Source organism: Massilimicrobiota sp. mt181, assembly GCF_055420065.1.
On record NZ_JBVAYN010000002.1, the window covers coordinates 1 to 57,671 of the forward strand.

Annotated in this window: 66 protein-coding genes, 1 tRNA gene, 1 pseudogene and 1 other annotated feature (1 of these 69 running past the window's edge); of the genes and pseudogenes, 15 read left to right on the plus strand and 53 right to left on the minus strand. The window is 32.6% G+C overall.

Features of this window, described 5'->3' with window-relative positions:
- From ACZYT4_RS01145 to ACZYT4_RS01190, 10 genes are all read right to left on the minus strand, one after another.
- Positions 1-803, minus strand: an 803-nt coding sequence (locus ACZYT4_RS01145) for a transposase (protein ID WP_463781784.1), incomplete at its 3' end; no start/stop codon positions are given.
- Between the two features lie 333 nt (positions 804-1,136).
- On the minus strand, positions 1,137-1,691 hold the full coding sequence (locus ACZYT4_RS01150) for a flavin reductase family protein (RefSeq protein ID WP_463781785.1): 555 nt from the start codon (positions 1,689-1,691) through the stop codon (positions 1,137-1,139).
- A gap of 88 nt (positions 1,692-1,779) precedes the next feature.
- Positions 1,780-2,544, minus strand: a complete 765-nt coding sequence (locus tag ACZYT4_RS01155) for a permease (RefSeq protein ID WP_463781787.1) — start codon at positions 2,542-2,544, stop codon at positions 1,780-1,782.
- 136 nt (positions 2,545-2,680) lie between these two features.
- Positions 2,681-3,373 (minus strand): DUF362 domain-containing protein, encoded by a 693-nt coding sequence (locus tag ACZYT4_RS01160; RefSeq protein ID WP_463782039.1) that lies wholly within the window; start codon positions 3,371-3,373, stop codon positions 2,681-2,683.
- A 12-nt stretch (positions 3,374-3,385) separates the two neighbouring features.
- The gene (locus tag ACZYT4_RS01165; RefSeq protein ID WP_463781789.1) at positions 3,386-3,709 is read right to left on the minus strand and encodes a hypothetical protein; all 324 of its coding nucleotides are present in this window, start codon (positions 3,707-3,709) and stop codon (positions 3,386-3,388) included.
- Positions 3,710-3,838: 129 nt separating this feature from the next.
- Entirely contained in the window at positions 3,839-5,035 is a 1,197-nt protein-coding gene (locus tag ACZYT4_RS01170) for an MFS transporter (protein ID WP_463781791.1), read from the minus strand.
- Positions 5,036-5,046: 11 nt separating this feature from the next.
- Positions 5,047-6,447, minus strand: a complete 1,401-nt coding sequence (locus tag ACZYT4_RS01175) for a glycoside hydrolase family 1 protein (RefSeq protein ID WP_463781792.1) — start codon at positions 6,445-6,447, stop codon at positions 5,047-5,049.
- A gap of 197 nt (positions 6,448-6,644) precedes the next feature.
- Positions 6,645-7,532, minus strand: a complete 888-nt coding sequence (locus ACZYT4_RS01180; protein ID WP_463781795.1) for a MurR/RpiR family transcriptional regulator — start codon at positions 7,530-7,532, stop codon at positions 6,645-6,647.
- 2 nt (positions 7,533-7,534) lie between these two features.
- The gene (locus ACZYT4_RS01185) at positions 7,535-8,281 is read right to left on the minus strand and encodes a carboxymuconolactone decarboxylase family protein (RefSeq protein ID WP_463781797.1); all 747 of its coding nucleotides are present in this window, start codon (positions 8,279-8,281) and stop codon (positions 7,535-7,537) included.
- Positions 8,282-8,482: 201 nt separating this feature from the next.
- On the minus strand, positions 8,483-9,316 hold the full coding sequence (locus ACZYT4_RS01190; RefSeq protein ID WP_463781798.1) for an oxidoreductase: 834 nt from the start codon (positions 9,314-9,316) through the stop codon (positions 8,483-8,485).
- 126 nt (positions 9,317-9,442) lie between these two features.
- Here ACZYT4_RS01190 and ACZYT4_RS01195 point away from each other — a divergent pair, with 126 nt between their 5' ends.
- On the plus strand, positions 9,443-9,844 hold the full coding sequence (locus ACZYT4_RS01195; RefSeq protein WP_463781799.1) for a MerR family transcriptional regulator: 402 nt from the start codon (positions 9,443-9,445) through the stop codon (positions 9,842-9,844).
- Positions 9,845-9,905: 61 nt separating this feature from the next.
- Here the strand turns inward: ACZYT4_RS01195 and ACZYT4_RS01200 are convergent, their stop codons facing one another.
- From ACZYT4_RS01200 to ACZYT4_RS01210, 3 genes are all read right to left on the minus strand, one after another.
- Positions 9,906-10,244, minus strand: a complete 339-nt coding sequence (locus ACZYT4_RS01200; protein WP_463781800.1) for a hypothetical protein — start codon at positions 10,242-10,244, stop codon at positions 9,906-9,908.
- A gap of 168 nt (positions 10,245-10,412) precedes the next feature.
- Positions 10,413-10,679 (minus strand): hypothetical protein, encoded by a 267-nt coding sequence (locus ACZYT4_RS01205; RefSeq protein WP_463781801.1) that lies wholly within the window; start codon positions 10,677-10,679, stop codon positions 10,413-10,415.
- A gap of 259 nt (positions 10,680-10,938) precedes the next feature.
- The gene (locus tag ACZYT4_RS01210; protein WP_463781802.1) at positions 10,939-11,574 is read right to left on the minus strand and encodes an oxygen-binding di-iron domain-containing protein; all 636 of its coding nucleotides are present in this window, start codon (positions 11,572-11,574) and stop codon (positions 10,939-10,941) included.
- A gap of 176 nt (positions 11,575-11,750) precedes the next feature.
- Here ACZYT4_RS01210 and ACZYT4_RS01215 point away from each other — a divergent pair, with 176 nt between their 5' ends.
- Positions 11,751-12,323, plus strand: a complete 573-nt coding sequence (locus ACZYT4_RS01215; protein WP_463781804.1) for a TetR/AcrR family transcriptional regulator — start codon at positions 11,751-11,753, stop codon at positions 12,321-12,323.
- Positions 12,324-12,598: 275 nt separating this feature from the next.
- On the opposite strand, the gene ACZYT4_RS01220 is transcribed toward ACZYT4_RS01215, so the two are convergent.
- From ACZYT4_RS01220 to ACZYT4_RS01255, 8 genes are all read right to left on the minus strand, one after another.
- Positions 12,599-12,675 (minus strand) — tRNA-Arg (locus ACZYT4_RS01220).
- Positions 12,676-12,753: 78 nt separating this feature from the next.
- The gene (locus ACZYT4_RS01225; protein WP_463781805.1) at positions 12,754-12,933 is read right to left on the minus strand and encodes a hypothetical protein; all 180 of its coding nucleotides are present in this window, start codon (positions 12,931-12,933) and stop codon (positions 12,754-12,756) included.
- 75 nt (positions 12,934-13,008) lie between these two features.
- Complete coding sequence (epsC, locus tag ACZYT4_RS01230) at positions 13,009-13,545, minus strand: serine O-acetyltransferase EpsC (RefSeq protein ID WP_463781806.1); 537 nt, start codon at positions 13,543-13,545, stop codon at positions 13,009-13,011.
- A gap of 165 nt (positions 13,546-13,710) precedes the next feature.
- Positions 13,711-14,727: a glycosyltransferase family 2 protein gene (locus tag ACZYT4_RS01235; RefSeq protein ID WP_463781807.1), complete on the minus strand. Its 1,017-nt coding sequence runs from the start codon at positions 14,725-14,727 to the stop codon at positions 13,711-13,713.
- Positions 14,728-14,736: 9 nt separating this feature from the next.
- Positions 14,737-15,873, minus strand: coding sequence for a UDP-galactopyranose mutase (glf, locus tag ACZYT4_RS01240; protein WP_463781809.1), 1,137 nt, complete (start codon positions 15,871-15,873; stop codon positions 14,737-14,739).
- A gap of 14 nt (positions 15,874-15,887) precedes the next feature.
- Positions 15,888-16,469, minus strand: coding sequence for a GNAT family N-acetyltransferase (locus tag ACZYT4_RS01245; protein ID WP_463781810.1), 582 nt, complete (start codon positions 16,467-16,469; stop codon positions 15,888-15,890).
- Positions 16,460-17,374, minus strand: coding sequence for an exonuclease domain-containing protein (locus ACZYT4_RS01250; RefSeq protein ID WP_463781813.1), 915 nt, complete (start codon positions 17,372-17,374; stop codon positions 16,460-16,462). Before ACZYT4_RS01250 ends, ACZYT4_RS01245 begins: the two co-directional genes overlap by 10 nt.
- A complete protein-coding gene (locus ACZYT4_RS01255; RefSeq protein ID WP_463781814.1) occupies positions 17,371-17,961 on the minus strand; it encodes a ribonuclease H1 domain-containing protein in 591 nt (196 codons plus the stop codon). The genes ACZYT4_RS01250 and ACZYT4_RS01255 overlap by 4 nt, the downstream gene beginning before the upstream one ends.
- 134 nt (positions 17,962-18,095) lie before the next feature.
- On the opposite strand from ACZYT4_RS01255, the gene pepT reads away from it, so the two are divergent.
- A complete protein-coding gene (gene pepT / locus ACZYT4_RS01260; protein WP_463781815.1) occupies positions 18,096-19,331 on the plus strand; it encodes a peptidase T in 1,236 nt (411 codons plus the stop codon).
- Between the two features lie 51 nt (positions 19,332-19,382).
- Complete coding sequence (locus tag ACZYT4_RS01265) at positions 19,383-20,288, plus strand: diacylglycerol/lipid kinase family protein (protein ID WP_463781816.1); 906 nt, start codon at positions 19,383-19,385, stop codon at positions 20,286-20,288.
- A 101-nt stretch (positions 20,289-20,389) separates the two neighbouring features.
- Here ACZYT4_RS01265 and ACZYT4_RS01270 read toward each other — a convergent pair whose 3' ends face one another.
- The 12 genes from ACZYT4_RS01270 to ACZYT4_RS01325 all read right to left on the minus strand — a co-directional run bounded on the left by ACZYT4_RS01270 (position 20,390) and on the right by ACZYT4_RS01325 (position 30,171).
- Positions 20,390-20,794 (minus strand): hypothetical protein, encoded by a 405-nt coding sequence (locus tag ACZYT4_RS01270; RefSeq protein WP_463781817.1) that lies wholly within the window; start codon positions 20,792-20,794, stop codon positions 20,390-20,392.
- Positions 20,795-20,933: 139 nt separating this feature from the next.
- Positions 20,934-21,125, minus strand: a complete 192-nt coding sequence (locus ACZYT4_RS01275) for a PspC domain-containing protein (RefSeq protein ID WP_463781818.1) — start codon at positions 21,123-21,125, stop codon at positions 20,934-20,936.
- A gap of 109 nt (positions 21,126-21,234) precedes the next feature.
- Complete coding sequence (locus ACZYT4_RS01280) at positions 21,235-22,116, minus strand: ROK family protein (protein WP_463781819.1); 882 nt, start codon at positions 22,114-22,116, stop codon at positions 21,235-21,237.
- Positions 22,117-22,173: 57 nt separating this feature from the next.
- Positions 22,174-23,403, minus strand: coding sequence for a metallophosphoesterase (locus ACZYT4_RS01285; RefSeq protein ID WP_463781821.1), 1,230 nt, complete (start codon positions 23,401-23,403; stop codon positions 22,174-22,176).
- 52 nt (positions 23,404-23,455) lie between these two features.
- Entirely contained in the window at positions 23,456-23,755 is a 300-nt protein-coding gene (locus ACZYT4_RS01290) for a PTS sugar transporter subunit IIB (protein WP_463781823.1), read from the minus strand.
- Between the two features lie 64 nt (positions 23,756-23,819).
- Positions 23,820-24,431, minus strand: a complete 612-nt coding sequence (locus tag ACZYT4_RS01295) for a DUF4125 family protein (RefSeq protein ID WP_463781824.1) — start codon at positions 24,429-24,431, stop codon at positions 23,820-23,822.
- A 1-nt stretch (position 24,432) separates the two neighbouring features.
- Complete coding sequence (locus ACZYT4_RS01300) at positions 24,433-26,181, minus strand: DUF4037 domain-containing protein (protein WP_463781826.1); 1,749 nt, start codon at positions 26,179-26,181, stop codon at positions 24,433-24,435.
- Between the two features lie 38 nt (positions 26,182-26,219).
- On the minus strand, positions 26,220-26,966 hold the full coding sequence (pflA, locus tag ACZYT4_RS01305; protein WP_463781827.1) for a pyruvate formate-lyase-activating protein: 747 nt from the start codon (positions 26,964-26,966) through the stop codon (positions 26,220-26,222).
- A gap of 111 nt (positions 26,967-27,077) precedes the next feature.
- Positions 27,078-27,320, minus strand: coding sequence for an autonomous glycyl radical cofactor GrcA3 (gene grcA3, locus ACZYT4_RS01310; protein WP_205089374.1), 243 nt, complete (start codon positions 27,318-27,320; stop codon positions 27,078-27,080).
- Positions 27,321-27,335: 15 nt separating this feature from the next.
- A complete protein-coding gene (locus tag ACZYT4_RS01315; protein WP_463781829.1) occupies positions 27,336-27,542 on the minus strand; it encodes a hypothetical protein in 207 nt (68 codons plus the stop codon).
- A gap of 14 nt (positions 27,543-27,556) precedes the next feature.
- The gene (gene pflB, locus ACZYT4_RS01320; protein WP_463781830.1) at positions 27,557-29,632 is read right to left on the minus strand and encodes a formate C-acetyltransferase; all 2,076 of its coding nucleotides are present in this window, start codon (positions 29,630-29,632) and stop codon (positions 27,557-27,559) included.
- A 191-nt stretch (positions 29,633-29,823) separates the two neighbouring features.
- The gene (locus tag ACZYT4_RS01325; protein WP_463781831.1) at positions 29,824-30,171 is read right to left on the minus strand and encodes a PTS sugar transporter subunit IIB; all 348 of its coding nucleotides are present in this window, start codon (positions 30,169-30,171) and stop codon (positions 29,824-29,826) included.
- Positions 30,172-30,251: 80 nt separating this feature from the next.
- Between ACZYT4_RS01325 and ACZYT4_RS01330 the strand changes: the two genes are divergently transcribed.
- Positions 30,252-31,460 carry an FtsW/RodA/SpoVE family cell cycle protein gene (locus ACZYT4_RS01330; protein WP_463781832.1) on the plus strand — a complete coding sequence of 403 codons (1,209 nt, stop codon included), beginning with the start codon at positions 30,252-30,254 and terminating at the stop codon, positions 31,458-31,460.
- A gap of 19 nt (positions 31,461-31,479) precedes the next feature.
- Here ACZYT4_RS01330 and ACZYT4_RS01335 read toward each other — a convergent pair whose 3' ends face one another.
- Positions 31,480-32,313 (minus strand): RluA family pseudouridine synthase, encoded by an 834-nt coding sequence (locus ACZYT4_RS01335; RefSeq protein ID WP_463781833.1) that lies wholly within the window; start codon positions 32,311-32,313, stop codon positions 31,480-31,482.
- Positions 32,310-33,086 carry an NAD kinase gene (locus ACZYT4_RS01340; RefSeq protein WP_463781835.1) on the minus strand — a complete coding sequence of 259 codons (777 nt, stop codon included), beginning with the start codon at positions 33,084-33,086 and terminating at the stop codon, positions 32,310-32,312. The genes ACZYT4_RS01335 and ACZYT4_RS01340 overlap by 4 nt, the downstream gene beginning before the upstream one ends.
- Positions 33,087-33,177: 91 nt before the next feature.
- Between ACZYT4_RS01340 and ACZYT4_RS01345 the strand changes: the two genes are divergently transcribed.
- Positions 33,178-33,762, plus strand: a complete 585-nt coding sequence (locus ACZYT4_RS01345; protein ID WP_463781837.1) for a CYTH domain-containing protein — start codon at positions 33,178-33,180, stop codon at positions 33,760-33,762.
- Here ACZYT4_RS01345 and ACZYT4_RS01350 read toward each other — a convergent pair whose 3' ends face one another.
- The 6 genes and pseudogenes from ACZYT4_RS01350 to spx form a co-directional block, all read right to left on the minus strand.
- On the minus strand, positions 33,763-34,509 hold the full coding sequence (locus tag ACZYT4_RS01350; RefSeq protein ID WP_463781839.1) for a copper homeostasis protein CutC: 747 nt from the start codon (positions 34,507-34,509) through the stop codon (positions 33,763-33,765).
- Positions 34,510-34,524: 15 nt separating this feature from the next.
- Positions 34,525-35,478 carry a glycosylasparaginase gene (locus ACZYT4_RS01355; RefSeq protein WP_463781840.1) on the minus strand — a complete coding sequence of 318 codons (954 nt, stop codon included), beginning with the start codon at positions 35,476-35,478 and terminating at the stop codon, positions 34,525-34,527.
- A gap of 75 nt (positions 35,479-35,553) precedes the next feature.
- Positions 35,554-36,837, minus strand: a complete 1,284-nt coding sequence (locus ACZYT4_RS01360; protein WP_463781841.1) for an EAL domain-containing protein — start codon at positions 36,835-36,837, stop codon at positions 35,554-35,556.
- A pseudogene (locus tag ACZYT4_RS01365) lies at positions 36,825-37,397 on the minus strand (PDC sensor domain-containing protein); the annotation flags it as partial. The pseudogene ACZYT4_RS01365 and the gene ACZYT4_RS01360, both read right to left, overlap by 13 nt.
- 21 nt (positions 37,398-37,418) lie before the next feature.
- Positions 37,419-37,826, minus strand: coding sequence for a hypothetical protein (locus tag ACZYT4_RS01370; RefSeq protein WP_463781842.1), 408 nt, complete (start codon positions 37,824-37,826; stop codon positions 37,419-37,421).
- A 134-nt stretch (positions 37,827-37,960) separates the two neighbouring features.
- Complete coding sequence (gene spx, locus ACZYT4_RS01375) at positions 37,961-38,416, minus strand: transcriptional regulator Spx (RefSeq protein ID WP_463781843.1); 456 nt, start codon at positions 38,414-38,416, stop codon at positions 37,961-37,963.
- A gap of 101 nt (positions 38,417-38,517) precedes the next feature.
- Positions 38,518-38,719, plus strand: a binding site (T-box leader).
- 33 nt (positions 38,720-38,752) lie between these two features.
- Here spx and trpS point away from each other — a divergent pair.
- Complete coding sequence (trpS, locus tag ACZYT4_RS01380; protein WP_463781844.1) at positions 38,753-39,742, plus strand: tryptophan--tRNA ligase; 990 nt, start codon at positions 38,753-38,755, stop codon at positions 39,740-39,742.
- 37 nt (positions 39,743-39,779) lie between these two features.
- Here trpS and ACZYT4_RS01385 read toward each other — a convergent pair whose 3' ends face one another.
- From ACZYT4_RS01385 to ACZYT4_RS01410, 6 genes are all read right to left on the minus strand, one after another.
- On the minus strand, positions 39,780-40,346 hold the full coding sequence (locus ACZYT4_RS01385; protein WP_463781846.1) for a hypothetical protein: 567 nt from the start codon (positions 40,344-40,346) through the stop codon (positions 39,780-39,782).
- A 1,308-nt stretch (positions 40,347-41,654) separates the two neighbouring features.
- Complete coding sequence (fba, locus tag ACZYT4_RS01390; protein ID WP_463781847.1) at positions 41,655-42,521, minus strand: class II fructose-1,6-bisphosphate aldolase; 867 nt, start codon at positions 42,519-42,521, stop codon at positions 41,655-41,657.
- 82 nt (positions 42,522-42,603) lie between these two features.
- Positions 42,604-43,767 carry a MalY/PatB family protein gene (locus tag ACZYT4_RS01395; protein WP_463781848.1) on the minus strand — a complete coding sequence of 388 codons (1,164 nt, stop codon included), beginning with the start codon at positions 43,765-43,767 and terminating at the stop codon, positions 42,604-42,606.
- Complete coding sequence (locus ACZYT4_RS01400) at positions 43,760-44,500, minus strand: TrmH family RNA methyltransferase (RefSeq protein ID WP_463781849.1); 741 nt, start codon at positions 44,498-44,500, stop codon at positions 43,760-43,762. Before ACZYT4_RS01400 ends, ACZYT4_RS01395 begins: the two co-directional genes overlap by 8 nt.
- Complete coding sequence (locus tag ACZYT4_RS01405; RefSeq protein WP_463781850.1) at positions 44,487-45,596, minus strand: tetratricopeptide repeat protein; 1,110 nt, start codon at positions 45,594-45,596, stop codon at positions 44,487-44,489. The genes ACZYT4_RS01400 and ACZYT4_RS01405 overlap by 14 nt, the downstream gene beginning before the upstream one ends.
- Positions 45,597-45,872, minus strand: a complete 276-nt coding sequence (locus ACZYT4_RS01410; RefSeq protein ID WP_463781851.1) for a hypothetical protein — start codon at positions 45,870-45,872, stop codon at positions 45,597-45,599.
- A gap of 200 nt (positions 45,873-46,072) precedes the next feature.
- On the opposite strand from ACZYT4_RS01410, the gene ACZYT4_RS01415 reads away from it, so the two are divergent.
- The 4 genes from ACZYT4_RS01415 to ACZYT4_RS01430 all read left to right on the plus strand — a co-directional run bounded on the left by ACZYT4_RS01415 (position 46,073) and on the right by ACZYT4_RS01430 (position 49,616).
- Positions 46,073-46,531: a heme-binding protein gene (locus ACZYT4_RS01415; protein ID WP_463781852.1), complete on the plus strand. Its 459-nt coding sequence runs from the start codon at positions 46,073-46,075 to the stop codon at positions 46,529-46,531.
- Entirely contained in the window at positions 46,528-47,511 is a 984-nt protein-coding gene (locus ACZYT4_RS01420; protein ID WP_463781853.1) for a Gfo/Idh/MocA family protein, read from the plus strand. The genes ACZYT4_RS01415 and ACZYT4_RS01420 overlap by 4 nt, the downstream gene beginning before the upstream one ends.
- Positions 47,498-48,529 (plus strand): Gfo/Idh/MocA family oxidoreductase, encoded by a 1,032-nt coding sequence (locus tag ACZYT4_RS01425; RefSeq protein ID WP_463781854.1) that lies wholly within the window; start codon positions 47,498-47,500, stop codon positions 48,527-48,529. The genes ACZYT4_RS01420 and ACZYT4_RS01425 overlap by 14 nt, the downstream gene beginning before the upstream one ends.
- A 157-nt stretch (positions 48,530-48,686) precedes the next feature.
- Positions 48,687-49,616 (plus strand): Rpn family recombination-promoting nuclease/putative transposase, encoded by a 930-nt coding sequence (locus tag ACZYT4_RS01430; protein WP_463781855.1) that lies wholly within the window; start codon positions 48,687-48,689, stop codon positions 49,614-49,616.
- On the opposite strand, the gene ACZYT4_RS01435 is transcribed toward ACZYT4_RS01430, so the two are convergent.
- Positions 49,584-50,408 (minus strand): MurR/RpiR family transcriptional regulator, encoded by an 825-nt coding sequence (locus ACZYT4_RS01435; protein WP_463781857.1) that lies wholly within the window; start codon positions 50,406-50,408, stop codon positions 49,584-49,586. The two genes, ACZYT4_RS01430 and ACZYT4_RS01435, sit on opposite strands and share 33 nt — an antisense overlap.
- Before the next feature lie 118 nt (positions 50,409-50,526).
- Between ACZYT4_RS01435 and ACZYT4_RS01440 the strand changes: the two genes are divergently transcribed.
- Positions 50,527-51,336 (plus strand): putative RNA methyltransferase, encoded by an 810-nt coding sequence (locus tag ACZYT4_RS01440; RefSeq protein ID WP_463781858.1) that lies wholly within the window; start codon positions 50,527-50,529, stop codon positions 51,334-51,336.
- Positions 51,333-52,238 (plus strand): RluA family pseudouridine synthase, encoded by a 906-nt coding sequence (locus ACZYT4_RS01445; protein ID WP_463781860.1) that lies wholly within the window; start codon positions 51,333-51,335, stop codon positions 52,236-52,238. The genes ACZYT4_RS01440 and ACZYT4_RS01445 overlap by 4 nt, the downstream gene beginning before the upstream one ends.
- Here the strand turns inward: ACZYT4_RS01445 and ACZYT4_RS01450 are convergent.
- Together ACZYT4_RS01450 and ACZYT4_RS01455 are read right to left on the minus strand one after the other, a co-directional pair.
- Positions 52,229-52,474: a hypothetical protein gene (locus ACZYT4_RS01450; protein WP_463781861.1), complete on the minus strand. Its 246-nt coding sequence runs from the start codon at positions 52,472-52,474 to the stop codon at positions 52,229-52,231. The two genes, ACZYT4_RS01445 and ACZYT4_RS01450, sit on opposite strands and share 10 nt — an antisense overlap.
- Before the next feature lie 30 nt (positions 52,475-52,504).
- Positions 52,505-52,819 (minus strand): hypothetical protein, encoded by a 315-nt coding sequence (locus tag ACZYT4_RS01455; RefSeq protein ID WP_463781863.1) that lies wholly within the window; start codon positions 52,817-52,819, stop codon positions 52,505-52,507.
- An 89-nt stretch (positions 52,820-52,908) separates the two neighbouring features.
- Between ACZYT4_RS01455 and ACZYT4_RS01460 the strand changes: the two genes are divergently transcribed.
- Positions 52,909-54,264, plus strand: coding sequence for an MATE family efflux transporter (locus ACZYT4_RS01460; protein WP_463781864.1), 1,356 nt, complete (start codon positions 52,909-52,911; stop codon positions 54,262-54,264).
- Here the strand turns inward: ACZYT4_RS01460 and ACZYT4_RS01465 are convergent.
- Both ACZYT4_RS01465 and ACZYT4_RS01470 read right to left on the minus strand, forming a co-directional pair.
- Complete coding sequence (locus ACZYT4_RS01465; protein ID WP_463781865.1) at positions 54,261-54,743, minus strand: hypothetical protein; 483 nt, start codon at positions 54,741-54,743, stop codon at positions 54,261-54,263. The two genes, ACZYT4_RS01460 and ACZYT4_RS01465, sit on opposite strands and share 4 nt — an antisense overlap.
- A 277-nt stretch (positions 54,744-55,020) precedes the next feature.
- Positions 55,021-55,749, minus strand: a complete 729-nt coding sequence (locus ACZYT4_RS01470) for an acyl-[acyl-carrier-protein] thioesterase (RefSeq protein ID WP_463781866.1) — start codon at positions 55,747-55,749, stop codon at positions 55,021-55,023.
- Positions 55,750-55,873: 124 nt separating this feature from the next.
- Here ACZYT4_RS01470 and ACZYT4_RS01475 point away from each other — a divergent pair, with 124 nt between their 5' ends.
- The gene (locus tag ACZYT4_RS01475; protein ID WP_463781867.1) at positions 55,874-56,362 is read left to right on the plus strand and encodes a hypothetical protein; all 489 of its coding nucleotides are present in this window, start codon (positions 55,874-55,876) and stop codon (positions 56,360-56,362) included.
- Between the two features lie 25 nt (positions 56,363-56,387).
- On the opposite strand, the gene ACZYT4_RS01480 is transcribed toward ACZYT4_RS01475, so the two are convergent.
- Positions 56,388-57,671 carry the 3' portion of an ABC transporter ATP-binding protein gene (locus ACZYT4_RS01480; RefSeq protein ID WP_463781868.1) on the minus strand. It continues 450 nt past the right edge of the window, so only the last 1,284 of its 1,734 coding nucleotides appear in the window; its start codon lies off the right edge, out of view; its stop codon occupies positions 56,388-56,390.

Genomic DNA, 57,671 nt, shown 5'->3' on the forward strand with positions numbered 1-57,671 from the left:
ACAACACTATCGTGCTGATTGCCTGGTGCTACTGTATTATGCAATACAAATCCATGTCTATCACAGAACGTCAGGTTTGTATATGCAAAGCATTTCTGTTTTTCTCCCTTATGAAAGCATCCGCTTTCTGGATCTGTTTTGCTTACCTTTATTGATTTTGCCCCTTTTCCTTCAATCAGTTCTCCTGTTTCTTCATCATATGCAAGCTCTATATCCTTTGTTTCCTTTAATGCTTTCTTTCCATGTTCTTCTCTATCTTTGTTGATTTCTTTCAGAAGTTCATCATCATAATGTTTCTTGACGATCTCTACGACCTTGTTTTCGTGTTTTCTATTATTGGCGTTGGCTTTTCGATGTGTTCCATCTCCAAATACTGTATCAAGATCCACAAAATCATATGCTATGGCTTCTTTGATGATCCTGTTGAAAATTTCATCGAAAATTTCCGAATCTCCATATCTTCTGATATAGTTCTGTGACCAGGTTGAATAGTTTGGAACCTCATCATCAATGGACAATCCTAAAAACCACCTGTAGGCAAGGTTGACCTTTATTTCTTCACATGTTCTTCTCATGGAATGGATACCAAATGTAAAGTTAATAAAAAGCATTTTAAAAAGTACCACCGGATCGATACCTGGTCTTCCAAAAGAACTGTAGAGCGGTCTCACCAGTGGATAAATAAATGTCCAGTCAATGGCTTCCTCAAGCTCTCTTACCTTGTGATCCGATGGTACTAATTCATCTATAGTACTCAAAATAAAGCTGTCATTTTTTCGATTATTTAAACATGTCATTGCCATAATATTTTACCTCCAAATACGCACTTACATTATATCATATTTTCATGACATGATGATAAAATAAAAGGTCGTGGAGCCTCAAAATTTGCGTATTTGGAAAGAAGTCATCCACGACAATAGATATAATACCATATACTCTTTTATTTGAAAACAAAAAGCTGTTGACTTTTTTACTTTGTCAACAGCCTGAAGAGACTGAATCAATATGATTCGTCTCTTTTTTACACTCATTTGAAATCAGAGATACTTTAAATAAAAATTCTACAACAAGATCCATCAAAGCATATAAAAAAGCAGTGAAATTTGACCTGCTTTTTTATATGCTTTCATCAACTAATCATTCTTTTTATCATGAAGTTTTAAACATTTTCCAACGACTTGACCTAATGATAAATATTCATAATTTGGAAAATCAAATAAAATTGGATTGACTTTCTGGTAATCAATTTTGCCCTGATCATTCAACTTATCTTCATCGACATAGGTGTTTTCTATTTTAACAATAAAATTATCAAAATTCTCATATTCATACACATCTACAACTGATCCTTCAATAACTAATGGAGAATCATTAATGATAGGAACTCCCTGATCACTCATACTATAGTCAAATACCTGAGATTTATCTACCTTATGACCACTTACACTTCCAACATAATCAGCCTTTTCTAAAAAAGACTGATTGACAAGATTGATAGATAAACGTTTATTTTCTAAAATTCCTTGATTAATATAATGTGGTTTTGCTAGACTGACCAATACACTATCATGTGAAACAATACCCACATGAGCTACCAGAGTCCAATTCGGTTTATTTTGAACATGAGCTCCTATCACAGCTATAGGCATTGGATATAAAGCTAATGCCGGTCCAAGATTTTTCTTCATTACGATAACCTCCTTATCCAAAAATATTTTACTATATCATTGAGACTTTGACGAATACCTATCTGTTATATCATGTTATGCCTATTTGCTATGATATTGATATTGTGATACCGAAAATATCTATGGCACTACCTATTATTAAAGCATAAGCTATGACATAAATCATATAATAAACAAAATGTTTTGCGCCTAAGATAATCTTTAAAGCACCAAGATTGGTTATTTTGGTTGCTGGACCAGTCACCATAAAAGCAGTTCCAGCGCCTAAACTCATACCACGATGAAGCCAATCATTAAGTAACGGAATAGTTCCACCACCAGAAACATATACGGGAGCACCTAATGTTGCTGCCATCAGCAAACCGAAACCTCGATGGACAAAGAGATGAGCAAATAAATCTTGGGGAACATACATCTGAAATAAAGCCGTTAAAACAATTCCTAGTAAAAAATACGGACCTGTCACCTTAATATTGCGTCCAACATTCTTTAAATACCTCCATATTATATTGGGATCAGTATCACGATTTGTTGAAGATTCAAAACGATCAAAACAAAAGAAATTCTGCTCTTTAAATATTATTCTCACAAGTAACCCTGCTAGAAAACCTCCCATTATGGAAACATTCAATCTTATAAGCATGGCGATATTTCCTAGAGCAGCACTATAAATCAACAATTGTGGATTAAGTAATATAGAACTCATTATAAAACTTGCCAATATATCCTGATGCATCCCCTTTTTAGCAAAACTTGCTGCAATAGGAATAGTTCCATACATACAGAGCGGTGATAATATACCTAACATAGCTGCCAGTAAAAGGCCAAGGATTCCATAATCCTTAGAAATCAATCATCCAGCCAGATGAAAAATTTTATCCTTAATAAAAACTGAAATGAATGAACCAATCAAAATTCCGATTATCCAATAAATAAAAATCTGTCTGAACTGAATATCAAAATAATACCAGAAATAAATAAACTGTTGTCTAATTGTTTCCATCATCAATATTCATCAAATGATAAGTTTGATTACCTAGTTCAATCTGTTGTGCATATTCTAATGTATGCAATCCATTGCGTGATTCAATACGTTCTCTTAAAGACTGACCATCTTGTGCATTATATACCAAATCTATGCAAGCTTTATCTAAAGCCACTGGATCAGTTGAAACCAAAATACCAATATCATGCATATCTGGTTCTGCTGGATTCCCATCACAATCACAGTCAACTGACAAATGATTCATAACATTAATATAAACAATACGATTGCCATTATCCAAATAATCACTGACTGCCTTACTAGCTTCACCCATTGATTCTAAAAATGCATCCTGATCCCCTGAAATACCACTATGACTTTGTCCAGCTGTATGAATCCATGATTTTCCTTCACTGGATGCCAAACCAATGGAAATATTTTTGATAGCACCACCATATCCTGCCATGGCATGTCCCTTAAAATGTGAAAGGACAAGATAAGAATCATAATCATCAAAAGCTTCTCCAACATAATTTTCACTTAAATGTTCTCCCTGATGAACAGGTATGCTCATAGAACCATTTTCATCCATAATCTGAACATTTGCAATAGAAGTAAAACCATGATCTTCTGCTACCTGACAGTGCATACTTGTATTGCTACGTGACCCTCCATAAGCTGTATTACATTCAACAATTGTTCCATCAACTTATTGGACTAAATCTTTAATCAGTTCGGGATCCAAATAATGACTAGCTGGTGGTTCACCTGTTGATAGTTTTACGGCAACTTCTCCTGTAGGTGTCCAATTAAGAGCTTCATAGATATCGACAAGCTTTTGGGGAGTGATTTCACTTGTCATGTAAACAGTTGATGCACTCTCTGTATGATTTTCATCATCCTGAAGAGTACTCTGATATTGTGAAACATTCTCTTCATCATGAGAAAAACGGTCAAGAACAAAAACATTCACTCCTACAACAAGACATACCATAATAAATAGACTTATGATAACAGTTATGATTTTTTTCATTGATATCACCATCCTCTACAATTCATTGTACGAGAAATATCATTTTTGACAAATACTTATTGTGCATAAACACTTATGGTTAAAAAGTATGACAAATCTCATTATATAATCAAAAAGCTGTCAACAGCATTATTTTTTCACTTGCGTGATAACAAGTAAGAGAACACCAATGAAAACCATAATAAAAGCAATCACAAATCCATATAAATAAGAACCAAAGAAATCATAAATATATCCAACCATAGATAAAGAGATAGCCGCCCCTAAATTAGAAGCAAATGAAATACTTGGAAAGACTTTCGCATAATGATCAACTTGAAAGAAGTATTTAGTAAGTAGTGGTAAACTGACTGCTCCTATTGCATAGCTGGAACCAAATAGAAATGCACCGATAATCAGAAGAATAAAGTTGTTTCCAAAAATAAGCAAGACAATTCCTACCATAATCACAAATAACATCATCATTGTCGCTTTCATAGCTCCAAGCCAATCACTTAAAGCTCCAATAATCAGTTTTGAAACCACATTACCTATCATTCCTGCAGACAATAAGAGTGCACTTGTAGACACACTATATCCCAATGATTCTCCATAACCAGGAAAATGTTGTGTAAAACTTGTAATACAGCTACAGAACAAACTAAAAACAAAGAAACTAATAAAAGCAATTGTTAAGAAATGAAAATCAGGTATAGATTTTCTCTCACTTTCTGTTTTTTCAATATGTCCATAGGGTAAATAGCCATCTTCTCTTGGATTGATATGAAACGGATATAAAATAGCAGGTAGGCATAGACATAATATGATGCCTGCTTTGATCAAATAACCACTTTGCCATCCAAAATTCTCAATAAAGTAAGATAATACAGGAGAGCATAATGATCCAGCAATTCCACTAAATCCAAAAACAATACTTGTAGCTAAACCATGATTTTTTTCAAACCATTGATTGATAATTAGTGTCAAAGGAACAATAGAAAAGAAACTTGTACTGAGTCCACGTAAGGCCCCTAAAAAATAGAACATAGGAATCGTTGTTGCAAGAGACATCGCTGCAGTAGATAAAACAGCAATTATCACACTCACACTTAAAATAAGCTTATAAGATATTTTTTCCATAAGTTTTGGAATGAAAAATGCACTGATCGCTGTGACTAATGAAAATATAGTCATATGCATAGAAAAAGATCCACGCATAATATTTAAGCTTTCTGAGACAGCTGTATAGAACACACCCGAAGAATTGATAGATATACCTATTGACGATGCAGCCAGACCACAACATACACCAACGACACCATAATGTTTTTGACTTCTATTTTCCATAAAATCTCTCCTTAAAGCATTTTCCCATTATTCTTGATAACCTGCTGATACCAGTTAAATGAATCTTTTTTATAACGCTTGAGCTCTTTAAGATCATCTTCTTCTCTATCTACATAAACAAAGCCATATCGCTTTCCATAACCTTGATGTGTACTCACTAAATCAATAAAAGCCCAAGGACAATATCCAATAATATCTACACCATCTGTTAAAGCTAATTGAGTCTGATGAAAATGTCTTTGTAGATAATCAATGCGATATTGATCATGTATTTTTTCATCAACCAATTCATCTTTAGCCCCTAATCCATTTTCTGTAATGAGTATAGGCAAATGATAACGATCATATATTCTTCTTAGGGTGACTCTCATGCCAACAGAATCAATCATCCACCCAAACTCAGTGATTTCCAAATAATTGTTTTTCGCAGCACGATAGACACCTTCTTCTCCTATCATGATTTGTTGGTCTCCATTTCTTGGCTGGCAGTCTGTACCATCATTTTTAGCTGCAGCTACTGTTGCTGTTGCATAATAGTTAATTCCTAAATAATCTGGTTTCGCTTCAGCAATAATTTTCATATCTTCCTCTTTGATTTCTGGCGCATAGCCTTTTTCCACTAAATATGACCAAACCAAAGGATTATAATAACCATGAACTGCTACATCTAAATATAACCAGCAGCGAATAGCTTCCCAATTATCAGCTGCAATAACATCAGCAGGATTACATTTTTCTGGATAGATGGCTGTAATATTAGGTGCCGGTCCTATCTTCCCGTCTTTAACCATTTCATGGCATAATAATGTTGCTTTCGCAGCTGCGACAAACATATGATGACAACCCTGATACAATTCTTTTTTATCAGGGATACGTCCTGGATTCATCGCATTAGGATGATTAATCATGACATTTTGTTCATTAATTGTTAACCAGTATTTAACTCTATCTCCAAAATTCTCAAATAAAATTTTAGCATATCTGACATAAGCATCAATCGTTTGAGGATTGGCCCATCCTCCTTTTTCATGTAAAGCCAAAGGCAAATCAAAATGATAGATTGTCACAATGGGTTCAATATGATTTTTTACTAATTCATCTATCAAATGATTATAAAACTCTATTCCTTTAAGATTGATTTCACCATCTCCATCTGGAATAATTCTTGTCCATGCAATAGAAAAACGATATGCTTTTAAACCAAGTTCAGCCATCAAAGCAACATCTTCTTGATATCGATGATAATGATCGCTCGCCACTTTAAAATCGGTAATTCCTTGTGGTGGTTGATGGACATCTTGAACAGATAATCCTTTGCCATCTTCATTATATGCTCCTTCCACCTGATAAGCTGAAGTGCTCGCTCCCCATAAAAAATCATCAGGAAAATCTTTTAATTTCTGATAAAACATGTTCTTCATCCTCTCTTTCTTACCTATGAGAAGACTTTAACATGAGTTATTTTTAATAACAATGTTTCCCCCATCTTTTTTTAAAGAAGAAATTTTATTTTACACATTCTCAATAATCTTTCATAAAAAGATGAAATAAAATGAAATTTTAAACTGATACATTTCATCATACATCAAAATAAAAGAAGAATAAAAAATTACTCTTCTTTCACTCGTCTTAATGTTGCCTGCCTTTGTTCTTCTAACACTTTTGAATTTTCAATTTTGTAAGTTAAATTTTTTGAATAGTCCTTTTGAAAATAGCAGGCAAAAATAACATTCAAAATAAATAATAATGATTGTTCAGAAGCAAAATTGGATATTTTCGAATAAAGTCTTTCCTGAGCAGACAATTCAAACACACAATCAATATTCTGTTGTAAATAATTATGACCACCACTTGTTATTGCAATCATAGGCACACGATTTCTTTTGAAAATATCAACCAATGCCATTGGATTTCTATGCACATTATTTCCAGAATAGGAAATCAAAATCGCACAATCTTCATGAGTTAAAGTTCGCGATAACATTCCAAATTCTCCTTCTTCAGCTACATGAATATGCAATCCAATACTTAAAAACTTCCATCTCACACTTTCCGCATTATAACAATGAGGACGCATTCCAAATATTATAATCTTCTTAGCTTTTGATAAACGAATCACTGTTCGTTCAAGCATTTCTTTTTGAAGCAAATGCATGGTATCCATAATAGTTTCAATCTGTAAATCAGCAACCTGACTGATGATTTTCTTATAATCATCTGTTGGCTGAAAAGGAAGATTAGCATCAACTGTTATCTGCTTATTCTCACTATATTTGATTTCTTCTATCAAGGCACGATTAAAATCTTTCCAACCTTTAAATCCCAATAACTTTGCAAAGCGAACTAAAGTTGATTTTGAAGTATATGTATAATGGGCAATATCATCCATTGTGTATTGAGGAAGATGCTCTTTTTCTTCTAATAAAAATTTCGCAATGACACTTTTGGCATCATGATATTCCATCATCATTTCTTCAATACGTTGAAATAAATACATGTCTACTGAGCTAATTCCTTAATCGCATTGAAAGCATTGAAAATACATGGAAAACCTAAATATGGCAGACATTGAACCAAAGCAGCATATAGAATTTCTAAAGAATTTCCAACTTTAACATTACCTAAAGCATGCGCATACAATTGACCACTAGCATTAAGCGCCGTTAAAATACAGAATATCAATAATTCTCTTGTTTGAATATCCATTGCTTGACGTGTATAACAATCACCAAAACACCACTCCGTTAAAAATCTTGGTAATACCTGTGCAAATTCATCTGGTAAATATTGATAACGTTCTTTAATTTCATCACCATAAAGTTCCTTTTGAATAGCTAACCCTCGTTCATATCTCTCACTATCATCAAAATCACATTGATCTTCTAATGGCAAATCAATATGTCTTTCCTGCAACACTTCATTGAATACGCCAATTGCATTGAGTGTTCTTGGATAACCAATAAAAGGAGCACATTGATAAAAAGCCTCTCTTAACTCTAATGGTGTCACTCCTACATTAAGTGCTGCCCCAACATGTGCTTTTAATTGGGGTAAAGTCTGCAATACTGCTAAAACAGTACATGTGATTAACTCTCTTTGTTGATTGGATAATTCCCCAATTTCAAAGACTTCTCCAAAAATAAGTCTTTGAAGCTGTGCCATCAATTCTGGGTCATGCAAATCCTTCTTTTGTTCAGTTTGAAATAATTGTTCATATTTGATGCGACTGCGTTCAATTCTATTCATATGATTCATCCTCTCTTTCGTATTATGTTTGCAGCATTTTTTCATTTCCTAACTCTTACAATTCAAAAATTCATCTATTCTTATTATATACGATTTCATAAAAAAAGGGGATATATCATATAAAATTAATCACACTATAAAAAGAAAAAACAGTCATCAATGATGGTATTTATACACACATCATCTATGACTGTATACATTTTATTTATCAAAATCACTTAATGCTGATACATCAGCCCATTTTTCTAATTCAGCCATTTTGGCTTCTAAAGTTGATTTAACTGCAGCAACTGCATCTGATCCTAAAGTTAAAATCTCTGGCTGTTCATCCCCATGAACAACATTAACAATGACTTCTCCTGCTTTATTAGGATCTCCTGCCTGTTGATGTGTATTCGCAAAGTTTCCTGGTCTTGTTTTACCAACAGTACTTTCATAATCATCAATCATTGTTTGTGTTCCTTTGAGTGATTCATTATCATAGAATCTTGTTCTAAATGCACCAGGTTGAACAACCATAGCCTTGATTCCTAATGGCGCCAATTCTTTCATCAATCCATTTGTCAATAATTCTAATGCTGCTTTTGATGAAGCATAATACCCTGAACCAATCGCTGATCTGGCAGCCGCAATTGAAGTCACATTGATAATAAAACCAGATTTTTGTTCTCTCATTTTTGGTAAGACCGCTTTAATTAATTCAATAGGTCCAAATAAATTCGTATTGAATAAGGTTTGAACTTCTTCCACTTCTCCTTCTTCAATGGCAGAACGATATCCATAGCCAGCATTATTAACCAAAACATCAATAGTCCCAAATTTTTCATAAGCAGCTGCCACTGCCTTTTGAATACTCGTATGATTACAAACATCTAGAGAAACAGCTAATGCTGTTTCTGGATAATCCTTCACAATATCCATGACTTTATCTTTATTTCTCGCTGTAACTACAGCCTGATCTCCACTCTTTAAAACTGCTTTTGCGATTCCTGCTCCAATTCCACTGGAACATCCTGTAATTAACCATGTTTTCATTGATAAATCTCTCCTTTCATTTCCATATTTATTTTAGTACTTAAAGTTAACTTGAAGTCAACCTCTTTTTTGAAATTGATAATCATAACAGAACATTTTATAATAAAACACATGGAGGAATTTATCATGGAAGAACAATTATCAATTGCACAAACAAGTCAAAAATTTAATATTGCTGCATCAACTTTACGCTATTATGAAAAAATTGGTTTGATGGATCCTGTTGAGAAAAATGCCAGTGGACATCGTATTTATAAAGAAAAAGATTTTCGTCGCATTAATTTCATCAAAACATTAAGAGAAGCTGGAGTAACAGTAGAACAAATTAAAACTTATGTTGATTTATTTCATGAAGGTGAACATACCATTCCTCAACGTAAGCAACTTTTAATTGAGCAATTGCATTTATTACAAAAACAAGCTGATAATCTATTACATGTTATTGATGATTTAAAAGATATTATTCAAAATTATGAAGATACACTTGTTAAAAGAGAAATGGATCAACGAAGAAAAAATCGTACCTAAGTACGATTGAACATAATCACATCATAAAATAATTATAAAGTAATGATGTACCCTTTAATAATCAAGTATGAATCAATTTATAGAAATCATTGTAGCTGATGTCTAAAAGGATATTATCATCAATCTTATTCAGTTGTTCTTCATTGCATTCTTTGACCCAGTCAAAATCCATACCAGGAAATTTATTCAATAAGATTTTAATTATTCCTTTTATACGCCCCAGTTTTTCTCCTCGCTTTTCAGCTTGTTCTTCAGCTTTCTTTTTTTCTTCTTCTACAAGTTTTTGAATAACATCACACATCATCTTCTTACCTCCTTCGTGATTCTTAAAATATCCCACTCTTCTTCTCAGTGCTTCATAATACATATCTTCTGGTTTTTGACACATCAGATCATGCATCAGTTTCCCTAATGGCGTTTCATCCTGTATGTTGGCATTGATATAGATGATATGAACCTTATCGTCAAATAAGCTTTCACCATCTATATATCTTTGAATATGTCTATCTATCTTTCCAGGTTTTAATACAAACTGTTCACATATAAAGATGACATAGATATCTGGCCCTTAAAGGTGTTGCATTTTCCATGCTTTTTCCATCTCGATATCAACAACTCTACCAGACTCATCATGAGCGACAATATCCATTTTTACTGATCTTCCTTCTAGATTCTTATGCTCATCTTCAATATGAAATTCTACAAGATAAAACTGATACTCAAAGATAATATCCAATAATAATTCCACACATCTTTGATCCTTGAATACGACTTTCATAAAGTCATTATCAATAGGTCTTAATTTTTCTAATGCATCAAGATATTCCTGTTTCAATTCATCATTCCTCCTTTGATTTTTATAGTTAGCTTTTCAATATTCAAGGAATGATAAAAAAGATCTCCTACTTATATATACGCAAAAATTCTTTGATTTTCTTTTGATTTATACAAAAACTTTCTTTTCTAAAACAAATATAGCACAATATTTGCTTAAAGTAAATATTGTGCTATATGACTTATTTAAAAACAAAAAATAATGAAAAATTTTCCTTTACTGAAAAAATTATTTAAACTTATCCTTCTCTCATATGCTGTTACAGTTTTATACAAAAACCATGACCAACAGCTATATATCGAGGATTAATTTGTAATAATTTTTTCTTAAGAATATGTAGATATTTTTCATTAGGCACACGATTCAAATCAATTTTCTCAACTTCCTGTTTCCAATGACTTTGAATGAATTGACCTGCACCATGACCATACTGCTGCATAAGATCCGAACTATAAAGAAGACCACTATTCTTTTCAAAACATAATAAACCATTTTGCAGATGCACCTCTGATGGATGATCAATAAATTGAAGTTCCAGCTCTCCATCAATTAAATCTTCATCCACATGACATACCTTAATATCTCCTTTATATCCATAACCTGGTAATTCTCTTCCACATAGTGGAGAACACAAAACAGTTACTTCAGGATATTCTGATAAAAAAACTGAGAGCCCGCCACATTCATCACTTTCTAAATGTGAAACAAAAATATATTTCAGTTCCCTTCCATCCAAGATTTCTTTGATAAAAGGTAAATTCTTTTTTGCGTCTTCATATGTACCTGTCGCAAACAAAATAGCAGGGTTCGTTGCAAGTAAATATTGATGAATTGTAAAATCCATAGGTTGGATATAAGTTGTCATTTGATAAAGCTTTTCAATTAATTTTTTCATAGTCACATCTCCTCATAATATATTTTCATCTCTTTTTATAAATGAAACAATCTTGACTGTACTTTCATGACTTTTTATAATAAAAGCAACAAATGTTGCATTTTTATTTTAACAATTCTCTTGTAAAAAACAAGAATTGTGATGTAAATTGCAACAAAAAGGAGGTTTTGTTGCCGATGAGAAGAAAAAATACAACTGCACAAATAATGAAGAAATATATCATAACTGCCTTACTATTACTCATGGAAAAAGAACCATTTTCTCAAATTACTATTGGACAAATCACAGACAAAGCTGGTGTCAATCGCTCAACTTATTATCGTCATTTTCATTCTAAAGAAGAAATCATAGAAACTTTCTTTTGCAATATTCTTAAACAAAGTATACTTTCTCTTCCTGAAACTTCTCAAAATCAGTTATCAAAATATCTATCTCATATTTTTAAAACCTTTTATCAATATAAAAAAGAAATCCTGATTATCCATAGAAATCAATTATCATATCTACTATTACCTGCATTAAATGATTATTTTTTAGAAAATGTAGACATGATCAACAAAGAATTTGAAACAAAGGTTCCCTTATATTATCACACTGGTGGAATATTTAACAATTTTATTTTATGGTTTGAACATGATATGGAGCCTAAACCAGAAATATTTGTACAAATTGCCTCGGAAATATGTTTGCCAAATATCAAACCCTTATTATTATCAAATCGTTATTATCAAAACAAAAATATAAAGTAATAGAATTTATTAATCTTCAGACAAATGAAAACATACTTTCTCTTGAACAAATACAATAACATCATAGGCAATTCTCATCAAAATATCTTAAAATACATACAATAATGTTATATTTTAAATGATTGAACATATTTCAAATTTTACCAACTCATGTTCTGAAATTTAAACACTTTTTGATTATCAGCCTATAATATTCCAAAAGCTCAACACAAATTGCTTAATATCAACAAAAAAAGCTGTAAACCCTTAAAAATAAAGGCTTACAGCGACTTTTCTGGCGTCCCAGACAGGAGTCGAACCTGCGACGTTCCGCTTAGGAGGCGGACCCTCTATCCTACTGAGGTACTGGGACATGATTTGATTTTTATATAAAAATAACTAACAAATTTTATCACCCGTTTATTCTAACATGATATATTATAAAATTCAATCAAGAACAATTTATTCGATAATGATTCCAATTCTTCAATAATATCTCAATATAATAAATTGTCATCTTCTCATACCATTCCCCTGTTTTCAAATCTACCAGACAATAAAGATGATTTTCACGTTTCAATAAACCTAGCCCATAATAATGTAAAGCCGCTTGAATATCAATAGATATCATAATAAAACCTCCTATTTCATTTGTATGAAACAGAAGGCTTTTTATGAACAAAATCAAAAACAAGAATGTTTCTTTTTATAACGATTTATCAACTCTTTGACCATTTTCTTTCACAATTCTACCCGGTATACCAATCACTGTACAATTAGGTGGTACATCTTTTAATACAACTGATGACGCACCAATAATACTGTTATCACCAATTGTTACATCTCCAATAACTTTTGCACCTGCTGAAACCATTACATTATTTTTTAAAGTTGGATGTCTTTTGACTTTATGCTCACCAGTTCCAACTCCACCTAGTGTAACTCCCTGATACAAAGTACAGTCATCACCAATAATAGTCGTTTCACCAATGACAACTCCCATACCATGATCAATAAAGAATCTCTTCCCAATAGTTGCGCCTGGATGAATTTCAATACCTGTCAAAAAGCGTGCAATCTGACTCAATAAACGTGCAATAAGTTTAAGATGCATTTTCCATAAAAAATGATAAATACGAAATAGAAACATAGCATGTAATCCTGGATAGTTGATAATAACATTTAAAGGATGACGGGCTGCTGGATCCATTTCTAATATTCTACCAATTAATGTTTTTTCCATCTTCTTCACCTCTTTTTCTTTATATTTAATCACAAATGCTTTGTAGAAACAAATCATATAATCATTTTTTATATTATTATATATGAAAGAACCTCTTTTTTGGTTTTGACTTTTCTCTCTCATTTAAAAAAAATCCCCAAAAAGGGGATAAATACAAACATCATTTTAATTGAATCCAAATAATTTTTGTGAAATAGCATAGCCTGTTGTAATGAGTTTCTTACCAATACGACCATCCATTTCCATCATTGATCCTAAGAATGTATGTTTCACAGCACGATAAAGTTCTGGATTTTTATTTTTTAAATAAGCCCAAAGTTCATCTTTCTTTTGAAGATGTTCCTCAGTTCCTGATTTTAAAAGCAGAACTGTAGAAACAGTTGTTATCATTGTCAGATACTTCACCATATAATTTCTTAGTTTTCGACTCTTTAATTTCATAACATCACAACAATCAATCATTAATTTATTGACTTTAATTTGTTGATCAATACGTGAAATCATAATTTTTTCATTAACAGACTGATCTTCTCTACCTATGTAGTAACGATATAAATCTACATTGATATAATAAAGTGTATTGACAAATGGTAATGGTTGATAAACAAATAAATTATCAACATAGAAAGTATGTTTTGGTAATTCAAGATTACAATTTCTTAAAAGCTGTGTACGATAAATGACACTATGCATTAATAAATTCTGTTGTGGATAAAAATGTTTAATATCATACCATCTGAAAGTTCTATCCTGTGGTAATGCATTGGTATATTTAATCACACTAGATTTATGAGCACTTGGCTTTTCATAAACGTAATTGGCTATAAACATATCCACATCTTCATCTTTTTGATATGATTTTTTAATTGTTTCTATGACTTTGACAAGTGCTGACTGATCAAACCAGTCATCGCTGTCAAGAACTTTAAAATACAGTCCTGTTGCGTTTTTCAAACCAGTATTCACTGCCTGACCATGACCACCATTTTCCTGATGAACACATTTGATTGTTTCAGGATATTTCATAGCATACTCATCACCAATTTGTGCAGTACGATCAGATGATCCATCATCCACAATGATAATTTCAACATCATCTTTTAATATCAGACAAGACTCAATCGCCTTATCCATATAATCCTGAGAATTATAACATGGAATCGCAATACTTAAATATTTCATAAATGCCTCCTACAATGTTTCCGCAAGCTTTAAAGCTTCTTCAACAATTCCATCAATATTATAATATTTATATTGGGCTAAACGACCTAATAAATAAAAGCGAGGAAATGCTTTAACATAATCTACATATTTTTGATACATAGCTAAGTTTTCTGGTGATAAAATCGCATAATAAGGCACTTGTGATTCATCACGATAAATTTCTGGATATTCCTTGACTATTGTTGTTCCAGAGATTTTTTGGCCTGTTAAATACTTGAATTCTGTAATACGTGTAAAGTCTTCACTAACCGTATAGTTCACAACACCTTTGCTTTGATAATGATCTTGTGGATAATGTTCATACTCAAAACGTAATGAACGATATGGCAACTGCCCTAGACAACAATCAAAAAACTGATCTATAGCTCCTGTAAAAATCACTTTGCCTTCCCATAATTTCCCCTGATAATAAATCTGATGAGATTCAAAATCAAAAGATAAATCTTGTTTCGCATCTTTATTGAGTTCTATCTCAATATGAGGATGATCCAACATATTTTCAAATAATTTTGTATATCCTTCTAATGGCATCCCCTGATATTGATCTTGAAAATAACGATTATCATAAGAAATCAAAACAGGCACTCTCGCTGTGACACTTTGATCAACTTCTTCAGGTTTCTGATTCCATTGTTTCATCGTATACTTCAAAAATATATTTTCATAGACATATTGTGCCACTTCCTGAATCCCTGAAGATGGATTTTTTTGTAATTCTAAAATAGGCACTCTGGCATTTTCACCATATGTCTCAATTAATTCCTGTTTTAAACGCTCTCCTTTTTCTTGACCAAAGACAATCATGAGTGTATTTAAATTAAATGGTATAGGGATAATCTTCCCATAGACATTTCCTACTACTTCATGACGATAATCATACCACTTTGTAAAACGTGACAAAAAATCATACACATCTTTATGATTTGTATGAAAAATATGTGGTCCATACTTATGGATCAAAACACCATGTTCATCATACTCATCATAACAGTTCCCACCAATATGATTTCTTTTTTCAATAATTTTCACTTTCTCCCCACGTTCTGCAAGAACTCTTGCGACAACACTTCCTGCAAAACCACTTCCAATAATTAATGTATCCATCTCTTCACCTCATTTTATTTATCATAGCACAAAGCCAAACAGGATTCAATTTGTTCATGCGTTAACTGAGAAAACGGTATCAGCGCTTCAACATGCTGCTGATGGTCAATGGCTTTTTCCATCCATATCACATCATGCCAATTTCCCATCTTATAACCTGCACGATGAAAGCAGCCCACCATCTGAAAGTCAAAAAAAGCATGGAATCTTTCGCTTTTTTCATTAGGATGCGTAATGCAGGCATAAACATTTTGGACATTCATACATTTGAGTAAAGCTAACAATACTGAATAAAGCTTTTTACCAATAGATTGTCCATGATAATGCTGATCTAAATAAATAGACAATTCACTACCCCATTGATAAGCTGCTCGACTATGAAATGGTGAAGCATAGGCATAACCTATAATACGTTCATCATCCAAAGCAACCAGATAAGGATAAGTTTCTAATGTCTTTTGCATACGTGCTTTCATCTCGTCTAAGGTTGGTACATTGTATTCAAAAGTAATATTGGTATTTAAAACGTAGGGAGCATAAATTCTTAAAATGTCCTCAACATCTTCTATTTGTGCGATTCTTATTTTTATAGACATTCTTTTCTCCCCTCTAAAAGTTCTAAATATTCTTTTTCATGAATAATTCTTAAATCCTGACCTTGTTTCATCAATTGCAAGGCTTTTTGAACTTTTTTATTTTCCTTTCCAAAACGTACTTTTCGATAACCTTTTCCACCAATCACAAGATAATTGGTATGCGTACTTACCTGATTCGTTGATAAGGCACAAACTTCCTTTGTTTTTTCTTCTAATAATTCTCTTGGCATTGTTAATTTTCCGGTAAAACAAACAGATTGATGATACAATAAAGCATCCTCTTTCTGATTCATCTCTAAAAGCTGATGAACAGATTCCGCTGATATGATATTACGATAATAGTTTTCTTTCATTTCGCCAAACTCTAAATGAAATTGTTGATGTAAATCATACAAGCTTTCTACTCCAACATGTTCTAACATTTCAACTAACAGATATGCACAAGCCTTAGCATCCTCTAAAGCATGATGTGCCTGAAATTCAAAACCAATCATCTGTGATAAATCTTTGAGATTATATTTTTGAAGATCTGGATAAATGAGATGTGCAAGAACATTTGTACAAGACATTAATAAACGAGGATACACAAGATGATTTTGTTTTAAGGCCGCACGCAAGTTCATCATATCACCCTGAATATCATGCGAAACAACAATGGTATTTTCAAAATAATGATGAATATCTTTCCAGACTTCTTCAAATGTTTTTTCTTTATACAGTGATTGAGGCTTAATATGATGGATTTTGTAGCGATAACTATCATAACTGAGATTTTTAGGTTTGATTAATGAATAATATGTGGAAATAATTTTCTTATCCTGAAGCTCTACAATACCTATTGCACAAAGGCTTGCTGGATCCTGATTCAAGACTTCAATATCAAAAACAGTTATTTTTTCACTCATTGAATACCTACTGCTTTCTTTGCCAATTGATCTGCCATATCATTATATAAATCTCCACTATGTGCCAAAACCTTGATAAAACGAATCTCAATTTTTTTTCGACTTTCATCAACAAATGACTGATAAGCCTTCGTTCCTGGACGACGTGCTTCCCATAAATGCTCAGCCCATTTTTCAATACCTTCATAATCATAGTAAATGCAAATCATCGGATATTGATGTTCAATCGCATAACTAATAGCTTTATGAGCTCCCGCAATTTCTCCAGCTACATTTCTCATCTCCACATAATCAGAATGATTTCCTTTGCCATAAAATTGTGCAATCATCTGTTGACCTTCAATTAATAGACAGCCATAGCCATATTCTCTTGTTTTTTGATTATAGCTACCATCCACATAAGCAATCAGACCTTGCTCATTAATTGCAGGACGTTTTTTCTCCTGTAAAAAATCTTGGGCTTCTTCTAATGAAGCAAATGATTTATAAACAGCCCCTTTAAAACCTTTAACCATTTTTTGACATTCATCCCAAGATGAAAAAACACCTGTTTGTCTACCTTTTTTCACTGCATAATATTTTGCCATCCTTTTACCTCCGCCCCTTATTATAATCATAATCATAGCATTTGGCTAGTAAAAAATAAGATTGTCAGCATATATTGTGATATTGTCGATAAACGCATTTCTTGATATAATAACGAAAGAAAGAAGGAATCATCATGAAAATAGAAAATCGTTTTTTAAAATACATCAGTTTTCCTACTCAATCCAATCCTTATGCGACAACATCTCCTTCAACAGATAATCAAAAAGAATTTGCGCAATTTTTAATTGAAGAAATGCGCATCTTAGGATTATGTGATGTCGAAATGAGTGAGTTTGGTGTTGTTTATGGGAAAATCCCATCTAATAATCATCATCAAGGCGATGTCATTGGACTGATTGCCCATATGGACACTTCTCCAGATGCCAGTGGTGAACATATCCACCCTCAAATTATTCGTCACTATGATGGACAAGATATTACTTTACAACCAGATATGTTATTATCTCCAAGGGAATTTCCTGATTTAAATAAAGTCGTTGGTCATGATATTATCACAACTGATGGCACAACGCTTTTAGGTGGAGATGATAAAGCAGGTATTGCGATTATTATGAGCATGGCTGAATATATGTATAAACATCCTGAATTCAAGCATAATGATATTATGGTAGCTTTCACACCTGATGAAGAAGTCGGTAGAGGGACAGAACATTTCAATCTTGATCTCTTTCCAGTAGATTATGCTTATACGATTGATGGTGGCGATATAAATGCTTTTCATTTTGAAAACTTCAATGCCTATCAGGTTCTTGTTGAAATCACAGGAAAAAGTGTTCATCCAGGAAGCGGAAAAAATAAACTCGTCAATTCTCAGGAAGTCGCCATGATGTTTCATCAAATGCTACCTTCACAACAAAAACCAGAATACACAGAAGGCTATGAAGGTTTTCATCATTTAACACATATGCAGGGAAATTGTGAAAAAACACGATTAGAATACATTGTCCGTAACCATGATTATATGCAACTCAAACATCAGCTCAATGATTTTTCAAGAATTCAAGCTTATATCAATAGTTTTTATGGTTACGAAGCTGTTCATCTGACAACGCATGAACAATATCTGAATATGAAAGATATTATCAAAGATCATCCTCATATTATCGAACAGGTTGAAGTTGCGATGAGGGATGTTGGCTTACAACCAGAAATTATTCCTATTCGTGGTGGTACTGATGGCGCTCGTCTATCTTTTTTAGGAATACCTTGTCCCAATCTAGGAACTGGTGGTTTTTATTGCCATGGACCATACGAATTTGTCTCTATCACAATGATGAAAAAAGGAGTTGAACTTCTTTTAAGATTAATCAGAAATAATGTATACGCCAAAGAAGATATGCCATTTTAGGTTTATCTTCTTTTTGATTAATGATAAAATATAATTAATAGGAGTGATTTTATGAAATGCTTATTTATTATCAATCCAAGTGCAGGGACTAAAACAATTCAAAAAAAGTTAGATCGTATCATTGGGCAATTAGTACTAAAACAAATTGTTCAAACAGTTGATGTCTTTTATACACAAAAAAAAGACGATGCCTATCATCGTTGTTTACAAATCCAAGAACATGATTATGATTTTGTTGTGAGTGTTGGTGGAGATGGTACTGTCAATGAAATTATCAGTGGCTTTATTGAAAGGAAACTGCAGACACCTCTTGCTATTTTACCTGGTGGCACTGTTAATGACTTTGCGAATCATTTACATTTGCCACATTCTACTGATGATTTTGTCAAAATGATTCAAAACTTCCATACCATGAAAGTTGATATTGGGAAAGTCAATGATGGCTATTTTGCAAATGTAATTGCTGGAGGGATGTTTAGTGATATCAGCTTTCAAGTTTCCAAAAATGATAAAGAACGATTTGGGCCATTGGCTTATTATATAAGTGGTATCAGACAATTACCTGCTCAACTCCATACTTCATTACATTTAAAAATTACAGCAGATGATCAAACTTTCGAAGAAGATGCCCGTCTCTTTATGGTGACCAACACTTCTCAAGTGGGTGGTTTTAAAGATATTACGCCCCATGCTAATATTCAAGACGGACAATTGGATTTATTGATTATCAAGAACTGTTCAACAACTGATTTAATTTCACTTTTCAAAGATTATAAATTAAGCAGTCATGATAAAAGTCCTTTTATTACTTATATCCAAGCGCAAAATTTAACAATAGAATGTGACAAAGATATTATTTATGATGTTGATGGTGAAGAAGGTACAACCTTCCCAATTCATATCAGTGTCGAAAAACAATCCTTATGTGTGATTATTCCAGATGAGTTCAACGATTAAAATAACAATTTTTATAAAAGCGCCAAAAAACGTATATCCAAATCAATATACGTTTTTTTATGAACTTCTTTATATCATTTCATTTGTTTAATCTATCCCAATTATAAATATCCACCGTCTATCCATTCCCATTGTCCTTGTAAATCCTGACCATAAATATGGGCAAAATCTATATAATGCTGATTTTCACCTAATCCAGTAGGAACATGAAAAAAACCTGTATGAAATTCTACAAAGACAATAATCACTTCCTGATACTCATCTTTTTTCATATATTCAGCTTCTGTTTCCCTGCTTTTTTGATCATCATAATAAACACTTAAAACTTTGATACTTGTCTCTTCATAGCTCTCAATTACCTCATCCATAATCTTATCAATATCTTCTTTATGTGTTGTATTATGACGTATTTCTTTTTTCGTTTCAACTGGCTGATTCATAAATATGGTAATCAGAGAAATCAGCACAACAATCATTAACATAATCCATTTTGTTTTTTCTTTCATCTTTTTCTCCTTATTTTAACCCATATTATCAAAAGAATGTGAAAATGAAATGAAAAAAATATGGAAGTTTTATGAACAAGACTCCTTAAAAAGATATAAAAAAACAATAAAGTATCATAATACCTTATTGTTTATCATCTTATTGATATGGATTTTTAGGAATAATGATAGCGCCAATTAAATAAGCAATCAAACCAGATCCCCATCCTAAAATCAAAACAACCGCAATTAATCTGACAATAGTGGGATCAACATCAAAATACTCTGCAATACCTCCACAAACACCACATATCATAACATCTCTTTTTGATCTATATAATCTTTTATTCATAAAAGTTCTTCATTCCCTTCTTATATATAGAATATAAAATGAAAGACCTTGTGTCAAGGAAAAGAATTTCCTCTTTTTATCAATGAAAAAAAGGGATATTCAACATCCCTTATCTGTCTTTTGCCATTTTGGCTAGCGCCAATGCACCACAAACACCTGCATTATCTCCTAATCCAGGATAAACAACATAATCTTTGATAGCATCTGTTGTGATTTCATCCTTTTGAATATAACCATTTAATCTTTCTTGAAGATATTTATGAATAAGTGGGAATAGTTGTTTTTGATGCATAACGCCACCACCTAAAATAATCTTCTTTGGTGAAAGTGTTAAAACATAAATAGCCAATGCTTGAGCAATATACCACGCTTCCAAATCCCATGCTGGGTGATCTTCAGGCAATTCGCTCCCTTTAATTCCCCATCTTTCTTCAATTGCTGGTCCAGCAGCTAAACCTTCAAAACATGTTCCATGATATGGACATTTTCCCTGATAATGATCATCTTCTCTTTGTTCGAGAATCATATGACCCATTTCTGGATGTAAGAGTCCATGAACAAGATGACCTTCCACAATGGCTCCACCACCAATTCCAGTTCCAATTGTCAAATATAAAGCACTATCCAATCCTTTGGCAGCACCAAAATATGCTTCTCCTAAAGCTGCACCATTAACATCTGTATCAAATCCAATTGGTAAATCTGGATAATGTTCCTGTAATGCACCGACAATATTATAATTTGTCCACCCTGGTTTTGGTGTTGTTGTAATGTATCCATAAGTTGGACTCTTTAAATCTGGATCAATAGGTCCAAAACAGCCTAAACCTAAAGCATCAATATCTTTTCCATCAAAAAATTGAAAGATATTTTCTACAGTTTCTTGAGGTGTTGTTGTTGGAAATGAATCCCTTTCTAAAACATGACCATTTTCATCTCCAATCGCCACAACAAATTTCGTACCACCAGCTTCAATAGCTCCTAATCTCATCTTTTCTTCCTCCTTATATCTTCTTTTATTTTATCATAACTCTTAGCAAGTCAAAAGTTATTTTTCAATAGTCAAAGACAATTGTTGTGATGATGCTGTCTCTTTAAGCATACTTTCTAAATACTGTTGATAAAATGCCAAATTCTCTTCTTCTTGTAAATACTGATAACCTTGACTTTGTTTAATTTCATCAACATATTCATTGATATTTCCTGTAAAATAATAGCGATTGGTCTTAATCATAACATCTTCTATAGCTACTCTTTTCTTTTCATCCGTTATTTTTTGAAAATCATCGGCAAATCTATGAGATGTGACCTGATCAAAATAATCATTAGCATCTACTGAAATCTGTAATGACTCTGTATGATAATTCATATTTTGATTATCAAGTTCAATGATTCCATATTGTAAAGGGGCATCCAATAAAGATGAAGAAGCAATATCATAAATGCCTTGAATTTCACGAATATTCTGGCAATGAATATGTCCACTTAAGACAAAAGGGACATGATACTCCGCAAAAAGTTCTGCAATACTCTCATGATCTTGAATCGTATATCCCTCATTCAACAATTCATTGTGAATGGCCAGATTATGATGCATAGCCACTAATGGAATCTTTCCCTGACTTTGGATATCTGAGAGTTGTTGCTTTAACCATTGCATCGTGGAATCAGTAAAAAATCCTCCAGCTCCTAATGTCATTTTTGTCAGTTCATGAGCATTTGAATCCATCATCAATAGAACATAATCATCATTCAAATCAATGCGATAGCTTAAAGAACCTGCATGTGTTGCACTTGCAAGCTGATAACCTAAATTATGATAGATTTCACGGAAAGTTTGTGCATCAATATTATCAACATCAAAATAATCATCTTGACCATAACCTTTGGTATATATATTATCAATATCATGGTTACCGGGAATAACGGCTACAGGAATATTCTGCTTTGTGATTTGCGTAAGTAATTGAGCTAACTGTTGATGGCTGCCTATTTCACCATTAAAAGTCAAATCGCCAGTTAAAAGGACAATATCAGGCTTTTCTTTGATCACAGCTTTTATAAATGCATTGACAATTTCATCACCATATGTCACCATTTTTCCATCACCATACAACATGGATTCTTCAAACCATTCACAATCCTGATAATAATCTTTAAGAAAATAATGTAAATCACTAGCAACAATGATTTTTAATGACGTCTTTTCAGTTAAGATTTTTGATTGACATCCCATTAGACAAAGACAAAAGACTATCAAACAAATAATTTTTTTCATCAAACATCTAAAAAGAATGGATAGTTGCACTATTCATTCTTTTTCATTCCTATTATTTCTGACAAGCATCATATGCCATATCAAAAATCTTTTGTGCATTGAAATTCTTAAAGTCGTCATCGCTAATTAAAATGACTGGTTTATCAGGGTTATCTGCTTTAATTTTTTCATATGATCCTTTTAACTGAGGTTCTACAAGAATCACATCAGCAAGATCACTTGAGTATTCTACAGCATGTTCTGATGCAGACCAAACTGTAGCTTCAACTCTCTTTCTTGAAGCAGCATCTTTTAATTTTGTCGCAAATAAAGTAGATGTTACACCAGCCAAACAACATAATAAGATTTTCATGGTAATATTCCTCCTTTTTTCCAATTCCCTATATATTTATTTTAGCACAATTCAAAGAGCACTTCTATCTCTTTTCACTATCCTTCATAAAATTATTTGCCTCTTCCAAAGAAGAATAACCATAAGCTTTCACAGTGTGAAGCAGAATATTTTCTATTAAATTTTCACCATTTTTGACCATATTCACGACCATCTGCCCATAAAGATAAAGTGTCTCATCACTATAAGTCATCAGTTCGCCTCTTAAATAAGTCTCAAAAGACGTATCATCTTTTTCATCCTGATAAGAATGTGTTAATCGTGCCTGTGATAACAAGTATGGATATTTCTGATTCATGTCCTCGCGCATTGTCACTTCCATTTCACATATAGCATCAATTAAATCTCTTTTTTGTTGATCAACTTCAGGAAGTGAATCTTGAATCTGTTGATAATATTGAGGATCTGTACTTTCCATCATATAAGCATACTTTTCCATGACTGGATTTCTTCCCACTTGCTTAGCAACCTCTAAATCACGCAAACAGGCTTTTTGGACATCTTCATCAAAAGCTTCAAATTGACTCTTTCTTTGTAAATAAAATGTTTCAAAATCATCCTGACAACTGGCACGGCCATCAATATGATGAACCTGCTGAAAAAATTCCCATTCTAAATTAACAATGTCTTCTACCATACTACCCCTCCATAACATGTTTTGATTTCATCAGTGGATCTTGAATATGTGACATAACCTCTAAAGTATGATTCTCCAGAAAATCATCATCACTTGTAGATAATCCCTGATGATGTAATTCACTCATAACCATTTGACATATTTTTTCAATCATGACAACCTTCTGATCGTCTGTGTTGATTCCTATATGTCTTGTTTCCCAATGCTGACTTTGTGATGGTAAAGATACCAATTCCTGAATCCCATCAGCTACTGAATGCAAAATAGAACAATCCTTTAAACCATAGTAACTCCATTTATAATAAGGTTTATATTTCTTATTGAGCAAATAAACAACAGATAATGTCTGATCAATAAATTCATACAAAGCAAGTCCTGCAGCAACTTCATCGTGACGTTGCATACATCTTGCATAATTATATTGCCCCGACTGTGCCATTTTCGCAATTGCACGAGCAATTTTTTTGATTCTGACATCTTCTGGATAATAGCTTAAATACTTTCTTATTTCTGTCACTTTCCCATAATGATCTTCAAAAATACGACCATTCGTGCATGCCAACAAGGCATTTTCATCAGCATATAACCAATCTTCCAATGTTTGTGGTATTTGTCTTAAAAACTGCTCAAAAAAACTTTCCACTTCAAACACACCAACACGATGTTCTCCTTGGCGTGATGTGATTCTTGGAATACCCATAAATTCCAAAGGAAGCTCATCATAAGCCTTTTGAATAGCTTGTCCGTATTGCTGATAAATATGTTTTGGTAGCCATATACAAAAACCCGGTCCAAAATCATGATCATGAGAAATCTCATCATCATAACCTAAACAATCTGAACCCATTCCTGCAAGACCTATCGCCATATAAGGCTTAATATCAGCAAATTGCTGATCAATCATTGGCTCACCAAATTGATGATAGAAAGCTTCACAGAGATCAAGACCTTGGATTGTTGCCATTTCTTTTTGAATTTCTTCGATATTCTTTAAGATTGTCTGATAATCCTTGTTTTGACCATAAACCTGTTCAATCAATGGTAAAACCTGTTGATAAATATCAATCGCTTTCTGATTCTCTTTTTGCGCATAATAGCTCTGTGCTTTTGCGGCTAAGGCAGCAAAATAATGGGGATCATCAGGCCCATATTTTTCAAATAAGGCAATAGCACAATTCAAATGATCATCAGCATTTTTTAAATCATGAACTGCCAAATACATCTGTGATAAATTCGTATGCGCAATCGCTTCTTCGATGCGACAGTCATCCAGTTTTTCAACAATAGCCAAAGCCTTTTTCTGCATAGAGATTGCCTTTTGATGATCTCCCATCTCCTGATACAATAGACTCAAATTATTATAAAAAGCACTATAAAGTTCATTGTTTTCACCTAAACATTTCTCATAGATATCTTTTGTTTTTTGATAAAGTCTTAATGCTTCCTGGTATCTTCCTTGAACACGATAGAATGTTGCGATATTAATATAAGATGTCGCACCATCAATGCTTGCTTCAAGACCACATGATTGTATAATATTCAAAATCTGTGATGCAATCTGATTTCCCAACTGAAATTGTGATGTTACACGAAAATAGCCAATCATTTCATTGAGTAAAAATAAGAGTGCTTGATTGTCTTGTTTTTGAATAGCCATATTAGCTTGTTCCATTAAGAACTGATAAGCCTGATCCAAATCATTACTGGCATACATTTGATCTAATTGTGTCTGTAATTCCTGTATATTCATTATCTTCTCTCCTAAAAAATAAATAGACACCCAGGTGTCTATTTATGATTCAATGCATCTTTCATACCTTTTAAAACAACTTCTCTCGCCTCAATAGCATCTTTCTTATCCAAAGGAGGAATACCATCAAGCGGATAGTCCATGCCTAAATTCTTATATTTGACAACACCCATTGTATGATATGGTAAAACATCTAAGGCTTTCACATGTTTCAATGTTGCAATAAATTGTCCTAAACGATACAGATATTCATCGTTTTGTGTAATAGTAGGCACCACAACATGACGTATCCATAAATCGATCCCTTTATCATCTACATATTTCGCAAACTTTAAAATCATATCATTAGGTTGTCCAGTCAGCTTTTTATGTTCCTCAGGATCGATATGCTTAATATCCAGCATCACGAGATTTGTCACTGCCAATAAACGATCCAACTTCTTTAGATATTCAGGATTTTCATTAAATGTAATCCCTGATGTATCCAAACATGTATGAATATTTTCTTCATGGCATTTTTCAAATAATTCTGTTAGAAAATCAATCTGCATCATTGGTTCACCACCCGTGCAAGTGATTCCCCCATTTTTATAAAACTCTTTCTTTGTATTAAATTCTTTTAAAATGTCTTCAACACTCATTTGTGTTCCTGTATGAGGTTTCCATGTATCCGGGTTATGACAATACAAACAACGCATTGGGCAACCCTGGAAAAAGACTACAAAACGAATCCCCGGTCCATCAACAGTTCCACAACTTTCTAAAGAATGAATATATCCTTTCATCATCTCACCAACTTTCTTTATTATTTTAACATATTTATATCAAAATATCATTTTATATGTTCTATTTCTTTCAGAAAAAAAGATGCTCGTTTGTGAGCATCTCTTTCCTCATTACATTGATTCGTGGAATGTACGAGAAATAACATCATCCTGTTGTTCTTTTGTTAATTTAACAAAGTTAACAGCATATCCAGAAACACGAATAGTTAATTGTGGATATTTTTCAGGATGTTTTTGAGCATCAATTAAAGTATCTCTGTTTAAAACATTAACGTTTAAATGATGTCCTCCTTTTGTAGCATAAGCATCTAACATTCCAACTAAATTTTCAACTTGTTGTTCACTTGCAGCCATGATTTTTCTCCTCCTTTAAAATTGATCATCGTCATCCATTGGCAAATTAGGAATTTTACAAGCAGTATCACCACTATCACAATCCATCTTTGACACAACAGAGACTTCTTCCATTTCAATATGAGCATCTTCGTTCACTTTCACATTGATGTGACCTGAACCATCGCTCATACGCGCATCTAACATTTTGACTAGTTCATCAATTTCTTTTTGAGTAGCCATCTTTTCACTTCTTTCTATTTGTCAAGGTTTCCTTCTTTGATTGATTCAATATCTAAGTCACCAGCGAAAACCTGATCATCTTTTCCTAAAGCACCAGGAATAACAGTGAATGTATTTGAAATACCATCTTGTGCATCTTTGAATGGTAATTTAGCAACTGATGATAATGAAGAAATAGCACCATGAGAATCTCTACCATGCATTGGGTTAGCACCAGGAGCAAATGGTTGACCAGCTTTTCTTCCATCAGGAGTATTACCTGTAGCCTTACCATATACAACGTTAGAAGTAATTGTTAAGATTGAAGTTGTTGGATAAGAATCTCTATAAGTATGATGAGAACGTACCATTTCCATGAATGTTTCAACTAACCAAGTTGCAATTTCATCAACTCTGTCATCATCGTTACCATATTTAGGGAAATCTCCTTCTACTTCGTAATCAACAACAACACCATCTTCATCTCTAATACATTTTACTTTTGCATATTTAATAGCTGATAAAGAGTCAGCAACAACTGATAAACCAGCAATACCTGTTGCAAAATAACGTCTTACATCTCTATCATGTAAAGCCATTTGAATTCTTTCATAAGCATATTTATCATGCATATAATGAATGATATTTAATGCATTAACATAAACACCAGCTAACCAAGACATCATATCAATGAATTTAGATTTAACATCTTCGTAATCTAAGTAATCACCTTCAACTGGTCTGTATTTAGGTCCAACTTGTTTCTTAGTTTTTTCATCTACACCACCATTGATAGCGTATAATAAACATTTAGCTAAGTTAGCACGCGCTCCAAAGAATTGCATTTCTTTTCCAACTCTCATTGAAGATACACAGCATGCGATTGCATAGTCATCACCATGAGTAACTCTCATCAAGTCATCATTTTCATATTGAATTGATGAAGTTTCAATTGAAGTTTTTGCACAGAATGCTTTGAAGTTTGCTGGTAAACGAGTTGACCATAAAACTGTCATGTTTGGTTCAGGAGCAGTTCCTAAGTTAGATAATGTATGTAAGTATCTGAATGAAGTCTTAGTAACCATATGACGTCCATCAACACCAACACCACCGATTGATTCAGTTACCCAAGTAGGATCTCCTGCAAAGATTGAGTTATATTCTGGAGTTCTTGCGAATTTAACAATTCTTAATTTCATAATGAAATGATCAATAAATTCTTGGATTTGTTCTTCAGTAAATAATCCTCTCTTTAAGTCTCTTTCTACATAGATATCAATGAATGTAGAAGTACGTCCTAAAGACATTGCTGCACCATTTTGTTCTTTAACTGCACCTAAATATCCAAAATATAACCATTGAATAGCTTCTTGACAGTTAGTCGCAGGTTTAGAAATATCAAAACCATATTTTGCAGCCATTTCTTTTAATTCACCTAAAGCTCTGATTTGTTCGCTTAATTCTTCACGTAATTGAATAACTTTAGAAGTCATTCTCTTTTCAGTTGTTGCAAATTGATTTTTCTTATCTTCAATTAATTTATCAACACCATATAAAGCAACTCTTCTGTAGTCTCCAATGATACGTCCACGTCCATATCCATCAGGTAAACCAGTGATAATATGTGCAGAACGACAAGCTCTGATTTCTGGAGTATATACATCGAAAACACCTTGATTATGTGTTTTTCTATATTCTCTGAAAATATATGAAACTTCAGGATCTACTTTATATCCGTTTGTTTCACAAGCTTGTTCAGCAATACGAATACCACCAAATGGTTGTAAAGATCTTTTGAATGGTTTGTCTGTTTGAATACCAACAATTTTTTCTTTAGATTTGTCTAAATAACCAGCATCATGTGAAGTCAATGTAGATACAATTTTTGTATCCATATCTAATACTCCACCAGCCTCTCTTTCTTTTTTAGTCAAATCCATAACTTGTGCCCATAAGTCTTTTGTATCTTGAGTAGGCCCAACCAAGAAAGAGTCATCACCATCATAAGGTGTGTAATTCAATTGAATGAAATCTCTTAAATTCACTTCCTTGTTCCATTTCCCTGCTTGGAAACCATCCCAAGCATCATTCCATTTTTCTTTAAATGTCATTTTCTAAACCCCCTGTTTGTTTTTTACTCATTCATTATAGCACTAATATACTACTGAAACAATAAAATAACTTGTTTTTTTTCGCAAATTTACACTATCAAATGAGTCGCTGGAACTTGACAGGTTTAATATAACAGATTCTTTTTTGAAATGCTAATTATATGCTTAAAAAAAACAAAAAAATATATAGACTAACCTATATATTTCTTCAAATCTGCTTCAATATTTTCCGATTGTTTACCAAAAATCATCGATAGATTTTCGCGCCCCTCTACAATACCACTTGCTCCTAAACTTTTAATCTTCTCAATATCAACAAGCTGCTGATTATTTAAAGATACAGTGACTTTAGAAGCCGTACTACGGACTTCCTTAATGTTATCTTTTCCACCTAATGCTATTAACAATTCATCAATAGGAAGAGAAGATTTCACATCCTGATCTAAACGTTTATTTTTTATAAAATGAATAAAACCAAAATAAAGTAAAATCAAAGCAACAATGATTGCTATAATCACAAAAATATATTCAACATCCATAATCTCACATCCTTTTTTGATTGAAGTATTTCTTTTTTATAGTATACTATAAGAAGATAAAAAAAGAAAGGAGCAATATCATGGAGAGAATCAAAAACCTGTGTCGTGAACAACCATTGATTTTCATTATGGGAATCATTTGTTGTATCAGCTGTTTCGCTATATTAAGTGCTGCTCCGATGATTTCTAATAAGGTTGGGAATCCAGAAACACTCTGGTTAAAACAAGGCGCTTTTTATATAATTTCAGCAGTCATGGTTTTTATTATATATAAAATAGGAAAAGATCAGATTTATGATAAAATATGGATTATTTATTGGGTATTAATGGTTTTCCTTATTATTTTGGCCATTGAGCATATTATCTATACAAAAATATGGCTCAAGCACCATATTATTCCTATTGTCAGTACAGTTGGTGGTGCGACTTCTTGGTTTAATTTTCCTTTCTTCAATTTTCAGCCATCTGAATTTATGAAAATTGCCATTGTCGTAGCTTTAGCCCGTATGACAAAGGAACATAATGATTACTACTTAATTCATACCACTGAAACAGAGCTACGTTATATCTGGAAATGTATGAAAATTGTTGTCCCTCCTGCTATCTTGGTTTTATTACAGAATGATACAGGGGTTGTGTTGATTATGCTGGTAGGTGCAGCCTTTGTCATTTTTTCTAGTGGACTGAGAAAGCAATGGTTTGTTTTTGGTGGTGGTCTAGTTGCTTTTGTGATTATCATAGGAGCTTATCTTTTTGTTTATCAGCCAGATATTTTTGAAAAACTTTTAAGTTCTCATCAGGTTGATCGTTTCTATGGCTGGCTCGATCCTGAAGGAACTTATAATAAAGAAGGTTATCAGTTATTTAATTCATTACTTTCTTATGGCAGTGCCGGATTATTTGGTCATGGTTTTCAATCCGTCATTAAAGTTTTCCCTGAAGCACAAACTGACTTTATTTTTGCTGTGATTTTGACTGATTATGGTTTTGTTGGTGGATTGATTACCATCTGTGCTATTGTTGCTTTAGATGTGATTGTCTTAAAAATTGGATTAGACTCAACAGATTATCGAGATAAATTCATGACTATGGGTATTATCGGTATGTTATTATTCCAGCAATTATGGAATATGGGTATGATCTTAGGATTACTTCCTATTACAGGTATTACACTTCCTTTTATTTCTTATGGAGGTTCTTCACTTTTATCTTATATGATAGCCATTGCTTTATTTATTGATATGAATTCACAAAATAACATTATGAAAAACAGATCTATTGTTCAATAGAAAACAGCACAAAATGAGTTTACTCATCATGTGCTGCTTTTTTTATGATCACAATACATTGTTTTGTAATAGGGTGAATAAAACCTACCTGATAACTGTCCAAATCAAAATGACCTAAACCATCCCCATATAATGAGTCTCCTATTAATGGATGGCCTATTGAAGCCATATGAACTCTAATTTGATGGGTTCTACCTGTTTCTAGTTTCATCTCCACCAAGGAGCAGCCATTCTCAATTCTTCGCACATGATAATGTGTACAGGCCTCTTTGCCACGTTCATCAATCATGCGTTTCATCTGCTTATCTTGTTTATAAATAGGCAAGCGAATACTGCCATCACTTGTAACAATTCCTCGAACATGGGCACGATAACGTCTATCAATATGCTTTAAATCTTTCATCATTCTATCATGAATATAACGATATTTTGCGACAATCATGAGTCCGCTGGTTTCTTTATCCAAACGATTGACCAAATGAATGGTTGACGTTAAACCTATTTGTTGATAATAAAATGTTAAAGCATTCGCTAGAGTACAAAAGGGGTGCGTTCTGGTTGGAATCGAAGGCAAGCCGGATGGTTTATCAATCACCAGTAAATAGTCATCTTCATAGACAATCTTCAAAGGAAAATCGTAAGGTTGCATTGTATTTTCTTCAGGAGGATAGTGAATCATTAATGTTTCTCCTGCATTTAAAAGATAACGAACAGTGCGATGTTGGTAATCAACAAGGATTTCTCCTTTCATTTTAATACTTTTTAATGCCTTTTTGCTGATTCCCTGTCGAAAGAGAAAATCATCAATTCTTGATTGATGATCCTGTTTTGAAATAATCCACTGTCTTTTCATGAACGTAAGTAAGCTCTTTTTAAACGTTTTGTGAAAGGAACTCTTTTATATTGTAAAAAACGTGCTTTTTGATTGGCCATCGCAATATCAATACTATCTTTATCTTTTAAATCAATGACCAGATGATCCACCCCTAGAATAGCTCCCTGATAACTTTGAGACTGCAAATGAATTGTATGAGATTTATCTAAAATTAATGGAGACCCAAGAGAACGATAGGCATTATGATGAATACCGGCTATCTCACTTAACTGCATCAGGCCAGCATTAGAATTAATCACTGCACCCCCAAGCGATTTATTATAAGCGGTTGAACCTGAAGCTGTTGATACACATAAACCATTGCCCCTAAATGTTTCAAAAAAATCATCATTAATATAAACATCAATCACTTGTGAGCGACGATTATTTTCAACTCTGACTTCATTTAAAGCCAGATATTTTTCTTCTTTTGTTTTAACTTCTAATAAATGACGTTCATAAATCAGATAATCACCTTTTCGAATATCATCAATCAACTGCTGATATTCATCACGCTGATAATCCGTTAAAAAACCTAATGTCCCTGTATGAATACCAATAAACGCAACACGCTCTAATTGATCCATATACTTATGAACACTATACAGCATTGTCCCATCCCCACCAACACTAATAACCATTTCAGGATGTTCTTCATCATAGATGAGAATATCATTTAACTGTGCCTTTAATTTTTCACTTAAAGATAGTGACTGGGGATCTTGTTTACATACAATCGCATATGTTTTCATATTCTTACCACCCCTTTTATTTCTTATGATATAATTATATAGAAATTGCAATAAATTACAATACAAGATAAAATAGAAACAGGTGATCATTATGCAACAAATAGAAATCGAATATAAAATTTTACTCACACAAGATATCTTTCAACAGATTCTTAAAGATTATCAAGAAAGGATTGAGTCAGATTATATACAAATCAATGATTATTTTTCTCATCCTCTATTAACAGCTAAAAAAATGATGCTGCGCATCAGAACAAAAAACAATCATTATGAACTGACTTTAAAAAGGCCTTATCATAATCATCGTATAGAAACCAATATTCCCTTAAGTGAAGAGGAAAAAGATTTGTTTTATCAGCATCAGCTGCACAATGAAATTACAGATATTTTAAAGCAGGAAGGCATCGCCCTCAATGAACTACAACATCTTTTTTCACTCACAACACATCGCTATGATATTCGCTTACCTGAGGGTATTCTTTCTTTAGATGAAAATACTTATTTACATCAGCATGATTTTGAATTAGAGTTTGAAGTCTATGATGAAAAACAAGGTTTTGAGCAATTCTTAAAAATCATTGAACCTTATCATTTGTCTTATCAACACAATTGTTTGAGTAAAGTTGTTCGTGCCTTTCAGGCATATGCAAATAGTCATGAGAATGAAAACTCATGACTATTTTTGAATTTCTGCAAGTAATCTTTCAACCAGTTTTTGACTCACGATTTCATAGTCTTCCTGATGAGGTGACTCAGCATAAGCAAAAGAAATATCTTTTTGTATTGTTGTTGGATCACTCACCCAATCTTTACAGGAACTATGCACCTGATTCAGACCTGTTTTTTCTAAAATCTCTAAAACATTGGAAGCATTCACACCACTTCCTGCTAAAATTTCAATATCTTGACCATATTCTCTTTGCAGTCTTTCTAACAAATCCAAAGCATCTACAGCTTTTGCTTTCAAGCCACTTGTTAAAAGACGATCAACACCCAAATCAATGAGTTGTTCAATGGCTTTGATAGGATCTTCAACACAGTCAAAAGCACGATGAAAAACAGCCTCTTTGTGATAAGAATGTATCAATTCCACAAATTCTTGAGTACGTTTGATATCTATAAAACCTTGAGCATTCAAAAAACCAAAGGCCAGTCCATCAGCCCCATGTTCCAGCATGATTTGAGCATCCTGTTTCATGATTTCATAGTCTTCTTCACTATAACAGAAACCTGCTCCTCGAGGGCGAATCATTGTAATAACTTTTAAATCTGTATTTTGTTTAGTTAAAATTAAACTCGCTAAAGAGGGCGTTAAGCCACCCAACGCCAAAGCACTATTGAGTTCAATACGTTTTGCTCCACCTTTCCAGGCCGCCAAAGCATCCTGATAGCTGCCACAGCAAATTTCAATCATTGCCTTCATAAAATATCCTCCTTTTTATTTTCTTTTGAGAGGTGCCATGCGTGTTTGCATATACTCATCCAGCCATTGCTTTGAAGCTTCATGGTAGTGACAATGTCCATCCTGCTGTGTGACTAAATAAACAGTTGGCTTTTGATGAGGCAAGCAAACAACAAAAGAGAAGCCTTCAATATTTGTTGCGACACCCCATTGTCCGTTTTTATTCATTGCTATAACTGATAAATCACCCGCATGCCCACGTCTTTGTTTTAATTGATGATCCAAATGAAAAACAGCTTTTTCACAGGCCTGTTGAGGATGCATACCTTCTTCCATGAGTCTCACAATTTCATACGAAATACATCCTTTCATCAGATCTTCTCCTAAACCTGTTGCTGAAGCTCCGCCAATTTGTGAATCCACATAAAAGCCAGAACCAATGATTGGTGAATCTCCAACACGTCCTTTTTTCTTCATAAATAGCCCACTTGTTGATGTGGCTACTGTCATTTTTCCAAAAGAATCCAGACAAACCATTCCTACTGTATCATGCCCATCATAAGGCACAATATCCTCAAGCATTTCTTTTTGACGATTATAGTAATGAATTTTGGCACGATCAGTTAACATGTTTTTTCTTTCAAATCCTGCTTGACTGGCATATTTTTCAGCCCCTTCTCCAACTAAAATATTATTCACTTTTTCATGAGATAATTTTCTGGCAATAGAAATCGGATTCGCAAAATCTTTTATAGCTGCCACTGCACCAACACTGAGTGTATCACCATTCATATAGGCTGCATCCAGTTCTACTTCCATCTCTTCATTAGGCAAACCACCAAATCCAACAGATTTATAATAAGGAAAATCTTCAACTTCTTTGATTGCTATTTCAATAGCATCACCAGCATTTCCCTGATTTTTCAATATATCTTCTGCCTTTTCTATCCCTTCCTTAGCCATACGCCAAGTCGCAATAATACCCCACATTTTATTCACCTTCCGTTTTTATTATATAATGAAAAGAAGAAAGAAGATAGTCTTTTCTCAAGTGAGAAAAAACTGTCATTCTTTCTTCTTTTGCATATATCGCTCATTAAATTCAGACTTACTGATAGGTTTATGATAATAATAGCCTTGTCCATAATCACAACCAAATGATTTCATCAACTCATGACATTCTTGTGTCTCATCACCTTCAACAACTGTAGAAATGGATAAAGCTTGAGATAATTTAATAATTTCTTCTACAATCATTCTTGTCTTATCATTATTCTTATTAAATATTTCCTGTAAAAAACCTCTATCAATCTTTAATTCATCGATATCAAGTTTACCTAATATATTTAAAGATGAATATCCACTACCAAAATCATCCATTGAAACCTTAAAACCAATTTTATGCAACAAATGAATCTTCTCATTAACTTCCTCTACGTTATCAGCAACCAGATCTTCTAAAATTTCTAAAGTTATCAGATGTGCTGGAACCTGATACTGATCGACAAGCTGTTTTAATCGTTCCACATAATCCACTTCATAAAATAATAACTTTGATTGATTTACCGATATGCTTATTGGTTCAATACCTTGACTTATCCATTCATGAATTTGTATACAAGCTTGTTCAAACATGAATAAATCCAATTGAATGCAAAAACCACTTTTTTCAAAAATAGGAATAAATTGATTAGGGAATAACATACGTCCTTCATGCGTCACCCATCTGACTAAAGCTTCACTACTTTTGAGTGTTCCATCTTTTAATGAAATCTTAGGTTGTAAAAACAGTTGAAATTCGTGATCACGCAAAGCCTGATCCATATGACTTTCAATATAATTATCGATAATTTCCTGTTCATGTAGCTCAACATCATAAAACCATATATTAGAAAGCATATTTTCTTTTGATTTTGCTAATGCAAACATGACTCTCACCATCAGATGATCGAAATGCGTATCTAAGATAAATTTCTCACTAGAAATAGCAACACCACATTGGATTTTCAAATGATAATTTGTATGCAACAAATCCACATATTGAACAACTTCATCCATTATTTTTTCTAAACGTTGTCTCAAAACATCTGTCCTTGTCTCCTTAAAAAAGATATAGAACTGATCTGCTGTATCTCGACAGAAAAACTCATCTCCATTTAAATTCTTTTCAATAATCTTCTTTTCATGTATCAATAACTGATTTCCCTGATCATGTCCAAATATTTCATTAAAAAACTTAAATTGTCGAATATTCAAGACCGCAACACTACAATGTGAGTCAAAATCAAAAGACTGTTTTCCTAACATAGTAAAATAATGCAGATTTTTTGTGCCAGTCAAAGGATCCATATATGCTGTCTGTTGTAGTTCTTATTACTTTTTCGAATCATATAATATCCATACACTAATAATCCCATAACCAAAAGTATGACTCCTAAAAATAACATCCTCACAACGCGAATATTTCTATCCACAAACAAACTTGATTCAGTCAGCATATTCACACAAAGAATATACCAATCATTAACACCTAGTGGTTTTAACATTGCATAATATCTATTTCCTTCATATTCAAACGAAAAAGAGACATCCTCATAATTTGCCAGTTTCTCCTTAGTATTTTCCAATTCTCCCTCTTTAAAAAATGGTTGTGTCAAGACATGATCCTGTCCAAAAATATCATATTGTGAATTCATCAAAAAAGAACCATTTGAATCTGTTATGTAAGCATATGTATCGCCACCTAAAATTCCTTTTCCAGCCCCTGCATCCATAAACAGTGCTATTGTTTTAGTTGCTGTTAATGCTCCGATAATCTGGTTATCACGGTAGATAGGAATTCCATAAGCAAAAACCATTTTATTCGAAAACTGGCTTTGAAAAATATTAGAAACATTTTGATTGCCTGCAAGTGCTTTTTGCGCAACATCCTAAATCTCAGATTGGACATCTGATAATGACTGATAAGAGATAGAATCTTGATTCAAATTTGCGATAATTCCTTGTTTATCCTGATTGAAAAACATCATCGTCATAAAATCATTTTGTTCATTGGCTTTTTTCAGGATATCTGGAAATTGCTGATTTTCATAAATCTTATCAATTTCAAAAAAGCTGGCAAATGATTTAAGAATTTGAAAATCATTATTAAATTGCTGTTGTAAGGTTTCAGCATATTGTTCAATTTCTTCATTAACTTGAGTCATCGCACTTTCTTTCACAATATTATTTAAATGTATACGTAAAGAAATACCAACCCCTAAAAGAATGATTACAATCACAAAAGACATAACCATGATTTTCCCCATTTTCTTTTGAGATATCTTACTTTTCATCATCTATCAACTCCTTTCCCTTCAATCAAAATATTTACAGCTAGTATACCACTTTCTCTTAAAATATACATAAATATAAACAAAAAGCTTTTTTTCATTAAAAAACATATGTCTTCTTGTAGAAAACATATGCTTTATCATTCACAACCATCCTGACACTTTTGATCCTGATAATATTGTTCTTTAATATCTGTGAATTGCGGACAGAAATCACTGTTACTGCATTCCTGTAATCGTCTTAATTCACGAGGAATAAAAGCACGAATTTCTTCGGCATTATATCCTACCTGAAAGCGTCTTTCATCAATAATGATTGGTCTTTTTAAAACAGAAGGATTCTTCTGTATGAAATGAATCAACTCGTTAATAGACATATCATCTATATTTATCTGATTTTCTTTAATAATTTTTGATCTTTTAGAAATAATATCATCTGTTCCATTTTCACTTCTTTCTAGAAGTTCTTTTAACTCAGTTTCACGTAATAATGTAGAAAAAATATTTTTTTCAACATAAGGAATCTGATGCTCTTTGAGCCATGCTTTCACTTTACGACATGAGGCACAACTTGGCGCAGTATAAATTCTAATCATTACATCATCTCCTTGCTTCATCATTATACATCATTTTCTTGAATTATGAAATTATTTTTTATGATTCTATTGATTTATCCCTTTTTTCATTTTATAATACTCCTAAAGCAACGAAGGAATGGAGTAGTTATAATTTCATGTTTAAGAAAGTCTGTGGGCGATGAAAACAGGCCGTGACTTATAATGAATTGGGATTCTGGAGCTAAAGATGGCATCAGTCATCTTTCGTTAATCGCGTTAAGATAAAGAGCATATCAGTCTGATATGAATAAAGGTGGTACCGCGCATTATAACGTCCTTTGTTAGGACGTTTTTTTATTTGAAGGAGGAATAACAATGCAAAGAATGTTAAGTGGAATCAAGCCTACTGGGCGAGTGACTTTAGGAAACTATATTGGAGCTATCAAGCCGTTTGTATCTTACCAGGATGAATATGAAATGTTTATTTTCATTGCTAATCTACACTCTATGACAATCTATCAGAAACCTGCTGATTTAAGACAGAATACAAAAGATTTGATTGCTTTATATATTGCTGCTGGTTTAGACCCAACAAAAGTGACACTCTTTTTACAGTCAGATGTCTTAGAACATGCCCAATTAGGTTGGTATTTAGGTTGTATGGTTTCTATGGGTGAACTTTCTCGTATGACACAATATAAAGACAAAAAAGCTAAAAATGATGTCATTGGTGCGGGAATCTTTAATTATCCATCACTAATGAACGCTGATATTTTAATGTATGATCCAGATTTTGTTCCTGTCGGAGAAGATCAGAAACAACATGTTGAACTATGTCGTGATGTTGCAGAAAGATTTAACTCACGTTATAGTGAAACTTTCAAAATACCTGAACCACTGGTGACTAAAGTTGGTGGGCGTATTATGGATTTACAGAATCCAGAAAAGAAAATGTCTAAATCTGATGAAAATGGAAAAGGAACTATCTATATTCTCGATGACATTCAGGTTTCAAAAAAGAAAATCAAATCTGCTGTTACAGATAGTGATGGACATATTCATTATGATCCTGAAAATAAACCAGGTATTTCTAACTTATTAGAAATCTATTCTATTTTATCTAATCAATCTATTGAAGATCTTGAAAAACAATATGATGGTAAAGGATATGGAGAATTTAAAAATGATTTAGCTGAGGTTTTAGGAGAAGAATTAGAAAAAATTCAGGCTCGTTATCATGAAATCATGAGTGGATCATATTTAGATGACATTTTGACTGAAGGAGCTCAAAAAGCAAGAGTTATTGCCAGAAAGAAACTTGCAAAAGTAGAAAGAAAAATTGGAATTACAATTAAAAAGAAATAAACAGAGAGCAAACTTCTTGAAGGAAGTTTGCTTTTATTTATTTCCCTTGGACAAGTTCATGATACAAAAGTTCATGTAAGGTTGTATATCCTTTTTCAATTTTCTGTTTTAAAGCCAAATATTGACTGCTGGGATTATCACCATGAATATGAAATTGTTGACAAATTTGTAAAAAAACATCATAACGTACAACAAAAATTTCATCTATAACTTCTTCTAAACACATCTTTTTGAGTCGTTCCTTGCGCGTGAGTCCAAATTCTTTATCATAAGCTTCATCCTGTATCTGATATTGTAATAAAGTGATTGGCTGATATTGGATTTTCTGATTCATCTGATCACTTTGTTGCCAAGATAAAGTTCCTCTACGGACAATATGATGATCTTTTACATCAATCACAAAACAATAATGTCCATCTCCTACCAGATAGTATCCATCTTTAAAAAGTAACTGGTACAATTCTCCATACATCAAATCATGGAGCTGTCTTGTTGTAACATGATAAATATCCAATGTCTCTATCTCTTCATAACAGTCATCATCTTGCCATTCATATGGTTCTAAAAGTTCTTCATCATCATATACAAAATTGACTATAAACATAAAAACACCCCTGTAATGTATTGTATGTTTATTATGCCTAAAAAGAACAATTTATAATCAAAATAACTCAACTATTTCCTATAGCTTTAGTCATATTGTTGATTCAGATTATTATTTCATAAATCATCTATACAAAAATAGCTCTCTTTTCATCTTCAAAAATAAACAGATGATTTCATTGTGTATTATTCTTTCTTATAATGTCCATGCTGATTTATCCAGATATCAAGAAATGCTTTTTTAACCCTTTTATCATTTGAATACTCCTATTTGTTTTGGTAAAACTTTTTCAACCATCAAATGAATATTTAAATTTGTATAATTGAAAAAGCATCTCATCTTTTTGAGAACTCTATCCATAACACTCATTAAATTTTCATAATTACATGTTGAAAATAATTGATTAACATTCGATCTTAAGACAATATCCTCAATCCGTAATCCATTAATAGCGTTTCCTGTATTCTTATTATGACTTTTCCCATAATTTTCTTTTGTTCATCATTATCTAAATGGAGGCGATTTAATAAAGTGACCAGACAGAGATATAAATAAATCTCCAGTCTTCTTATTATAGTCTTCCTTTTTAATCATTTCATAAAGCTTCAACATTGATTCTGATGGCTTGACTCCTAGAGTCTGATATAATAATGAACGAATCAGTACTTTATCCAAATTGTTTATCTCAAGAACATTTCGTGCTACTTCTTTCATCTTTTCATATAGACTTTTGCTTTCTCAATAATTTTATTAATATAAAGAGAAGGGTGATAGACACGTTTTGAAAAAATTATAATCTTCTTTAACTTCTACCATATATTCCCAGAATAGCACTTCAAAAGTTCCTCATATCTTTCTTTTTCTCAAGCATTAAAAATTTTTTTATATTTTTCAAATTCAACTATGTCTATCATAAGCCGATAGTTGGAATTAATAGTATAGGAACCATTTCCAATTATAACAAAATCTTCCATAAAACTATTGCCCCTTTCTTCAATATCCTCCAGCAAAATCTTACACTTACATTTTCATTTTAATATTTTTGTATATTCTTGATAAAGTTTTTACTGGCGAAAATTCTATAAACGATTGACATATTTGACCAAAAAAATATTCTTTTCAGTTCATTTCTTTTTATATTTCTTCTTCATTAAAATAACGACATTATCACTAATATATAAATAAGAAAAGAATATACAATAAAATGATCTGCTGTTTTGATCATATAAATTAAAAGATCAGTAACTCAAAAATCAAATTTAGGGTTAAAATCCACAAAAAAAAGTCAACCTCAGTTGACTTTTTTCATTAAGCTTTACCAATGCATCCAAATAATTCCATTTTTTCTTTAACGCAAGTTTTAATAGCTTCTGCACCTGGAGCTAATAATTTACGAGGGTCAAATCCTTTACCTTCTAAATCTTTACCTGCTTCAATATATTTACGAGTTGCTTCTTGGAAATATAATTGACATTCAGTATTAACATTAATTTTAGAAACTCCTAATGTAATAGCTTTTTTGATCATATCTGCAGGAATTCCTGTACCACCATGTAATACTAATGGTAAAGTTCCTGTTTCTTTTTGAATAGCATCTAATGCATCAAAATCTAAACCTTCCCAGTTTTCAGGATATTTACCATGAATGTTTCCAATACCTGCTGCTAAGAAATCAACACCTAAATCAGCAATCATTTTACATTCTTTAGGGTCAGCAACTTCACCTTTACCAATAACTCCATCTTCTTCTCCACCAATTGAACCAACTTCTGCTTCAACTGATACACCTTTAGCGTGGCATAAAGCAACGATTTCTTTTGTTTTTTCAATATTTTCTTCGATTCCATAATGAGAACCATCAAACATAATTGAAGAGAAACCAGCATCTAATGCAGCTTTTGCTCCTTCATAACTACCATGGTCTAAGTGTAATGCAACTGGTACAGTAATGTTTAATGATTCAACCATTGCTTTAACCATTGCAGAAACTGTTTTATATCCAGTCATGTATTTAGCAGCTCCTTCAGAAACTCCTAAAATAACTGGTGCTTTTAATTCTTCCGCAGTTAATAAAATTGATTTAGTCCATTCTAAGTTGTTGATATTAAATTGACCAACAGCATAGTGACCTGCTTTTGCTTTATCAAGCATTTCTTTAGCTGAAACTAATCCCATAATTCAAATCTCCTTTACATTTTTTTTACACATATATCATACACTGATTTTATGAAAATTTCCATAAATATTCTCTTTTTTATCATTCTTTTATTGCTTTTTCTAATTGTTCTAAAGCTTGTTTTAATGTTGAACGTGGACAAGCAACATTAAATCTTTCAAAACCTTCTCCACCAGTTCCAAAGATATATCCTTCATCCAACCATAAATGAGCTTTATCCAACATAAATGCTTCTAATTCATCTTTATTCATACCCAAGCTACGCATATCTACCCAAACAAGGTATAATCCTTGAGGTTTAATCACTTTGATATCTGGTAATCTTTCAGCAAAGAATTCTTTCATATATGCGATATTTCCAGATAAATACTCGACCAGTTCATCAACCCATTTTGCGCCATATGTATAAGCAGCTTCACAAGCCTCTAAGCCAAAGATATTAGGATCACTCATACCAGAAGCATCTTTCTCTTTTCTAAATTGTTCACGCATCTTTTCATTTTGAATAATAATATTAGATGTCTGCAAAGCCGCTAAATTGAAAGTCTTTGATGGTGCCGTACAAATAACACTGAAATCACCAAAATCAGGATCTACATTATAGAAAGGAATATGTTCATTTCCGGCATAGATGAAATCCATATGAATCTCATCACTAATCACATAAACATGATGCTTCTGACAAATTTTTCCAATCTGATACAACTCCTCACGGCTCCATACTTTTCCAATCGGATTGTGTGGATTACACAAAATAAACATTTTGACATCATGATCAACAATCTGTTTTTCAAAAACTTCAAAATCACATTCATAATGATCATCCTGAAATACCAATGGACATTCTACAACTGTTCTGCCATTGAGATTGATAGATGCATCAAAAGGATAATAAACAGGTTTCATGACCATCACATGATCCCCTGGAGCAGTAAAGGCTCTGACAGCCAGTTTCAATGCTCCAACAACACCGGATGTTGTCACAATCCATTCCTTTTGAACATCAAAATGATGACGTGTTTTCATCCACTGAATAACTGATTGATAATAACTGTCAGTTGGACGAGCATAACCAAACACCCCATGAGATGCACGTTTGATTAAAGCTTCTTTCACTTCTGGAAGTGTTTCAAAATCCATATCTGCTACCCACATTGGAATCATATGGGCATTCTGCATTTTGTCTCCATCATATTTAATACTATTTGTTCCTTTTCTTTCAATCACTTTATCAAAATCATACATTTTCTCTTAATACCTCTTTTCCCTCAAATTCTTTTTTTGAAAAATGAAATAAAGCCAACCCCAAAGCCATCGATAAGTTTAATGAATCAATATCTTCACTATGGGGAATAAAAAGACTTTGACCATATTGAAGAAATGAATCATCTAAACCACTACTTTCATTACCAAAAATTAAACTATGTAGATGATTTGAAGAAGCCTGATGAATATTCTGAGCTCCTTTCAACATAAAAGGATAAAATTCATAGTCTAAGTAATTTGAGTAATAACTTTGAAAATCATCATAATAAACAATATTCAAATGAAAAATAGCCCCCATAGAAGCACGAATCACTTTGGGATCAAAAATATCCACAGCGGGTTTGATAATGACTAAATTTTTATAATTAAATCCCAGCATAGTACGCATAATTGTTCCCATATTTCCCATATCCATTGGATTGACCAAAACAACATGGTTCCCAACATCAAGAGGTGAATCATAAATCTGAAAGACCCCTATCGCATAACAATTATTCTTGGGACTTAATTTTTGAATCGTTTTATCATGGATATCAATAGGAATATGATGCTGTTGACATAATTCCTGAATCAGTGGATATCCTCGATTTTGTTCAATGGAAGAATGCACAACAACACGTTTGACATTCTGTGGTCGTGTTTTTAATAATTCAATGGTAGGAAAAACACCAAGGGTATAGGATTGCTGATCTCCTTTTTTATACAATTTCATTTTGTTTACTCAAAACCTCCCTTATCGATTGTGCCTGCTGATAATAGGAAAGTGCCAGACGATGGTTCTTCTTGACATAACGTCCCAATTCATAAAACTGTGCCAAAAGCATACAGGATTTTTCACTTCTTAATCGTGCAGCCTGATGCAGATATGTTAAAGCTTTCTTTTCATCCTTAGCACTCAAAATCCCATCAAAATAAATCATAGACAATTCATAGGCACATTCTTCATGCAGTAGATAATATCCATATTGAAAATAATGCATAGAATCTTCAAGATTCATATCTACGCCAATGCCCATCTTCAACATCATACCAACCTTATAAAGACATTCTCTTTGAAAAACCTTCGCACCTTTTAAATACGTTTGAAAAGCTTCAGAATAGTCTCGCTTTTTTTCTAATAAAAGTCCCTGATAAAGATAAGCTTCTTTTTCCTGACTTTGCATTAAATATTGCATGGCCTTTTGATCATCCTGAGGAAGATAGTGCCCATACATATAAAACAGACCTAATCTTAAGGAAGACAAACTATCTGGATTTTCCTGATAATAGTGAATAGCCTGTAAAACATCTCTTTCTACACCATTGCCATGTTCATACATAGAGCCTAAATAATAACAGGTTTCTTTATATCCCTGCTGATATAAATAAGAAAAAATCTCAAAAGCTTTTTCATAATCCTGTTTAACTCCAAAACCTAAAAAATAAGACCTTGCTAAAACAAAGAGATGAGAATAACGATTGTCCTGATACGCTTTTTCTAAAAACTCCTCAATATCAGGAATCTCAAAATAATAGCCAATCTGTTCAATCAAAACTGAAAAAACACTCGCCATAAATAAAGCTTCTTCTTCACTTAAAGAAGCATATTCACATAAATATCTCACATATCTTGATATTTCAAGATCTTCATCAAAAATCATGGCATCAAAGACACCTAATTTCATTCCCAAAACAACCAAATAACATTCATCCATCATGGATGGGGCTGCATCATTTAAAACTTCTTCAAAATGATCAATCTGAAATCTTAATGAATCCCCATATTGATTAAAGACATCTATGACTTTTTCGATAATCTCAATATTCATTTAATTTGTCTGATTAATCTGACGAATTGATTCCAATTCTTTTTGCGCATTTGCCTTTAATGATTGAAAATGTGCTTTATCATAATCAGCACCCTGATCAATAAAACCAATCAATTCATCATATTTTTCTACAATCACTGCATATAAAGATTCTTTAATCACATAATCCAATTCATTTTGAGCCTGTTGTGTCAGTTGATTAATAGACTTATATTGTTCTTTAAACATTGCATTATAATCAACAGTTTCTTTTTTCTTCTTTGAAAATAATCCCATGTTCTATCCTCCTTTTAACATCCTTAACAATATTCTACTTTATTTCATAAAAAAATAAAGACTTTTTTATTTTCATCCTTCTGATAAAAAAGTTCAAACATTCTCACTTATTCTTTTTTTCCTTGAACTTTCTTTTCAAAATCACATCAACAATTTATCTTTAAAGTGATTTATGGTATAACCAAATTGAGGTGAAAAACATGGACAATTTATTACAATTAGAAAATGATTTAACATTTTCCTCATTTAATCATGAAGATGCCTATCTATTAGGTCAAATATTAGTTCAAAAAATACAAAAACAAAAATTAAAAAACATTCGTATGCGCATTGTTTTAAACCATGATATTGTCTTTCAATATTTAATGGAAGGAAAACATGGTGATGAATGGCTTAATCGTAAACAAAAAACTGTTGAAACATTTCAACATTCATCCTATTATATCTGGTCTTGCAATGAACAGACACATCAATATGATGGCTATACAAAAGATTCAACTTATGCCATTTGTGGTGGTGGTTTTCCAATCATTGTACAAAATGAAATCATTGGCTGTGCTATTGTTTCAGGGCTCGCTCATGATGAAGATCATCAGATTCTTGTAGAGGCATTATATGAGCTAAAAAAACACAAAGAAGAAAAGGAGGACACTTTATGAAATTAGGAATATTAGGAACTGGTATGATTGTGAAAGATTTATTAACAACATATCAGCAATTCAACATTGAAAAAACTTATCTTTTAGGAACAGAGGCTACAAAAGATGAAACAGAAGAATTATGTCAGAAATATCATTTAGATCAAACTTTCTATGATTATGATGTTCTTTTAGACAGTGATATTGATACAGTTTATGTTGCTTTACCTAATCATCTGCATTATAGTTTTGCGAAAAAAGCAATCTTAAAAAACAAACATGTCATTATTGAAAAACCAATCTGCGCCAATGCTGAAGAATTAACAGATTTAATCAAATTAGGTAATGAACATCATGTTATTCTTTTAGAAGCAATGAATATTCATTATTTACCAGCCTATCTTTCATTAAAAACAAATCTTCAAAAAATTGGACAAATCAAAATTCTCAATTTTAATTACAGCCAATATTCATCACGTTACAATGCCTTTAAAGAAGGAAATATTCTTCCTGCTTTTGATTATCATAAAGCTGGTGGTGCCTTAATGGATTTAAATGTTTATAATCTCCATGCCATTATAGGTTTGTTTGGAAAACCACAACAGCAGCATTATTTTGCAAATATTGAAAAAGACATTGATACAAGTGGAATCATGGTTTTAGAATATCCAAATTTCAAAGGTATATCTATTGGTGCAAAAGATTGTAAAGCTCCTATCACTTCTACGATTCAAGGAGATAAAGGTGTGATTGTTTTCAATAAACCAATGAATCAGATTTTTGAATATACCCTTATTGATAATGATGGTCATCAAACACAATATGAATTTCCTCAAGATCATCATCGTTTATATTATGAGTTTATGGAATTTCAAAGAATCATTGATGAAAAAGACTACAACAAAGCTGAAAAGATGTTAAAATTAAGTTTAGATGTTGCGACAGTTATGGAAAATGGTAGAAAACAGGAAGGAGTTGTTTTTGACAATGATCGACAATAAATTAGTGTTAGGTTATATTGGTAATGGAAAGAGTGCTAACCGTTATCATATCCCATTTGTTTTAACAAGACAAAATCATTTCAAAATTAAAAAAATCTTTGATATTCATGTTCGTCATGATATATGGAAAGCCATTGATGGTGTTGAATATTGTGAAGACGTCAATGAATTACTACAAGATCCTGATATTGATATGATTGTCATTTGTACAACACATCATTATCATTACAATTATGCAAAAATGGTTCTTGAAGCTGGAAAACATTGTTTGGTTGAAAAACCATTTATGGAAAATTCAAAACAAGCCAAAGAAATCTTTGACTTGGCTAATCAAAAAGGATTATATTGTTCTGCTTATCAAAACAGAAGATATGACAGTGATTTTTTAACAGTTCAAAAAGTCATTGAAAGTGGAAAATTAGGTGATTTATTAGAATTAGAGATGCATTTTGATTATTATCGCCCTGAAGTTCCTGAAAATGTCCGTGAGTTTGATCCTGCTCATTCATATCTTTATGGACATGGTTGTCATACTTTAGATCAGGTCATTTCTTATTTTGGTAAACCTGATGAAATTCATTATGATGTTAGACAACTGTTAGGTGATGGAAGAATGAACGATTATTTTGATTTGGATTTGTATTATGGAACATTGAAAGTTTCTGTGAAATCAAGCTATTTTAGAATCAAAGAAAGACCTAGTTTCATTGTCTATGGTAAAAAAGGAATGTTTGTAAAAGCGACAAAAGATCGTCAGGAAGAACATTTAAAACTATTTTATATGCCAGGTCATGAAGACTTTGGAAAAGATACGCCAGCTCACTATGGTGTACTCACATATATTGATGAAAATGGACAATATCATGAAGAAAAAGTTCCTACTGTACAAGGTGATTATGCAAGAGTTTATGATGGAATTTATGACTGTATTGTCAATAAGCAACCACAAATTATTACTCATGAACAAACACTCTTACAAATGGAAATCTTAGAAACAGGTGTTCAAAATCTTAAATAAAAAAAATTCTCCTTTAAGTTATATGAAAACTTAAAGGATTTTTTCTATATGAAATATGCTTTAAGCAAATATTGTGTTATAATATATATGAAAATTGTATCATAAAAAAGAAATTTCTCTTCTTTTTGCGTATATATAAAGTGAGGAGGATATTTTTATGATCGATTTTAACAATCTGTTTGATGTGCGCATTAAACGTTATTTTCATCACTATACTCATCTTGCCGACTTACTCAATGTCATCCTCTTTGATGGTCTTCCTCTTATCAAGGATAATGATATCCACAATCTTGATGTTAGTCTTGCGACAGTCGATTTGTCTCATCAAAAGACTATCTTACGCTATAGGGATAACTTTGTTTTGATTAAAGTCCATGGTGTCGCCTGTCTTATTGGTTTGGAACATCAGTCCTATGTTGACAAGTCCATGTTTCAAAGAGTCATGGAATATGACTATCTCAGTTATCTCAAGCAGTTCTATGATTATCAGAACTGTCAGGATCAAAAAATCAAGGGCATTATGACTTTGGTCTTCTACTATGGTGAAAGAAAATGGAAAGCACCAAAAAGCTATCAGCAGATGATGGAAGATATGCCTGATTGTTTAAAGTCCTATTTCAATGTTCATTTCTATCCCTTGATAGAAATTGTCAATCTAGATGAAAATCAATTTCAAAACAAGGACAATCAGGATCTAATCAAGGGGTTGAAGATGCTTTATGGCAAAAGAGGAACACAGAAAAGTTTAAAGGTTAGTCATGAGGTGGCATGTATTTTAGGCGCATTAACACATAATGAAGAGATTTATCAAATGATAGAAAAGGAGAAAGGAGAAACCGATATGAGTGAATATGTATTAAAAATTAGCAGAGTTGCTAAACAGGAAGGAAAAAGTGAAGGTATTATCACAACGCTCATGAAACAACTGACACAAAAACTAGGACAATTGTCTAATGAGACAATTCAGCAGATTCAATCAAGTAATACGCAACAGCTTGATAATCTGACAATACATATCTTTGATATTGAAAATGAAAATGATATTTTAAAAATATTATCTTCTCACGATTCCATCGTGCATGTGTGATTGCTGATATTTTTTATATAACAAAGAATAAATAATACTTAAGACATACTGAAAGGATAGCTGTGAATAAAAAGTCGCTATTTTTTCAGTTTTTTCTTTTTGAGGAATCAGAATACGATAACGGCTGTATTTAAACAAAACATCATTATGATTAGAAGTCATTGTAATAATCGGACAATGATGACGTAATAAAGCTTGAACACATTCTTTATAAGAATTCTGTTTGGAATAAGTTATAAATAAGGCCACATCATTTGATGTTGCTGATTGAGAAAAAAAGAGCTCCTCTCTATTTTCTGTCGCAATGTAAAAGAATTTTCCAATCTTGACAAGTTTATTGGTAAATCCCATAGCCGTAATCTTTGAATCTCCTGTTGCATAAATAAAAACTCTTTGACTGGAATCCAAAAGATCAACAATTGCTTCCAGCTCATCTATATTCAATTCACTATTGATTAAATCAATACTTTCTTTATAAACCTGAGACAAACTGTTTATAATTTGCCATGTAGGTTCATCACTATGAAATGGAAAAGAAAAATCAATATCCTGATTCACATATTTTAAAGATTCCATCTGACGGATATAATCCATTTTAAAGTCTTTGAACCCATGATAGCCTATTTTCTTGCATATTCTTATAATGCTTGCATTGGAAGAATATGTGGCCTGCGCCAATTCTCCAATCGACATATTCAATAATGAACTGGGATGTTCTTTGATATAGCGAATAATGTCTTTCTCTGTCTTGGTAAAAAGATCCTGACGTTCTAATTTTTCCATAATACTCATTTTTATCACATCCTTTTCAAATTATAGCATGTCTATTTTTCATTTGACAAATTTTTTTGTCCCCCTACTTTGTCTAATGACACAAACATGATATAATGCAACCAAAAGGAGGAAAACTATGCATAAATTAGCCTGCCCAAAATGTCATCAACCACTTATTCTAGAAAATAAAAGTTATCGTTGTTCAAATAATCATTGTTATGATATCGCAAAACAAAAATATGTTAATCTCTTATTGAATCCTGATAAGGCTTCAAATAATCCTGGAGACAACAAAGAAAGTCTTCTTTGCCGTCAACAGCATTTAAACAATGGTTATTATGATGGAATATTAAATGAAGTTGTTCATTGCATTCAAAAATATAGCTCCTCACCTCGTCAATTATTAGATTTAGGATGTGGAGAAGGTTACTATACTTATCAGATGAAAGAGGCATTAAATGATGATTCAACAATCTATGGCCTCGATATTTCTAAAGCTGGTATTCAGATGGCTACTAAATATACAAAAGATATTTATTGGATTGTTGGAAATTCTAAAAATATTCCTATTTTAGATCATTCTCTTGATATTATCACAGCTTTATTTACAGTTGTTAATGATCAGGAAATTAAACGTTGTTTAAAAGAAAATGGATATATGATTCATGTTACTGCTAATCCTTATCATTTAGTAGAATTTAAAGAATTGATTTATGATGAGATCAAAATCAAATCTGATCAGCATCTTCGTTTACCTTTTGATATTGTTGAAAGCTATGATTATAAAGAAAAGATTCATCTACAAAATAGAGAAGATACTCTTAATCTTCTCAAAATGACACCTCATTATTATCATATCAAAAAAGAACGTCGTCATGTTTTAGAAACTTTAGGTGAAAAAGATGTCACAATTGATATTCGCATAACAGTTTATCAGGTCTCATGAAATATCAGGTTTATAAGCCCTATTTAACACTGACCATTGATTCACCTATTTCTATTGAAGACTTATTCAAACAATTTCATCTATCTAAAAAAACAATTCATTTACTCAAACAAAATAAAGATTATCAGGTTCACCATCATTTTGTATCTCCTTCAACAATTCTTATTAAAGGGGATCAGATCACTATCAAAGCTTTTAATCAGGATGATGGTATGTATACACCCGTTTATGAAGACATAGACATTGTTTATGAAGATGAATTTTTATTAATTATCAATAAACCACCTTTCCTTCAGGTTTTCCCTGCCCATCAAAATGATACGCACTCTTTAGCCCATAGAGTCAGTGGCTATTATCATCTTCAGGGATATGATTTACCTGTACGTTTTATTCATCGTTTAGATGAGGAAACAAGTGGTTTGATTATTTTTGTGAAATGTGCATTTGTTCAACCTTTACTGGATTATCAGCTTTCTGTTAAAAAAATCAAGCGACATTATCTAGCTGTTGTTGAAGGGAGTTTGAAAGATCAGCAATGGCATATGATTCATCAGCCTATTGGTCGTGATCGCCATCATCAACAACGTATGATTGTCCATGCGCATGGCAAAGATGCCTGTACTCATTATCGCTGCCTCGCAACACAAAATAACATGTCACTCATTGAATGTATTTTAGAAAGTGGCAGAAAACATCAGATTCGTGTACATATGGCCCATATTGGTCATCCAATTGTCGGTGATGCTCTTTATAGTCAACCATCTCCATGGATATCACATCAGGCATTACATGCTTACAAAATAGAAATGATCCACCCTATCACTCAAGAAAAACTCATCATAACTTCTCCGCCACCATTAGATATGCAAAAACTGATCAAAAAAATAGATCCTCATGGTTGAGGACTATTTTTCATTCTCATCATTTTCATGATATTTTGCGGTTGGATATCAAACAGAATCCTTGCATCTATTTCTCTACGCTGTCCACAATCAGAAAAAATAACAGTTTCCTGATTTTCATATTGCTTCCAACCCATTATACAAACCCAATGCCAATTATCATCTTCCAGCTGGGGAGATTGATGATGTAAAATCAATAATCCTATTGGATGCTTGTCTAAAAGACTCTTCATCACAAAATCTTTAGCCTGCTGATAACTTTGTGGCTATTTCATATAAACAGGTTGAAAATAGACCTGTTTGTCTTTCATGACCTGACAAAATGTTCTGGCAAATTTATATAAAAAAGGATACCCCATCTTTCCGGGAGTAAAACATTCAAACATCTGATTCATGATAGCTAAAAAAGCATGTTTTTCAATCTTTGTGATATGAGAATAATAAGCATAAAGATTACTAGCTAAAACACTGGCACAGCCGGCTTTTTGAGCCCATGTTTCTAAAAACCAGTCCTGATTGCCACCATAACCAATCATCTGATCATTTTCATAAATCCTTGTGATTTGAAGTTCTATATCCATCTTTCTAACCTCCATTATAAGGATTTTAACATATTTTAAAAAAGTTGTATAATAGAACTGTTATTGATTACAAACAGGAGGGATCTATATTGGCTAACAATTTTACAGATACAATTAAAAATCAAGGACACCTTTCTTTAAAAGAGAAGCTCAAAATCATTATTCAATTAAGTATTCCAACAATTTTATCACAGATATCTTCTATTCTGATGCAATATATTGATGCAGCTATGGTAGGGCATTTAGGTCCAGATGCATCTGCTTCCATTGGTATTGTCTCTACAAGCAGTTGGTTATTAAGTGGCCTATGTAATGCTATGGCAACAAGCTTTGCAGTTCAAGTCGCACAATTGATTGGTGCTGGTAAACATCAGAAAGCACGTCGCACTTTCAAGCTGGCACTTGTTGTTTCCTTTCTTTTTTCTTGCTTATTATTGTTGATCAGCGTAATGGGTAATCATAGCCTGCTTCGATGGCTGGGTACTGATCCTTCTCTTTTCAATAATGCTTCATCATACTTTTTGGTCTTTACTTTAAGCCTGCCGATTGTCCAAATCAATAGTCTCTGTAATTCCATGTTACAATGCTGTGGAAATATGAAAACACCAAGCATCCTGAATGCTTCAATGTGTGGCTTGGATGTTATTTACAATTTAATCTTTATTCAATATTTTGGGGTTGTTGGTGCTGCCATTGGTACACTTTGTGCACAACTGACAGTCTGTCTTATTAACCTCTGGTATACAACAATGCATTCTCCATTGCTCAAATTCCATAAACAAGAGACTTTAACTATGGACAAAGAGACACTTAAAAATGCTTTTCATATTGGTACACCTTTGGCATTTGAACATATCGCCATCTGTGGTGCTATGATTATGTCAACAAAAATCATTGCGCCATTAGGTACCATTGCGATTGCTGCTCATTCCTTTGCAATTACAGCTGAAAGTTTATGTTATATGCCTGGTTATGGTCTTGAAGCAGCCGCCACAACATTGGTTGGTCAAAGCATTGGTGCACAAAGAGAAGATCTTGCCAAATCATTTTCTAATCTCACAATTGCATTTGGGGCTGTCATCATGGGTATCATTGCCATTCTGATGTTTTTTATATCCCCTTATGTTTTTGCGATGCTGACTCCTGATGTTGCTACACAACAATTAGCCACAGAAGTCTTAAGAATTGAATTATTTGCTGAACCTCTTTATGGAGTCTCTATTGTCGCTTCTGGAGCACTAAGAGGAGCAGGTGACACTTTCATTCCTAGCCTACTGAATCTTTTTAGCATTTGGGGTGTTCGTTTATCTTTATCTGTTCTCTTTGTTCAAAAAATGGGATTACATGGTGTCTGGCTGGCTATGTGTATAGAACTTTGCGTCAGAGGACTTTTATTACTTTACCGTCAACAACGTGGTAAATGGATTCATAAAGCGATGTCTTAGTTTCTCACAAAGATTTTTTCAAACAGCCAATGTGTCAATGGTGCTGCTGCAAACATATTCCAGAAAAAAGCCATCGGAAAGTTTTTTAACAATGTGCCAATAAACAAAGGAATCAATGCCATCACAGATTGTCCACCCATAACAATCTGAAACAAAATTGTTGCAACCATACTCATAGTCGGACACATAATAGAAACAGTTCCAGCCTGACGTAATAATTGACAGATATAGGGTGAATCCTGCTTTGTGGTATGTTTTTCCATAAAACGTTCACCTATTTTATTCCCCCATAAATAAGAGAACAGCAAAACAAATAAACCCATATACAAAGCTTCTTTAAAAGCTTCAACAAGTACATGATAGTTCATGGCATCAAAGCCTCCAAAATTAATGGCCATATTATAAATCTCCATCCCAATGGCCATGGCATAAGACATGATCAATCCAAAAACAAAACCTTGTCCTTTACTTTTTATCATTTTTTTCTTCCTCCTTTTCAATTCATCAAAAAAGCGTACCCTATAAAATAGACTACGCCATAAGACTTATTTCTATTGAAACGAGGATAAACTTCTTCGACTTTTTTATTATAATCAAAAAATAAAATTTGACAAGTTTTTCAAAAGAAAAAGTTGCTTTAAAAAAGCAACTTCATCTTCGATCTGTATTCTTACGGGAAAACGAATACGATTATAGATATTTGGGACATATCTATAATATCATAAATAAAATAAAAATGTTTTCATATTATGAAAATTATCTATCATGAAAATAAATTTCTATTGTGAAATAAACCTCATCTTCCTGATTTCTTCCTTCAATTAAATAACGCTGATGATCTTGAGCCATAAAAATATATACTTTTTCAAGGGGTCTGATTTCTTTACGATAAAGAATATTTAAATCACTGATAAAACAATGATGATGCTGATCAAAATCTATCACATCTAAAGCCCATTGAATATAACGTGTATTATTCATATGCTGATTAATATCCACATCACTATATAAAACTTCTCTTTCTCCTACATAATGCATTTCAAGATCTTTTTGAATAGCTGGTGGTGGAGGTAATTGAATATCATGGTTGACTTCTGGAAACTGAATACCTGCTCTTTTCGGTGGAACCATTCTTCTTTTTTGGATATCTAATAATGTCCATATTGATGAACAGGTTCCAATCAAACGCTGATCTTTTTTAATAAAATAATAACGCGGAAAAGAAACATGTGTTCCTGGGGAAATCGTTGTTGATATTTCAATCGTATCGCGATGACGAATAGGTTCATCCAAATGTAAATATTGTTTTGCTACAACCCATCCATATTTTCCCATCATTTCTTCATTCCAGACACCAAGTTGTGTTGCATTCACTGTCGCAATTTGAGCAAAGCGATTTAAAAGATGATGAAAAAAATACTCTCCCATATCATCAACATCATTGATTTCAATTTGACGTGTTTCATAACTGATTAAATCATTCATTTTTTCACTTCCTTGCTATCTATTATAATAGAAATCTATAAAGATTTCACATATTTTCATTTTTTTCTAGGCGAAATGCAAAATTCTATGTATAATAGAGGAGTATGAAAGGGAGTTTGGTTTTATGCAGGATATTATTTTAATGGTTATTTCATTTCTTTTGGTTCTTATTTTAGCTTGGTTTACATATACTATTGCGAATATTGTTGTGACATTTTTCCGTTGTCGAAAACAAGATCATTCTTTACAGTTCTGCTTTAATACTGCTGGAAAAATCTTTTATATTATTCTCACAATTCTTTATTTAGTTGCTGTGGTGGGTGGTGTCATTGCCATTATATTTGGTATTATTCAAAACAATATCAGCTTCTTCCGTAATGGTCTTAATATTGCTGCCTTATTTACAGTTATCTATGCTTATTTTGCTTCTACAATTGTTTTGGTGGGAAGAAAAAACATCATGGTTGGTAGAATGTTAATTGATTATCGTAAATTAAAGAAAGTCAATTTTACTTACAATAATAAAGTTACTTTTGTTTATGCACAAAATGACTATAGTTTCCCAACACGTTTTGTAGATAAAACAAAATTAAGAAAAATGATTTCTCGATAATAAAACACGAACAAAAGTTCGTGTTTTATTTTTGACTTTCAAACTGACTATAATATAAATGATGATAAAAACCATGTTTCTCTAATAAATCAAGATGTTTTCCCTGTTCAATAATATGACCATGATTCATAACCAGAATCTGATCAGCTTTTTGAATAGTCGATAAACGATGAGCGACAATAAAAGTTGTACGTCCTTCCATCATCATATCAAAAGCATCTTGAATCTGTCTTTCAGTACGTGTATCAATAGAGCTTGTCGCTTCATCTAAAATCAACATTGGAGGTTGTACCAGCATAATACGTGCAATACATAAAAGCTGTCTTTGTCCCTGAGAAAGATTCCCACCATCCTCACTGATCATTGTTTCATATCCATCTTTTAACTGCATAATAAATTTATGAGCATGTGCTTTTTTAGCTGCTTCTATGATTTCCTCATCTGTTGCTTCTTTTCCATAAGCAATATTATCCTTGATTGTTCCCTGGAATAACCATGAATCCTGTAAAACCATACCATATAAACTGCGAACATATTCTCGACTCATTTTCTGAATATCAACACCATCAATGAGAATTTGTCCATTTACAGGATGATAGAAACGCATCAACAAATTAATTAAGGTTGTTTTGCCACAACCTGTAGGTCCGACAATGGCAATCGTTTGACCTGGCAAGGCTTCTATATTTAAATCCTCTATCAATGGCTGATCAGGCTGATAAGAAAAATAAAGATTTTTGATTTCTACATGTCCTTTGACCTGTGGTAATGTCTGTGTATGCTCTTCTTTCTTTTCTGAAGGTGTATCCAACAGTTTAAAAACTCTTGCAGCACAGGCAAATGCTGTCTGTAATTCTGTAAAGACATTGGATATTTCGTTGAATGGCTTTGTATATTGATTAGCATAACTTAAGAAGCTGGATAAAGCTCCTACACTCATATAACCACCCATGACATACAATGAACCGGCAATACAGACACTGGCATAAACAATATTATTGACAACACGTGTACTTGGATTTGCTAATGCTCCTAAAAATTGAGATTTCACTCCACTGACGTAGACACGCTGATTGATTTCTTCAAAGCGCTGCTGATTCTTATCTTCATATCCATAGGCTTTAATGACTTTTAAACCACCTATCATCTCTTCAACATAGGCTCCCAGTTCCCCTCTTAAAGCCAGCTGCTCTTGAAAGAATTTATATGTCTTATTGGCAATAATCGTTGCCACAACAAGTGAAAGAGGCGTTAAAACAATGACAATCAAAGCCACTGTTGCCTGAATATATAACATAAAACAAATTGT

Excerpts from the sequence above, each read along its gene's own strand:
- ACZYT4_RS01465 (WP_463781865.1), bottom strand. The coding sequence starts at position 54,743 with ATGATAAAAAGTAAAGGACAAGGTTTTGTTTTTGGATTGATCATGTCT.
- ACZYT4_RS01415 (WP_463781852.1), top strand. The coding sequence starts at position 46,073 with ATGGACAATTTATTACAATTAGAAAATGATTTAACATTTTCCTCATTT.
- ACZYT4_RS01430 (WP_463781855.1), top strand. The coding sequence starts at position 48,687 with ATGATCGATTTTAACAATCTGTTTGATGTGCGCATTAAACGTTATTTT.
- ACZYT4_RS01245 (WP_463781810.1), bottom strand. The coding sequence starts at position 16,469 with ATGTCTATAAAAATAAGAATCGCACAAATAGAAGATGTTGAGGACATT.
- ACZYT4_RS01445 (WP_463781860.1), top strand. The coding sequence starts at position 51,333 with ATGAAATATCAGGTTTATAAGCCCTATTTAACACTGACCATTGATTCA.
- ACZYT4_RS01370 (WP_463781842.1), bottom strand. The coding sequence starts at position 37,826 with ATGATGAAAAGTAAGATATCTCAAAAGAAAATGGGGAAAATCATGGTT.
- ACZYT4_RS01285 (WP_463781821.1), bottom strand. The coding sequence starts at position 23,403 with ATGAAAAAAATTATTTGTTTGATAGTCTTTTGTCTTTGTCTAATGGGA.
- glf (WP_463781809.1), bottom strand. The coding sequence starts at position 15,873 with ATGGATACATTAATTATTGGAAGTGGTTTTGCAGGAAGTGTTGTCGCA.
- ACZYT4_RS01215 (WP_463781804.1), top strand. The coding sequence starts at position 11,751 with ATGAGAAGAAAAAATACAACTGCACAAATAATGAAGAAATATATCATA.
- ACZYT4_RS01410 (WP_463781851.1), bottom strand. The coding sequence starts at position 45,872 with ATGGGATTATTTTCAAAGAAGAAAAAAGAAACTGTTGATTATAATGCA.
- ACZYT4_RS01400 (WP_463781849.1), bottom strand. The coding sequence starts at position 44,500 with ATGAAATTGTATAAAAAAGGAGATCAGCAATCCTATACCCTTGGTGTT.
- ACZYT4_RS01280 (WP_463781819.1), bottom strand. The coding sequence starts at position 22,116 with ATGAGATTAGGAGCTATTGAAGCTGGTGGTACGAAATTTGTTGTGGCG.
- trpS (WP_463781844.1), top strand. The coding sequence starts at position 38,753 with ATGCAAAGAATGTTAAGTGGAATCAAGCCTACTGGGCGAGTGACTTTA.
- ACZYT4_RS01275 (WP_463781818.1), bottom strand. The coding sequence starts at position 21,125 with ATGAATAAAAGATTATATAGATCAAAAAGAGATGTTATGATATGTGGT.
- ACZYT4_RS01405 (WP_463781850.1), bottom strand. The coding sequence starts at position 45,596 with ATGAATATTGAGATTATCGAAAAAGTCATAGATGTCTTTAATCAATAT.
- ACZYT4_RS01300 (WP_463781826.1), bottom strand. The coding sequence starts at position 26,181 with ATGAATATACAGGAATTACAGACACAATTAGATCAAATGTATGCCAGT.
- ACZYT4_RS01170 (WP_463781791.1), bottom strand. The coding sequence starts at position 5,035 with ATGGAAAATAGAAGTCAAAAACATTATGGTGTCGTTGGTGTATGTTGT.
- ACZYT4_RS01180 (WP_463781795.1), bottom strand. The coding sequence starts at position 7,532 with ATGTATTTATTTCAACGTATTGAAGAAATGATGATGGAATATCATGAT.
- ACZYT4_RS01210 (WP_463781802.1), bottom strand. The coding sequence starts at position 11,574 with ATGAAAAAATTAATTGAAAAGCTTTATCAAATGACAACTTATATCCAA.
- spx (WP_463781843.1), bottom strand. The coding sequence starts at position 38,416 with ATGATTAGAATTTATACTGCGCCAAGTTGTGCCTCATGTCGTAAAGTG.
- fba (WP_463781847.1), bottom strand. The coding sequence starts at position 42,521 with ATGGGATTAGTTTCAGCTAAAGAAATGCTTGATAAAGCAAAAGCAGGT.
- ACZYT4_RS01425 (WP_463781854.1), top strand. The coding sequence starts at position 47,498 with ATGATCGACAATAAATTAGTGTTAGGTTATATTGGTAATGGAAAGAGT.
- ACZYT4_RS01295 (WP_463781824.1), bottom strand. The coding sequence starts at position 24,431 with ATGGTAGAAGACATTGTTAATTTAGAATGGGAATTTTTTCAGCAGGTT.
- ACZYT4_RS01360 (WP_463781841.1), bottom strand. The coding sequence starts at position 36,837 with ATGGATCCTTTGACTGGCACAAAAAATCTGCATTATTTTACTATGTTA.
- ACZYT4_RS01395 (WP_463781848.1), bottom strand. The coding sequence starts at position 43,767 with ATGTATGATTTTGATAAAGTGATTGAAAGAAAAGGAACAAATAGTATT.
- ACZYT4_RS01225 (WP_463781805.1), bottom strand. The coding sequence starts at position 12,933 with ATGATATCTATTGATATTCAAGCGGCTTTACATTATTATGGGCTAGGT.
- epsC (WP_463781806.1), bottom strand. The coding sequence starts at position 13,545 with ATGGAAAAAACATTAATTGGTAGAATATTAGAAATGGATCCAGCAGCC.
- ACZYT4_RS01265 (WP_463781816.1), top strand. The coding sequence starts at position 19,383 with ATGAAATGCTTATTTATTATCAATCCAAGTGCAGGGACTAAAACAATT.
- pflA (WP_463781827.1), bottom strand. The coding sequence starts at position 26,966 with ATGAAAGGATATATTCATTCTTTAGAAAGTTGTGGAACTGTTGATGGA.
- ACZYT4_RS01340 (WP_463781835.1), bottom strand. The coding sequence starts at position 33,086 with ATGAAAACATATGCGATTGTATGTAAACAAGATCCCCAGTCACTATCT.
- ACZYT4_RS01325 (WP_463781831.1), bottom strand. The coding sequence starts at position 30,171 with ATGGATGTTGAATATATTTTTGTGATTATAGCAATCATTGTTGCTTTG.
- ACZYT4_RS01355 (WP_463781840.1), bottom strand. The coding sequence starts at position 35,478 with ATGTGGGGTATTATTGCGACTTGGCGTATGGCTAAGGAAGGGATAGAA.
- ACZYT4_RS01330 (WP_463781832.1), top strand. The coding sequence starts at position 30,252 with ATGGAGAGAATCAAAAACCTGTGTCGTGAACAACCATTGATTTTCATT.
- ACZYT4_RS01345 (WP_463781837.1), top strand. The coding sequence starts at position 33,178 with ATGCAACAAATAGAAATCGAATATAAAATTTTACTCACACAAGATATC.
- ACZYT4_RS01440 (WP_463781858.1), top strand. The coding sequence starts at position 50,527 with ATGCATAAATTAGCCTGCCCAAAATGTCATCAACCACTTATTCTAGAA.
- ACZYT4_RS01420 (WP_463781853.1), top strand. The coding sequence starts at position 46,528 with ATGAAATTAGGAATATTAGGAACTGGTATGATTGTGAAAGATTTATTA.
- ACZYT4_RS01150 (WP_463781785.1), bottom strand. The coding sequence starts at position 1,691 with ATGAAGAAAAATCTTGGACCGGCATTAGCTTTATATCCAATGCCTATA.
- ACZYT4_RS01455 (WP_463781863.1), bottom strand. The coding sequence starts at position 52,819 with ATGGATATAGAACTTCAAATCACAAGGATTTATGAAAATGATCAGATG.
- ACZYT4_RS01290 (WP_463781823.1), bottom strand. The coding sequence starts at position 23,755 with ATGAAAATCTTATTATGTTGTTTGGCTGGTGTAACATCTACTTTATTT.
- ACZYT4_RS01315 (WP_463781829.1), bottom strand. The coding sequence starts at position 27,542 with ATGGCTACTCAAAAAGAAATTGATGAACTAGTCAAAATGTTAGATGCG.
- ACZYT4_RS01270 (WP_463781817.1), bottom strand. The coding sequence starts at position 20,794 with ATGAAAGAAAAAACAAAATGGATTATGTTAATGATTGTTGTGCTGATT.
- ACZYT4_RS01165 (WP_463781789.1), bottom strand. The coding sequence starts at position 3,709 with ATGAAAAAAATCATAACTGTTATCATAAGTCTATTTATTATGGTATGT.
- ACZYT4_RS01250 (WP_463781813.1), bottom strand. The coding sequence starts at position 17,374 with ATGAGTGAAAAAATAACTGTTTTTGATATTGAAGTCTTGAATCAGGAT.
- ACZYT4_RS01235 (WP_463781807.1), bottom strand. The coding sequence starts at position 14,727 with ATGAAATATTTAAGTATTGCGATTCCATGTTATAATTCTCAGGATTAT.
- pepT (WP_463781815.1), top strand. The coding sequence starts at position 18,096 with ATGAAAATAGAAAATCGTTTTTTAAAATACATCAGTTTTCCTACTCAA.
- ACZYT4_RS01175 (WP_463781792.1), bottom strand. The coding sequence starts at position 6,447 with ATGTTTTATCAGAAATTAAAAGATTTTCCTGATGATTTTTTATGGGGA.
- ACZYT4_RS01475 (WP_463781867.1), top strand. The coding sequence starts at position 55,874 with ATGCAGGATATTATTTTAATGGTTATTTCATTTCTTTTGGTTCTTATT.
- ACZYT4_RS01185 (WP_463781797.1), bottom strand. The coding sequence starts at position 8,281 with ATGAATAGAATTGAACGCAGTCGCATCAAATATGAACAATTATTTCAA.
- grcA3 (WP_205089374.1), bottom strand. The coding sequence starts at position 27,320 with ATGGCTGCAAGTGAACAACAAGTTGAAAATTTAGTTGGAATGTTAGAT.
- ACZYT4_RS01335 (WP_463781833.1), bottom strand. The coding sequence starts at position 32,313 with ATGAAAAGACAGTGGATTATTTCAAAACAGGATCATCAATCAAGAATT.
- ACZYT4_RS01255 (WP_463781814.1), bottom strand. The coding sequence starts at position 17,961 with ATGGCAAAATATTATGCAGTGAAAAAAGGTAGACAAACAGGTGTTTTT.
- ACZYT4_RS01435 (WP_463781857.1), bottom strand. The coding sequence starts at position 50,408 with ATGAGTATTATGGAAAAATTAGAACGTCAGGATCTTTTTACCAAGACA.
- ACZYT4_RS01195 (WP_463781799.1), top strand. The coding sequence starts at position 9,443 with ATGGAAGAACAATTATCAATTGCACAAACAAGTCAAAAATTTAATATT.
- ACZYT4_RS01190 (WP_463781798.1), bottom strand. The coding sequence starts at position 9,316 with ATGAAAACATGGTTAATTACAGGATGTTCCAGTGGAATTGGAGCAGGA.
- ACZYT4_RS01200 (WP_463781800.1), bottom strand. The coding sequence starts at position 10,244 with ATGCATGATCTGATGTGTCAAAAACCAGAAGATATGTATTATGAAGCA.
- ACZYT4_RS01470 (WP_463781866.1), bottom strand. The coding sequence starts at position 55,749 with ATGAATGATTTAATCAGTTATGAAACACGTCAAATTGAAATCAATGAT.
- ACZYT4_RS01385 (WP_463781846.1), bottom strand. The coding sequence starts at position 40,346 with ATGTTTATAGTCAATTTTGTATATGATGATGAAGAACTTTTAGAACCA.
- pflB (WP_463781830.1), bottom strand. The coding sequence starts at position 29,632 with ATGACATTTAAAGAAAAATGGAATGATGCTTGGGATGGTTTCCAAGCA.
- ACZYT4_RS01350 (WP_463781839.1), bottom strand. The coding sequence starts at position 34,509 with ATGAAGGCAATGATTGAAATTTGCTGTGGCAGCTATCAGGATGCTTTG.